Below are 47,989 nucleotides of genomic sequence, written 5' to 3'. Positions count from 1 at the left end.
AAGCCATCTAATCGCCGCTTAAAATAGGTGGCGAACTCCCTTTTAATTAAACTGTCTACTTTATAGGGTTCAGTTCAAATAGTACGAAAAGTTGCCTTTTATTTGTATTAAAATTTAAATGTTTTGACGATGTTTTTTAGTTCTTCAGCCATAGAAGCTAAATTTTCTGCAGATGCAGCAATTTCTTCCATTGAACTATTTTGTTGTTCAGATGCAGAAGCAATTTCTTGTGTATTACTTGATGCTTCCATCGAAATTTCAGAGATATTTTTAATATCTTTGACCATTTTCTCTGACACGTTTTTAATTTGTTCGCTTTCTTCTAATATTTCTTTCATATGGTCTGAAACTTTATGAACTGATAGCGCAATATGTTCAAATTCTGCCCCAGCCTGTTCAACTTGTTTTTTACCGTCTTTTACAGCGATATTTCCTTCATTCATTGCTGAAATAGATAATGCAATTTCTTGTTGAATTTCTTTAATTAAATTACTAATTTGTCCCGATGCTTGGCTAGATTGTTCTGCCAATTTTCGAACTTCGTCAGCCACAACAGAAAAACCTTTTCCATATTCCCCTGCTCTTGCAGCTTCGATTGCTGCATTTAATGCTAATAAATTTGTTTGATCCGCAATTCCTGTAATGACAGATATAATATCATTTATTTCGGATGATTTTTTTCCTAAGCTATTAATTGTTGCTGAAGCGGAGTTCGTTTTATGTTCAATTGTTGTCATATGATCAACTGTATTCGAAATCACCTTTGTTCCCGAATTAGCCGCTTGAACCGCATCATTTGATAGTTCGTTTGTTCTTTGAATATTATTTGTAATCGTTGATATCCCGTTTGATATGTTCGTCACAACTGATTTTGCATCGTCGGTGAAGTTAGCTTGCGTTTCAGTTGTTGATGCAATAGTTTGGATGGATGCGGCAATTTGTTCAGTTGCTCGAACGGTTTCCTCCGAACTAGCAGATAGTTCCTCTGATGATGAAAGAACTTTATTGGAAGCAATATTTATTTCAGAAACTAAATGTTTAATATTTTGGACCATTACATTAAAGTTGTTGGCAAGTTGACCAAATTCATCTTTTCTTTTTAAATTGACTTCTTGGACAGTCAAATCACCAGAAGCAACCTTATCCATTCGAGATGCAATTGTAAGGATAGGCTTTGTAATGCTTCGTACAATCAGAGTGGAAATAAGAATGATGATGATCGCAGCTGCGCCAATCATCCATAAGCTTGCATTTTTTACAGCATTGGAAACAGCTAATACTTTACTTTCAGGAGTGTAAATCGTTAACCCATAGCCAGTAGTCTTGATTGGTGCATATGTACCAATAAATTGTTCACCGTCATAGGAGAAATTCGATATCCCTGTATCTGAGATGCTATTTTCTAAAATTTTATTAAAGCCGCCCACTTTAAGTTCCTTTATATTCTTTCCGAGGAAATCCGGTTCAGGAGAAACTTGTACAAATCCTTGTTTATCTACTAAAGTAATCATATTGGATGTTTCTTCATTGTTTAAGTATGTATCTACTAACAAATCAAAGTTTGCTGAACCGGCTAATATACCAACAATTACTCCACGATCGTCTTTAATCGGCGTTGCAGAAACGACAATTCGATTCCCTGTTGCTTTTGATGTCAATACTTCTGAATAAACCGATTTTCCACCAAATGCAGTAGGTACATAACTGCGGTCGCTGTAGTCTTGACCAATACTATCTTTCATTGTATGGGCAATTACAATACCGTCTCGATTAATTACATACATCGTTTCAAAAATATCAGAACGATCTTCTAAAAACGTAATATAGGGAACGAGTCGATCAGGATCCATTGACTTCATTACATCCGTAGAAGCGGCAATTTCCATTTCAGACATTTGGGACTTAAACCAATCATCAATGGATTGGGCTTTATTTAATACAAGGTTGTGCATAGCATCTTTTTCTTCATCGATAAGAATTTTACTATTGTTGCTTTGGATAAAAAAGGCAACTGCTAATAAAGGAACAATGGATATCAGTAAAAAAGCACTAATAAATTTACTCCGAATACTCGTTTTACCTTTTCTTAATTTTTTCTTTTTTTTCAAAGCTTTTCCCCCTTTGTATTCACAATGCTCTTGTTAGATAATCCGTATGAATAGGATTAAAATTTTGGAAACCCACCCTTTCTCCTACTAATTATCCAAATACATTATATAATGGAAATAGTAGAAATTAAAGATATTATTAGAGCATTCATACTAAATTGAAAATTGAATCGACTAGAAAATCGAGGACTATAGTTCTAATTCAATAAAAATAGACACTATAGGATAGTAGTGTCTATCAATCTCAGATTTTTTAATTCTTTAAAAGAAGTGCATATTTTTCTGAAGTTGTAAGCTTTATTGTAATAGAATCTTTCGTAGTAGATGCTTGGATCATAAAGGGAACTCCTGTTGTATTTTGGAATCGAAAATCTAATGAACCATATGACACGGTCGCATCTCTTCCCTTAGGAACATAACCTATATCAATTGAATGGTGATGTCGCTCAACGTAATGAACTCCTAATTGATCGACCGTATTAAATAATGTTGAAGACGTTTGGCAAATACCTCCACCAATTCCCATTTCAAATTCCCCGTTGACAATTTCTAAAGCTGGTTGATAGCCGGTTTCCTTTGTCCGTGGTCCGACGGTTGTATTGAAGGAAAAAATATCTTCTATTCCAACGATCACATTGGATATCGCATTTGCTGAAAGTTTGATGTTAGATGATCTCCCTACATCAGTTGAATTAAAATAAGTTGTATAGGATGCAATCACTACGTTATCTAAATCGGCAATTTCACTTTGATGATATCCTGATTCGGTCATATAAATTGGAAGTTCTATGTTCCCTCCTGTCTTAGATACAGCTAATATTTTTTCCACAAGTTCCTTTTCCTTTAAAATGACTTGTGGTTTTCCTTTCACTAGTTCTCCATTTTCATTTATTTTATCCAGTACCATTCTTTGGTCATATCCTGGTTTATTAACGGTACCACGAGCTAATTCCATTGCTAACTGTTCAATTTCCTTCTTATAACGATCTAAATTTGTCGAAAATCCTAGTTCAGCAGGCGTAAAGGAAAAAATGATTTCCTCCGTTGATGGATCGATTAAGTGAATAATAGAAGTTCCCTCTTCTATCTTTTCATCAGTACCATTCTGTTCTTTTGTTGCTTCCCTTTCTAATTCTTCAACTTGTTGTTCTAATTGGGTAATTCGTTCTTTTAATTGTTCCTTACTGCTAGTAGATTTACTACACCCAACTAAAATTAGGGAACATATCATTATCATGTAAATTTTTTTCACGGCCATCCCCTTCATAACACAGAAATATTTCCCTAGTGTATTCATGAAGGTTTCGATAGGTCTCAAAAAAGGAGAAATAAGTCATTAGTGAAAAAGAGCAGCACGAATCCACATCAGGTTTCGTACTACTCCTCTTAATCATTATTTAAAAATTCAGCAGTTATATCATACCCGCGCATGTAGTCTGGTGACCCAGGAAAGCTTTGCATAAATCCGTGGATATTACCGTCAAATCGGACAAGTCTTACTTGAACGCCTGCTCGTTTAAGCTTTTCTGCATACAATTCTCCTTCATCACAAAGGGGGTCATATTCTGCAGTGAAAATTAACGTCTTCGGCATTTTAGCTAAATATTGGTGATCCACAAAAATTGGCGATTCGCTAGGGATATCAGATTGCATGTGATGAATAAAATCCGCATGGCTTTTTGTAATATCTACACCATATTTACCGTTATATAGTTCTCTTGATTGATATTCGCTTCCCTTTATTTGTACGTCTAAATCTGTAATTGGATATTGAAGTACTTGCTTTGCAAGTTGAAATTCTCCCGTAATGATGGACTTTAAAACGACCATCGTTGCAAGATTTCCTCCTGCACTTGGTCCACCGATAACTACATCGTTTGTTCTACCTCCTAAATCATGTGCATGTTTCATGACCCATTGGGTTGCAAAATAACAATCTTGAAAAGCACTAGGCGCGGGATAATCTGGAGAAAAACGATAATTGACAACAATGACTTTGTAACCGGAAAGGGATGATAAAAGTCTGCAGGAAGTATCATAAGACCCTATATCTCCATTAATAAATCCACCTCCCGGAAAAAATAAGAAAAGTGGATAGTAGTCATCTTCTTCATCTGGAGTATAAATGCGAATTGGAATTTGATTGGTTGTCGATTGAATAAATGTATCTTCCACCTTTAATATTTTTGGTTTTTTTTCGTTTGAGCTGATTGGAACTCCTTTAACCCTTGCGTGAGGATGATTTTGAAAATATTGTTCAATATAATGATGCAGTGGCATTGTAAATCTCCCTTCTATTTTTGTATGTACAAAAATTATTTTTTACGATGATATTCTGAAATTTGAATGACACGGACGTTTTGTGTATTCAGTTCATGATATATCCCTCTGCTATCAGTAAAGGAAATATATTGATCCCGTTCACTTTGAATAAGTCGTTCAGCTAGTTCCTGGGATTCCACATGAATAAATCTTCTAATATAATGTTGTTCATCAAAAAAGTAGGTCACTTTAAATTCTTTCATCTTAACCACCTTTATTCATTCCTAATCATTATGTTATCCAATGAAGAAATCTCTACACATAGAAAAACCAAGTTAAAGGAGCGTCACCTCTTTATAACTTGGTTGCATTTGTTTATTTCGATTCATCTTCAATGAAATGAAGATTGGATACATATTGAGACATATGAGTCTTTATTTCACTATACAAAATTTTTGCATTCGGCAATTGCTCTTCCGTTACTTTATACAATGGTAATATTTTGTAGTTCTTCCAATTTTGGAACTCCACATAAGTAGGTAATAATTTAGGATGATTGATTTCAACCGTTGTATAAGTTTTTCCCTCTTTATCGTAAGTGATCGTTTTCTTTACATCCAACTCAAGTAAAGCACCAATTTGTCGATAAATTTCATCTTGAGATGATAAAAAGTTCCCTAAGGAATGGATGACAAAAGTTTGATTTCCGGTTTTTCCTGTATACCATTTAACAGGCTGTAATACATGGGAATGATGGAATAAAATAATGTGGACACCTAAATCGGCAGCTAATTGAGCGATTTTTTCTTGGTTTTCATTTTGAGTTCGGCTATATTCATCTCCCATATGTAAATTGAGGACGATAATATCGGATGTTTCCTTTGCTTTTTGAATATCAACTTTTATTTTTTCTTCATCGATATAATTGACTAAATAATCCTTTCCTTCAGGTACTTGAAGACCATTTGTACCATATGTGTAACCTAAAAAGGAGAACGTAATTTGATTAACGGTTAATGTTTTAATTTGCTCTGCTTCTTTAGCGCTTGTCGATGCACCGATATAAGTGATTCCTAGTTTATTCCAATAATTAGTAGCATTTAAAATTGCTTGTTCTCCACGGTCTAATGTATGATTATTAGCCATATTGACAACATCTACACCAACTTCCTTTAATACATCCCCTACTTCATAAGGACTATTAAATTGTGGATAGCTTGAAAGTCCAATATCTTGGCCACCAATTATACTTTCACTATTTGCAATAGTAATATCTGCTCTTTCTAAAAAAGGTTTTACCTGAGCAAACATGTCAGAAAAACTATATTGATTATCTCCAATAAAAGCTTCTTGATAGATTGGTTCGTGTATTAAAATATCTCCTATAGCTGATAAGGTAGCTGTATAAATTTCAGGTTCCTTTTGTATTGGAGGTGCAACTTCTTCGGGTTTTTCTACAAGTTGTTTCGAGTCATGGTTATTAGCACAAGAAGTTAAAACGATTACAAATATGAGCAAAAAATACCTTTTTAAAATAGAGGACACCTCCCTTTTGTATTGGAAAAATATGAAAGTATAACTATATAATAACCAAATATTATCATTTTTATTATTTTTTACAATTGTTTATCCTTAAATCAATTACATTGTCGTTTTAAATGATATGTTTGAATTTATTTTCATTTCCGATGAAGTAGTATGCTCACCTATTAGTCTTTTACCTCATATTCTAAGTTTAAACGAAATGAGGGGATACGCGAATGAATGTAGAATTGTCCGCACTTCATTGGATTTATGTTGTATTTATCGTATTGATTATTGGTTTTATGATAAAACGTCGTGATACAACGCTAATATGTATTATAGGAATTTTTATTCTTGCCATTGTAGCGACTGGTGATTTTACGGCATCCATAAGTGGTGTTTTTAACAGTTTCATTTTTGCAATACAAGAATTATTATCGACGATTCTAATCATTTCCATTATCGTCGCGATGAGCAGGGTATTAATGAAAACTGGTATTAATGAAGTGATGGTCGCCCCATTTACGAAAGTCATTAAAAACCCTACGCTAGGCTTTTGGACGATTGGGATACTAATGATGATTATTTCTTGGTTCTTCTGGCCATCCCCAGCAGTTGCACTACTTGGGGCAGTTTTACTTCCAGTTGCCATACGTGCAGGATTACCTGCATTAGGAGTAGCTGTGGCGATGAATTTATTTGGTCATGGGATTGCCCTTTCCAGTGATTTTATTATCCAAGGTGCTCCGAAATTAACGGCCGATGCAGCAGGGATTCCTGTATCAGAAGTTGTGACAGCTAGCATTCCGTTAGTGATCGTAATGGGGGTCGTGACGACAGTTGTTGCCTTTATCATGTTACGAAGAGATATGAAGCTTGGAAAGATTGAAATGGTTGGTACATTTGATCGTGAAAAACAAGATGAAAAGATGGATGAAAAGTTATTAACGATTGGGCAGCGGAAGTTTTTTGCTATTTTAATACCTATCGCCTTCCTATTAGATGTCGTGGCGATGTCCATCTTTAACCTTTCTGGAGGAGATGCGACAGCACTTATAGGTGGCACAACAGTATTCATTCTTATACTACTCGCACTCTTCGCCCATAAAAATGAAGGGTTGGAGAAGACAACCAGTTATTTAATAGAAGGTTTTCAATTTGGTTTTAAAGTATTTGGTCCTGTTATACCTATTGCCGCTTTCTTCTACTTAGGAGACTCAGGGTTTTTAACGATTATAGGCGAGTTTTTACCAAATGATTCCCAAGGAATTGTGAATGATTTAGGGATTGCGCTCGCTTCCGTTGTGCCCTTAACAGGTGAAATCGCTGCCGTTACTCTTACAGGTGTCGGTGCGATTACTGGATTAGATGGTTCTGGATTTTCTGGAATAACATTGGCGGGTTCGATTGGTAGTTTATTTGGTACTGCTATTGGAGATGGTACTGCTACTTTAACTGCTTTAGGTCAAATCGCAGCAATTTTTGTTGGCGGCGGAACCCTTGTTCCATGGGCATTAATTCCAGCTGCAGCAATTTGTAATGTAAGTCCCTTTGAACTTGCTCGTAGAAACCTTATTCCGGTCGTTGTAGGGTTAGTTGTGACAACAATTGTAGCAATGTTTTTAATTTAATAATATTGTGGTGGGCATCACATGATGATAGCCCACCATTTTAATTGTATACAGTAGTGATTTACGCAATGTTTTCGTGGGTTCGTTTCATTGTCATTAAAATGAAAATTCCTATTACTAATATCCCAGCTAAGAGGAACATTCCCGATGTTAAGTTAAACATGCCTAATATGGTAGGGCCTACAAAACCGCCAAGAGCAGCAAACGAATTGACTAAAGCAATTCCTACAGGTGCTGTTGATTCTGTAAAGAAAAAAGTTAAGTAGGCAAAGAAACATCCTGTAAATCCATATAAACCTATGGAAGTCAGGGATAAGAAAATTACCATTGGAGCTACTGTTGTTGAGACGGCACACCCAATAAATCCAACGACGGCAATCGTTAAACAAATCATTAAATGCTTTTTTAATTTTCCCGTTCGGTCTGCATTCCACCCGACAAAAAGGGCTGCTGGAATGGCGACTAATGATGGTAGCATCGATAGCCAACCGATCTCAAAATTTGTCGTATGAATTTCTGATAATGATTTAATAATAGTAGGAATCCAAAAAGATAAACCATAGATAGCCGTGTAGGCTGCAAAGTAAAAGGCAGAAAGTTTCCAAACGGTTAAATCCTTTAACATCTCCCGTTTCGTTGGTTTATTAATTTTGCTGCTAGCGATTCTTTCTTCCTCTAATTGTTGTTCAATCCAATTTTTTTCTTCTACCGTTAACCATTTAGCTTCTTGCGGTCTATTTGTTAAATAGAATAACACGATGACGCCGAGTATTAATGCAGGTATCCCTTCTAAAATAAACATCCAACGCCAACCCGATAAATTTGCCCATGTAACATGGTCAATAATCCAAGTAGATACAGGTGCACCGATTAACCCACCAATAGGGAGTGCTAATATTAATATAGCTGTTGCTTTTGAACGTTCACTTTTTAAGAACCAATAAGTAAGGTATAGAATAATACCGGGGAAAAATCCAGCTTCTGCAACACCTAGTAAAAATCGAAGGATATAGAGATGTGTTGCATTTTGAACAAACCCTGTTAAAATAACGATAATTCCCCATGAAATCATAATCCGGGCAATCCAAAGGCGGGCACCGACTTTATGCATGATCATATTACTGGGAATTTCAAAGAAAAAGTAACCGATAAAGAAAATGCCTGAAAGAAGACCAAATACCTCAGCCGTTAATGCTAATTCTGCATTCATTTCTAATGCAGCAAATCCCATATTGACACGATCCAAATAAGCGACAATATACAAAATTAAAATAAAAGGTAGAATTCTTAAGTTGCGCTTTCGTGTAATAGATTTTATGATCGCATCATTAGTCAACTGGTTCCCTCCATTTTAATGTGATTCCAAGCTTTTCACTTAATTGTTCTATCGGCATATCGACTAGAATCTCATTGACGTGAATCTCACCACTTTCAAAGGAAAACACAGCATAATCTGTAACGAGTAAATCGATGGATCTGATTCCACTTATCGGATAGGTTAATTTTTTTACGATTTTCGAAGTACCATCCTTTGTAAATAGAGTTGCTGCTCCAATGACTTTTTTTGCACCAACGACTAAATCCATCGCTCCTCCTACACCGAGAATAGGCTGGTTCGGAACTGCCCAATTGGCGATTTGTCCCTTTGTGTCGACTTGTAAAATTCCTAATACCGCTACATCCACATGTCCACCACGGATCATCGCGAAGGAATCGGCACTACTAAAAAAAGAAGCTCCTTTCGTAATCGTTACAGGTTCTTTGCTCGCATTAATTAAATCGATATCTAATTGGTCAATCGTTGGAGGTGGACCGATTCCTAATAAACCATTTTCAGCTTGTAAATATACTTCTTTATTTTCGATGAAAGCGTTGACTAATGTTGGAATACCAACTCCTAGATTGACAACTTGCCCATCCTCTAATTCTTGAGCAATACGTTCAGCAATTTTGTAACGAACATCATTGTTTAACATATTGATCTCCTTCTTTCTTGTAGGCGGTTTGGATAATATAATCAACATAAACATGAGGTGTCACAATTTGCTCTGGGTCCATTTCACCAACATCTACGATTTCATCGACTTCTGCAATGACAATATTCGCGGCTGTAGCCATCATAGGGTTAAAGTTTCGTGCTGTCATATGGTAAATCAGATTTCCTAGCTTATCTGCTTTCTTTGCCCGAATAATTGCGATATCGCCCTTTATTGCTTTTTCAAAAATATAACGTTCCCCATCAATAACCCGCTCTTCTTTTCCCTTTGCTAATTCCGTTCCGACAGCTGTTTTTGTATAAAATCCACCAATCCCTGCTCCTCCGCATCGAATGGCTTCTGCCAATGTTCCTTGGGGTAATAGGTCGATTAATAATTCCCCCTTTGACCAAGCAACAACTGCCTCTCGATTTATCGTAAAAAAAGATCCAATAGCTTTTTCTATTTGACCGCGAATAAAAAGTTGGTGAAGACCCATTCCATAATCTCCTAAATTATTGCTGACAATATGTAATCCCTTTACACCGGATTCAGCAATGAGATCAATAATGGTTAACGGCGTACCGGAAATACCAAATCCACCAACTAGAATTTTTTGGCCATCTTTAAATAGAGAAATTAAATCGCGAACATTCTCTAATACCTTTTGTTTCATGTTTCCCCCTCTTCCACTCATAAAGTGTTTGTCTTTATATGAAAAGAGCCGACTGAATCAATCGGCTAATCGTGAAGTTTACTTAATGGATAAGGTTGTCCTATCCATTAAGTAAGTAGCGTTAAAATTGGTCATAGATCCCTATTTAAAAGTTTATAACGGGTATTTAACAAATGTTTTAATAGTTCTGAATCACGTTGAAGAACAAATTCGTCAAAACCTTTGTTCGGATATTCAAAAAACCCTTTCCCGGTTTTCACACCAATCGCATTCTTCTGCACTAAATCATTTATGATGGAAAAATCCCTCACCTCAGATTCGATTTCCTTTTGTAAGTTTTGTAAGACAGACGACCAAACGTCTAATCCACCAAAATCTATAATTTTAAGTAATCCAGAAGCAGCAAATCGAAATCCTGGACCATCATATAAAGTTTTTTCTAAATCTTCCTTTGAAAGGACACCATCTTCTAAAAGAGATAATGCTTCACGTGCTAGCGCCACTTGTATTCGATTGGCAGCTAAACCTGGAACTTCCCGCTTGATGATAATTGGTGTTTTATTGATAGATTCAAAGAACGTTTTGATATCATCCACAATCTGTGTGGATGTTTCTTCTGATGGAAGTAGTTCTACTAATGGAACAATTTGAGCTGGATTAAAAAAATGGGTTAACAATAAACGATTGCGATGTTTTTTAACATATAAGGCGATATCGGATAATTTCAAGCTAGATGTATTCGAAGTTAAAATGGCTTCGGGTTTTGCAAGAAGGTCTAATTTTTTAAATAATTCTTGTTTTAAAATTAAATTTTCTGTAGCACTTTCAATAATTAAGTCGGCATCTTTTAGATGATTTAGTTCGGTAGAATAGGATAAGAAAGATACCGTTTCCCTTTCAGAAAACGGAAGAGGATATCCATTTTCGTTAAAAAGTTGGTAATAGGTTTTCAATTTTTCTTTTGCGTTTTCCAGTTCAACATTTGATATATCCACTACATGAGTAGGAATACCATGAATGGCGAAATAAAAAGAAATTCCAAAACCCATTGTTCCTGCACCAATCACACCGATTTTTTTCATTCTATAAACCTCCAACGATATTAATAGAACATAATAGCAACAAGTAGTCCTGGAATTGCAGCAATTAAAGGAATAACGACAGAAGTTGCAAAAATATGTTTATAAGCATCTTTATGGGTTAAACCAGCTACAATTAATGTTGTAATCACGACACCATTATGAGGTAGCGCATCCAATCCGCCTGAAGCAATTGCGCTAATTCGGTGGAAAGCTTCAGGATTTACTCCTAATTTTAAATAAAGATCTGTTAAAGTTTCCATCGCAATGGCTAAACCACCGGAGCTAGAACCCGTAATCCCGGCTAATAAATTCGTAGATATAAATAACGAAATAAGAGGATTACCAGGAATGTTTGTTACAATATCTTGAAAAACAACAAAGCCGGAAGTAGCTGCAATTACTGCACCGTACCCCACATCTGCAGAAGTATTAATGATTGGTAAGACAGCATTTGTTGCTCCAATGTTCACCACTTCTTTTTTCTTGTCAATATATTTCCAAAATAGGATAGCACTAGCAACAACGGTAATCATTAACGTATAGAGCACTTCGAGTTTAAACAAATTTAATAGGATAAGTAATAGTGCTGGAGGAACTAAACTTAAAATGATATTCGGTAATTGTTTATGGGCGTATTTATCTTTCGCCATTTCATTTTCAGCTTGTTCAAGATTTTTCATATTTAAATAAGTTTCACCGCGTTTTTCGGCGCGTTTTAATGCGAAATTTAAATACCAAATAAGGATTGGGATAATAACAACTGTAGTAACAATTCCAATTAAAGCTCCGGAAGTTACGGTAGTGTTTAAGTAAGAAATTGGAATGATATTTTGAATAGCTGGTGTACCAGGTAACATCGTCATTGTGAAAGTGGCGATTCCCGGGAAGAAGGCAGCGATAAATAAATGCCATGGAATATCCATTTCTTTAAATATAGGTTTTGCAATCGGTAAAATAGCAAAAATAACAACGAATAAGCTAACCCCACCATACGTTAAAAGAGAGCAAATGAACATAATTGTCACTAAGACTCTTAACTTACTTTTTCTCCCTGAAAGTTTAAGCAAATATTCCGCAATCGTTCGAGCTGCACCTGATTCTTCCATAAATTTACCGAACATGGCAGCGAATAAGAAAATTAAGAAATAATTTTTCACATAATTAGTAAAGCCACTCATATACGCGGTTTGGAAAGTTTCTAATATCGGCATATTATTCATGATAATGACAAATAAACTAACAACAGGTGCAATGATAATAATGGTAAATCCGCGCATAGCAAGGACAACTAACAAAATTAAAGATAGAATGATAATTATTAAACTCCACATAACTGTTCACCTCTTCTTTCACAATAAAAAATAGATTTTAAAATTGTATAGATTTAAATCACTATAGATAATTTCATTTATCCCTCCCTCACCGTAAAGTAAAGTTCTAGTTTGGAAGCGCTTAAAATTTTGCCAAAAGTACTACATTTTCATTTAAATTGAATATTAATACGAATTTGAACCTCCTTTTTTTATTTAACTCATAATATTAGACGAGCAGTTGTTATATTCATTTATTGAAAAGAATAAAAGGATGTTTGTTTACCACAAACATCCTTTTTGGAAAAACTTATTTAGTTTTGTGAGCCATCAACATAACGACCGTATTTAGGAATAGCGATTACATCAAAGTCTATCGCTAATTTTGTTAAGTTATCTGTTAGTTCCTGCCCTTTCATTGGCATACCATGACCGGTAATGGCAATTTGGGGTTTTAAGTCGCTTAACTTTTTTACAGAATCCCAAGCTTGTTGCCAATCGGTCGTTAAATATCGGGGAGGACCGCTTATTTCTTGATCTTGAACGAGCGTTTTAAATAAGGATTCTTGTTTAACTGTCACAAATGCATCTCCAGCAATTAATGCACCATCAGACTGCCGGTATAATGATATATGTCCAGGTGAATGGCCTGGGGTATGAATCCAATTCCACTCCAACATAGAAGGAACGGTACCATCTGACGGTAATGGTTTAACATGGCTTCCTAAGTTAATCGGTTCATTAGGAAAATAAGGAGACATTTTCGCAACCAATCCACCCTCTACAGTAGGATCAGGAGCAGGGTAGCTTTTGACTCCTGTTAAATAGGGGATTTCTAGTTCATGGGCATAAACTGGTACATCCCAATGTTCAATCAATTCAATGATGGCTCCAACATGATCAAAATGTCCATGGGTTAAAACGATCGCATTCGGACGAGCATCTGTACCGAATCGATTTTCTGCTTCATGAATAATCTTATCAGCTGATTTGGGCATTCCTGCATCGATTAATGTCCAAGCTTGGGAATGATTTGTATTTCCGACCATACAGAGATTAACGACTTGGATTGTTAAGGAATAAATATCTGAAGTTACTTCTTGACCCAATCCACTCATTACAGAAGTTACGGGAATAAATTTATAATCTTCACCATAATTCATTTGTTCACTCAAATTTAACACCTTCCTTCTCTACTATTTTTTCTAAAATGTTCTAACCTATTCATTTATATAAAAGAAAAACCCACTTATCGGTGGGTTTAAAAAAATTACTCTGTTAATGGTATTTCGATTTGGGTTGAACCTTTTAAATAGTGAGGATAACTAAAGAAATAAATTTGTACAGGATTAACAGCACCTTTTAAATCAAATTGATAAGCATTTTCTGTAAAACCATTATGATTTTCGTATACGCTAAAACTGTTTTGATAAAATTTATTACCTTTAGCATCTATAACGTCACTAAACAGTTGAACATGATGATCTACTTTTGGTTTATAAGTGACTTCAATGGAATTTGAATCAAGAATTTTTATATCGAAATCTTCGATTGGCGGGACTTTAACTACTTTTTGACGAAGGAAATCAATTTCAACATAATCTTCTCCCTTTGGTAAAGCTTCGATTTGATCTAATACAAGGGTTAATTTTTCTGGTTTTCTAAAGTAGTTACTTTGAATAAAGATACTATTGGTTTCTTCCCGAAATCCTCCAAGTCCGACTAGGCCGTCTTGAATTTTACCCCACTCTTCCCCCTTTTCATCTAATACTTTCAACTGATCAATTTGTAAAATTTGCATTGTATTTTGTCGATCCGCCTTTAATTTCAATTCGGCTCTTAATGGTGAAATCGTTAATGATTGTACATAGATTGTTTGACCGTCGATCTCTAACGGTTTATTTACATCGTAAACTTTAGACGGTTGAATTGGTTTTGTTAAGGTGAATGGAATCGTAAAAGAAGTTTCCTTTGTATCACCGAATTTCAAATAAATTTCAAAATCTGGCTGGGAATAATCGATTTTCGATGTTGCAATGACTTCAAGTTTGCCTTGAATTGTTTTACTAGCTTCCGTATAAGGCCATCCAGATGTCGAGGATCCATTAATCACTTCCCCATTTTGCCTTAGTTGAAATTCTTTTGTCTCTAAATTTGAAAGATTGAAAGGTGCTTCCAATTCGTAAAAAATAACGATACCTGTTTCATCAGCAATTGTACCGAGGATCGTGAGCGTTATGTTGTTTTTCGTTTGCACAATATTTAGTGCTTCAAAGTATTCGTTATCTACAATATCTTTCAACCCTTTATCTTTTGTTATCATTTCTACAAGGGGTGCAAAGCCAGGTATTTTCGCAACAGCATTTGCAAAAGCTGGTGAGACACGAATTGAAGTAACAAATACAATGGCTAAAACGGCAATTAAAGCGACTTGTTTGAAGTAGAGACGAGTTCTTTTTTGTCTTTTTTTGTATTTTGTATATCCATTTTGTCGCAAAGTAGCTAATTTTTCAGTAGGTACTGTAATATTCGTTAACTCTTCCTTTAACTTATCGAAATTGTTGTCGTTCATGACTGTCCCCCCTCATTAAATAGAAGTCGTAGTTTTTTTAATGCAGTGTGTAGCCTTGATTTTACAGTTCCTTCAGAAATGTGTATCTCCTTTGCAATTTCTTTATTTTTTAAATCACAATAATATTTTAAATAAATGAGTTGTTGTTGTTCAGGCGATAATTTTGAAATAGCTTCCGATAGTTCGAGTTTATTAGAATCAACTTGGAAGGTTAGCTCCTCTACGTCCTTTCTAAATTCATACCGACTCTTTTTCTTTTGTATATCATTGCATACATTTAATAAAACTCGAATGAGCCATGTGTTTAGAAATTGTGCTTGCTTTACCGTATGTATTTTACGAAAACAGCGAAATGTAAATTCTTGAATGGCTTCAAGGGAGTCATGTTCATTTTTTAAATAACTAAAAGCGATTCGGTAATGGGTGCTTTCTTCTTGTTTCAATAATTGAAGTAAGGCCGTTTCGTCCCCAGCTATTGCTTTTTTCGCCAATTCGATTTGTTCCATTCATTTCCCCCCTTTATTTATTAGACATTTTCAAATGACAAATCGTTCACTTGAATTTAAAAAAATTTTTGATGATAAATAGAAAGACAAAATAAAAAACGGATGTAAACCTTAAATAGGCTTTCATACATCCGTTCGATTTAGTATTGATTAAATATGATATTCAATCATATCATCAACAAAATGCCAATCATATGGAGTTTCTTGGTATACGTAATAGTTTAACCAGTTATAGAAAAGTAAATGGGAATGGGCACGCCAAGTATTTTTTGGTGTTTTGTTTGGGTCGTTATTTGGGAAGTAGTTGATTGGTAACTCCACTGGTTCTCCTTTTTCCACATCCCGATTATATTCATCTGCTAAAGTGGTTGCATCATATTCTAAATGGCCGGTAATCATAATATGCTTTGTATCCTTAGATTGGATAATAAATGGACCAGCTTCTTCTGAATAGCTTAATAACCGCAGTTCAGGACAGTTACGTACATCATCAATGGAAACCGATGTGTGACGGGAATGGGGTGCCACATATTCATCACTAAACCCTCGAACTAAATCTACCGTTAAATCAGTAATGACATGAGAATAAATTCCTGAACATTTTTTTGGAAGTTCGAATTTTCCGATACCAAAATGATGGTAGAGTGCTGCTTGAGCTCCCCAACAAATATACATACAAGACGTTACATTGATTTTTGCCCAATCCATTATTTCCGTAATTTCGTTCCAGTAGTGTACATCTTCAAATTCCATTCTTTCTACAGGTGCTCCTGTAATAATCATCCCATCAAAACGACGATGTTTAATCTCTTTGAACGTTTTGTAGAAAGTATCTAAATGGGATTTTGAAACATTTTTAGATAAGTATGTAGCGGTATTGAGAAAGGTAACATTTGTTTGTAATGGTGTATTCCCAAGTAAGCGTAATAGTTGCAACTCTGTTTTCTCTTTTTCTGGCATTAAGTTACAAACTAAAATGTTTAAAGGTCGAATTTGTTGGGTTTGTGCGCGGTCTTCCTCCATAACGAAAATTTTCTCTTTGCGCAAAATTTCTCCAGCAGGCAAATTCTTTGGTATATTAATAGGCATTTTTGTTCCCCCGTTTCTTAACTTTCATTTCTTCTTAAAAAGAAAAGATAAATAAAAAACCTCCCATTCCAGCATGAGAATGAGAGGGTACAATTTATACGCGCACTCTTATCTCCCAAGACAAAATTGTCTTGCTGGAATTAGCACCTTTCTAACCGTTTGTTAGAGGTTGCTGAAGCTTCATTGGGCCATGTCCCTCTGCTTCTCTTGATAAGATTGATGAAATTAAAATAATACTATCATGTAAAGCTAATATTTGCAATATTCATTAATTATTTTTCTGTAAATAATTTTCCCGCCAAGTAGATTGTTCTTTTTGGAATATTTCATGTTCGAGTTTTTCATCCCAATTATCAATCAATGTATTCCAAACGCGTACTGAGAAATGATCCAGTTGTTGATCGTATATAATAAACTCAATACAAGGAATATCATTAATTTGGATATCTTCTATAGAATCAATCGATGGGATGACGGACAAATGCTTCTCCTTTTCTCCTTCATCTGATTCTGGTTGTTCATACGCTCGAATTTCCTCCAACACTTGTTCATCTTGAATGGATATTTTCTCTTCTTGTTTATGATAACGATAAAGTTGCTCTGGAAAATCTTCAAATTCGAGTACTTCTTCAATATCTCCATTTAAAAATAATTGGTGAGATGGACTATAAAGCAATTCAATTGTTTTCATATCTTGTTCTTCTTCAAAGACACCGCTTTGTAATTGTTTTTGTCCCTTTTCCGTTTGTTGATAATGGGAATCCACTTTATTAATTAAACCTGTTTTTTCCATTTTTGAAAGTAAGTCTTGTATAAAGAGTTGTTCTACAAGAAGAATGTCACTTAATTGTTCTGCATTCTCAAAGGCGTTGTTCGCAACGGATTGGAGAATCATCTTCATTAATATATCCATTTTTGTACGGGAAACTGGTTTATACGTAATATTGACACTGTGAACAGGTACACACCAAGTATCCGTCTTCAAAATGGAGCTATTCGATTTTTTTATAAGTTGAGTAGATAGTGATTGTTGTAATGAAAGTAATTCCATAAATCCACCTTACTATGTTGTAATCAATAATTCGTTATGATGTCGATAACCGTTTTGTGCTTGGACAATTTGATGTAAGTTTCGATACATGTTTCTCGTTTCTTCCTTTTTCGGACGATTCATAAACATCTCTGTACTACCGATTAATACGAGTAACTCTCGAGCCCGGGAAAGGGCGACATTGAGACGACGGTAGTCTTTTGCAAAACCGATATCCCCATGCTTATTATCGTTGTTACGAACCATACTTACTAAAATGACGTCCATTTCCATTCCCTGGAATTTATCGACTGAACCCGTACGAATATGTAAATGGGGAACGTTTAACTCATGATCAATGAGTCGATTAATCCGCTTTACTTGTTCAGCGTAGAAACTAATTACCCCTACGGATTTCAATTCATCTTGAGCTATAAATCCTTCTGATTTAGCTTTTGCTGTTGCTTCGTTAAGTTCAAGTAGCATAGTACGAACGACTTCTAATTCCGCTTCATTAAATAAGCTTGAACCTTCTTTCATTCGTTCTTCAAAAAACGGTCGTTTGTTTGGAATATCAATCCATAATAAATGGTCATTTCGTTTAATAGATTGGCCCTCCAGTTTATGATCCCGTAATGCATCAGAATCAGGAAGTCCACATTTCAATGAATCATTCCCATTTTTATAGAATGGAGCAATCGTTTGCATAATGTTTTCATGCATCCGATATTGAATCGCTAACATTTTTTTATTTGTTGCAGGTAAGTTTTTATATAGACGTTCGAATAAAGATTCCTCTAATAGTTTTTCCAATTCTCTTTTTTCTTCAAAGGTATCACTTTCTTTTAAGACCGTTTCTAACGTTTCCTCAAATGTGTCATCCCCGATTAGTGGAGGTAATTGGTGGTGATCCCCTACTAGAATCACCTTTTTCCCTTTTAACATTGGTAATAATAATTCTGGCGGTGTAGCTTTTGATACTTCATCAATAATGACAACATCGAAAATCGGATAATTATCCATAAATTCTTTATTGGCAGAAGCAACACATGTAGTACCAATGACGTTCGCATGTTTTACATAAAGTTTTCGTATTTCGTCTAAATCATGTTCGGTAGCTTGTTCTAGTAAGGTTTTCCATTGTAGCTGCATTTTTTGAGCAATCGGAAGCATAGCAATTTTTTTATGCAGTTTTCCGATTTCTACTGAGAGCTCTTCCATTTTCAACTTCGTTTTTTCCAGTTCGAGTTCCGGATGTTGTTTTGTTAACTGTTCTAATTGTTCATAATTCTCTTCAAGTTGTATTCCCTTTGAGTTGAATTCTTTTAATTCGGTAATATATTGTTTTAATATTGTTTGTCCACTCTCAATCTCCCTTTGAACACTATCCAATTCTTGCTGTTTTTTCGATAGCTGTTCATCTAAAAGAGATGCTTTATCTTTGTTTTCCAATAATGTGTGCATTTCATTTTCTAATGCTTCACATATCTGATGAATTTCAGCGATAGAAGGAATAATGTCACCATTTTGAATAATAGACGTAAAAGTTTTTAGTTGTTCTTTAAAATTCGCCTGCGATTGGATTAAGCCTTGTTCTTTCGCTTTTAATTGGTTTAGAGAAGATTGGTCTGCGCCTTCTCTTTGTTTAATTTGATCACATACTTCTTCTTTTATTTTGCTAAACACAAGAAGAGACTCATCAACAAGGGCTTTGTAACGAAGAGTTAACTGATTTAAATATTGCTTTCTTAAATATAGACCTTGGATAGACCGGGCTCCATTTTCTCTCGTAATTTTCTTTTGGGCGAAAGCATAGCTTAATTTCGTTAAAAATTCCTCGATTTCTTGTAAGGAGTAATGATGATTGCTTGGTAAAGGAATCACTTGTTCTTCAATCCCAAGGGTCGTTTTACTGTATTCAATTGCTTTTTCTAAGCGGGCTAAAATATCCTTTAATGATTTAAAAGCTAAAAGTTGTTCATGAATTTTATCCATATCGTAAAACAGTTGATTTAATACATACCCCCGGTGAATCTTTTGTTCTTCAATGAAAGTCTCGATTTCATGTATTTTTTTCATCGACTCAACCGACTCAATAATGGAATAAACCGTATCCGAACTGTTTTCAATACTTTTCAATTCCTTTTGAACATCCGCAAGTTGTAACTCTATTTGCGAGAGCTGTTGTTCTACTTGAATATATTCCAGTATTTGTTTACTTTTTTTCAAGTTCTGTTGAGCTTTTAAAAGTTGTTCTTCAATCAATTGCTTTGTTCCAATGTTAGCTAAAGATTCTTTCAGTTCATTAATCTTTTCTGAAATTCTTTCATAGGAAGCAGTAAGCTTTTCCAACGCTTGCTCAGTTTTTTCCCGTTCTTTTTTTAAAGGAATGATTTTTTTCTTCAGCTGGCTGATCTCTTCTGTTACGACTTTAAGTTCTTTTTCAGCAGCTTCCTTTTTCGCTATTTCTTCTTGCAATTGACTTTCCTTTTGCTTTAAGGATTCCATTTCTGACTCATATTTGGTAATGTCATTCTTTAAAAGTTGTTCTTTTAGTTCGTGTTCTTCAATTTCCTTCGTAATGGCTTCGTAAGTCTGTCTTTTCCAATACTCGGCGACGTTTTCCTCTATAAATTTCTTACCTTCTTCTTCAATACTTTCAGTACGACCATACCGTAAAATACGGATATCTTTATTGTTTAATAATCGGCTAAGGGCATTATCAACAGCTAAATTTGACTGGGATGCAATTAACGTTTTTAAACCAGCTTTTGCATTTTGATAGCAAATTTCAGAAATAACCGTCGTTTTTCCTGTTCCTGGAGGTCCTTGAATGACATATAAATCTTCAGCGGACATTGCTCCACTAACAGCTTCCCGTTGATATTCATTTAAAGGATTATGAAAATCTAGAGAAATATTTTGCTTTCGTTCAACGATTTTTGGAGTATCTTCAAATAAAATGTTTTCAAGATTTGGATTAGCAGCTAAGCCTTCTTTTAAATGTTCAAAACCTTTTAGTAGTCGATTTAATTGGGACTTTGTGGACGCATTACTAAATGTAATGTATTCACTAGAGAAATCAAAGTCATTAGAGCGGGCGAGCTTAGCAACTTTTCCGTTTAATTCAATTTCAATCGTTCTTGACGGTTGATGAACTTTTATAACTTCACCAATTTCTCTAGGAAATCCTTTAACATATGCACTTAAACCCTTTAACTGTTTCCATTGCTTGTCGTCAATGCCATTACAGCGAATGGTTACTTTCGAAAAGTCTTGATTATATTGTAGAAAATGAAAAGTAGCGTCAATATCATCAATGGAAGCATTTTTATATAAAACTTTTAAATACCCTTCCCAACTGGAGATTCGTTTATTTACATAATCAAATCGTTCTTGTGCAACGGGAAGTTGTGCAATCGTCGAAATAAATTTTTCAGAATATGTATGACCACTAATGCGCGATGGCACAAAATGAATGCGCATTTTTTGCCTACGATTCGTTTTAATGGGTGTATTTCTTCCTCTTGTTCTAAAACTTTTTGCAACGAGCCCGTTTTTTAAGTCAAATGCACAATCGATAATGACAACACGGTCACCAAATTTTTTTTTCAGCTTTTCGTTTCGTTTATTATCAAAAAAGAAAGTTAAGTTCAATGTCGTTTGTTCTACAGATTGTTTTTCAATATATACGTCGAAGCCATGTTGCAATTTAAAGAAGGCGTGTTCATCTTGAAAATGTTGCTTTAAAGCTTCTCTAGCGGTATTCGTTAACAAAATAAAACATTTAATTGTCTCCATTGTTCCGATTTGTTGACTCATGAACACACCTCCTTCTCGTCTATCGTTTTTTGCTCATAAAGATTATTATATCAAGATTCAACAGTTCGTGGTAGACGGACAATAATAATTTGAAATTTGGTAAAAATAAAACAGACTAGCTTTTGCTAGCCTGAAAAAGTTTCGTTTTAATTTTTTGTCTTGGCAATTTCTAAATATTTTGCATCCCACTCTGGGTCAACTTTACTTAGAGGATAAGGTCTAAAACTATCTTTTTTCACTAATGTATGAAGTGAAGTAGCCGTTGCAGCAACAGAACCGTCTTCGTGTAAAATTTCATACCCATAGGTCGTTTTTAACTTTGAATGGGATTCTACCCATGTTCGAACCGTTGCAACTTGCCCATAACGCATTGCCTTTTTATATTGAATGGATAAATCCAATACGGGAGATATGTATCCTTGTTCTTCAAGACCAGCATAATTAAAGCCGACATCGCTTACTAATTGAGTGCGTCCAATTTCCATCCAAACTAAATAATTTGCATGGTATACAACACCCATCTGATCTGTTTCTGCGTAACGAATTTCAATTTGTTTTTCACTTACAAACATTTCTTTCACCTCAAATTTATTATAACGCATTTCTTTCTATTTTTAACAATAATAACAGTTGACACATTGGGTGATAATAATGTTGAAATATAGTGAAAGAACATTTTCCTTTATAGCAATTGGTTGGCATTTATGGTAGCATAAAACTCTATACAAATGAAGGACGTGAAATGACTTTGATTAAAATTGAATTACCAAAACCGAACGTTGTGATTTACCAACGTCAACAAGAATTAAAAGAAGGAGATGTGCCGATTACTCCTTACTATGGCTTTATTGATTTCCATAAAATTACCCGTGATAAAGGCGGAATTTTCTTCTTTTACAATAAAGCAAATGAGTTATTATATGTAGGAAAAGCGCGAAAAATACGTCAACGTATTAAGAAACACTTTGAAGACAACGTTTCTCCGATGAAAAATCATCGTGATGAAATTTATAAAATTGAAGTATATGAAATCGAAGATCCGATGGAACGGGAAATATATGAGACATATGCGATTAATACTTTACGTGCAAAATATAATGTAGAAAAAGTATTTTATTAATAAAAGAAGCTGATTAGGGATTTTGCCCCAATCAGCTTCTTTTTAGTTGAATTCTAGCATTTCAGCAATTTGTTTAAAGTCTTCTAATACAAAATCATTATTTTTCATGACATCGTTAAACCAAGGATCAATCGGTTTTTTAATTTGTTCCTCTGGTTCTTGCTCATGATGGAGAACAAAAACTAGATAATCAATCATTTTTGTTCGTTCTTCATAAAATTTAGTACGTTGGTGGAAATCTTTATTTACTTCCACATTAAACATTTTTCCTAAACGAATTATTCCTGCATTCACATGTTGTTCGGCGTATAAGGATGATCCTACAATAGCAAGCTTTTGATTAAAGGATAAAGGCATTTGTTTAAAATACGTCTTCATTAATTCTTCTGTTTGTTGAGCAATTAACTGAAGTTGTATTTTTTGCGCAGCAGTTAAAGTATGTGTTTCTTCAAATACTGGTAAAATCGTATAGGCTTCATCTAAAAGTGCTTTTACTTTATCATAGCGCTCTTGCTCAAAAGGTTCCCCAACTCTTCGATAAATGGTTTCAGCAACGAATAATCGTTGTAAATAGCCTGTTAACAAAATCATCCCGTTATATTGTGTTGTCACATTATTTGTCATATGAAATGACCCCTTTCGTTTTTATTTTGGTCATTTCTTAAAGAAAGTCCCTAAAATCTATCATGTATGACATTACCATATAAAGAAAGAAAACGTCATTCAAAAGCTTTCTTATATATCCTTCGACGTTAATTTTGTCTTTTGATGGGTTAAAAGACTTACTACGATAAATACAAAGAAGGAGGCTAGCACAGGAATTGTTACGCTGTGCATCCCAAAAATGTTCGGAAATTCACTCGTAATATAAATATAAAGGAAAAGTCCAGTAATCATTGATGAAATAACACCGTATTTATTTGCCTTCTTCCAATATAGACCGAAAACAACAGACCATAAAAAGGCAGATTCAAGGCCACCAAAGGCAAAAAGATTTAATGTAATTAAAAATTCAGGTGGCTTTAATGCAAAGAAAACAACGGCTAGTCCAATGACAGTTGTGACGATAAAGCTTCTCTTTTTTATTTGTTTATCTGTTGCATTAGGATTAATGAAATTAAGATAAACATCCTTTACTACAGTTGAACTTACAAGGATTAACAATGCATTTACCGTCGACATAATCGCTGCCATCGGTGCTGCTAAAACAATACCTGCTAAGACTGGGTGTAGAACTTCTAAAGTTAAAATAGGCATGACGGTGTCTGCTACTTCAATTCCCGGAACGACTGGTCGAGCAAGTACACCTATTAAATGCATTCCGAACATGATCGTCCCGATTCCGATTGTTCCGATTAAAATGGCTAAATGCAAGCTTTTGGAATCTTTATAGCTCATTGCACGAACAGCAATTTGGGGTAAACCAATGACACCTAAACCGATTAAAATCCAAAACGTTGATACATATAAAGGAGTTAAAGATCCATCTGAACCAAAGGGTGATAACATTTGTGGATTTTCTGTAACAAGGGAGTTCATAATATTATCTACTCCCCCACCCGCAATAATCGTTCCAATTAATAAAATAATGGTTCCAATAATCATAACGGTTCCTTGCATGGCATCCGTTAAAGCAACGGCACGGAATCCACCAATAATAACATAGACAAGTACTGTCACAGCGAATATTAATAAGGCAACGGTATAATTAAGCCCCGTTAATGATTCAATTAATCGTGCTCCCCCTACCCATTGGGCTGTCATGGATGCAAAGAGAAAGACAATAATACTAATAGCTGAAATGAAAATAACAATGTTACTTTCATAACGCTTTTTTAAGAAATCAATTAATGTAATGGCTTCGTAACGTCTAGAAATGATGGCAAATTTCTTTCCTAAAATCATTAAAACAAAATAGCCTGCTGGAAGTTGAGCCATGGACAGAAGGACCCAACCGAGTCCTAAATTATAAGAAACCCCTGGACCACCAATAAAACTGGACGCACTACCGTAGGTGGCCATCATCGTCATCGCAAGAAGGAATCCTCCCATTTCACGACCACCTAAAAAATATTCTTGCAAGAATGAATTAGAAGTCCGGACTTGTTTGTTTGCCCAAAAACCGATCATAAATATAATAATTAAAAAGACGAGAAGTGGAATAATCACTTGCCAATGAATCATATTTCTTCCTCCCCATCCTCAAATGGTACATCCTTGAAAAATATTTTGATTGTTAACCAAATGAGAAAAATCATAAATATCGAACCAGCTATACAACTATAAAAAAACCATGCGGGAAAGCCTAAAATATATTGATATTCTGTTGGATCACCGGAACCTAATCCGTATGCAAATCCAAACCAAATAGCAAAGTTAATCATTACAAGCGCTACGCCAATTAACGCCTCACGATTTGCGATTTGAAAACGCTTATCTTGCAACTTGATTCATCCTTTCATTTTAAAACTTGAATACTTTTCTATCATACTTTGTCATTTATGGAAATGGAAGATTTTCTAGTAAGTTATTATGAACTGCGCCATTTTCTTTGTATAGATCATGATCAAATTATTCAAAATATGAAGGAAAGAGAAATAAAACGTTTTACTAGAGGGAAATTGTTTTTTTACGCTAACATAATTTGTTATAATAATAGAGTACTCACACATGATTGTGTGTTAATTAGGATGGAGGATTTACTTTATGAAAAAACTTTCTGCAATTTTAATGGCCTTCGCTTTAGCTTTCTCAAGTGTAGGGACTGTTATGCTTGTTGATGATGTTCAAACGGTTGAAGCAAAATCGTACAAGTCCGGTAAGAAAAGCTACAATAGTAATTCTGGTACAAAGAATAATATCCAAGATAATAATACAGGAACAAACTCTACTGTAAATAAATCGACTTCAACGACAAACAAATCAACGAGTACTGCTACAAAAGGTGGGTTTTCTAGCGGTGGCTTAATGAAAGGATTATTTGTTGGTGGACTGGCTGGACTATTGTTCGGTAGTCTTTTCTCTGATATGGGGTTAATCGGGAATATTTTAGGATTTGCGATTAATGCAGCAGCCATTATATTGATTGTTTTCATTTGTATGAAAATCTATCAAATGATGAAACGGAAAAAGGATAAAGAGGTAACAGACAGTTGGAAAAGATAACATTATCTGAACAAGAAGTAATCAATGCCCTTTGTTATTTTCATGCAAAATTTAAACACGTCCAACCGACGGATGTGGAAGTTGAATTAATGTATGATGATGTAGCTGGTTTCACTGCTGAAGCCTATTTGAACGGGCAAATGGACTTTTATAATACAGTGAATTTTATCACTGCTATTCGGTTATATCTTGATGAACAATTGCATCGTGATTCGATTTCTGCAAGAATTGTATTAGAACTTCATGATGATGAAGGAATCATTGCAAATATTGAATGGTAAAAGTTAAGAGGTGTCTTAGTAGACACCTCTTTTTATTTACGACATTTTATTAATAATCTAATTCGGTTTGATCTAATGTAACAGTTTTTCTTACATTCGTATTACGATCCTTTAAATGATAATATTTAATGTTTCCATTGATTAATTCTACAAAAAATTCAATTTCAGCGTGTTTATAAATAGGCCATCTTGTTAAGGCTAGCAATCCTTGAGGCGGAGGAATTTGTTCTAAACAATCCAATATGTTCGGATTGTTAAAGTTTAAATAAAAATAACGCCCATCTCGAAACTTCGCAAGAATGCTATATCTATTATTCATAATTCCTCCCTCTTATATTTCATTATAAAATAATATATTTTATTTCTTTTATTTTATTAACAGTAACTATCGTTTTCAATAAAAATTTCTATTGTATGTAAAATGAATTTTTAGTTCCCCATTTATAAAATACTTTTTTATTTATAATAAAAAACCGATAAGTTCAAATTGAACTTATCGGTTTCTATTTAGAGTAAAATTATTGTGCTGCTTTATTACGAAGTACCATTTGTAGGATACCACCATGACGGTAGTAGTCTACTTCTACTTCTGAGTCGAAACGAGCTAGAGCTTTGAATTCTTTAACTGTTCCATCTTCTGCTTTTGCAGTAACTGTTAAAATATCACGTGGTTTAACATTATCTGTAATATTAACAGAAATTTCTTCTTTACCAGTTAAGCCTAGAGATTCAGCGCTATCACCTGGTAAGAATTGAAGTGGTAAAACACCCATCATTACAAGGTTTGAACGGTGAATACGCTCGTAGCTTTGAGCGATAACTGTTTTAATACCTAATAAGAATGTACCTTTTGCAGCCCAGTCACGAGAAGAACCCATACCATAATCGTTACCAGCTAATACAACTAAACCAGTACCTTGTTCTTGGTATTTCATCGCTGCATCATAAATGTATTCCACATCTCCTGTTGGCCAGTAAGTAGTGAATCCACCTTCTGTACCAGGAGCGATTTGGTTACGGATACGGATGTTAGCGAAAGTACCACGCATCATTACTTCATGGTTACCACGACGAGAACCATAAGAGTTGAAGTCACGGATTGCAACACCATTTTCTTGTAGGTATTTACCTGCAGGTGTATCTTTACCAATTGCACCAGCTGGTGAAATGTGGTCAGTTGTAATAGAGTCACCAAACTTAGCGATTACACGTAATCCATCAAGCCCTTTGATTGGCTCAGGAGTTTTAGATAATCCTTGGAAGAATGGTGGGTTTTGAATGTAAGTTGATTTTTCATCAAATGTGTATAGAGACTCAGTTGATGTTTCAATTTCATTCCATTTTTCGTTGCTATCGAATACTTTTGCATATTCTTTTTGGAATAATTCACGAGTAACAACTTTGTTTAATACTTCATTTACTTCTTCAGTTGAAGGCCAGATGTCAGCGAAGAATACATCGTTACCATCTTTGTCTTTACCTAAAGAATCTTTTTGTAAATCGATATCTACAGTACCTGCTAATGCGTAAGCAACTACAAGTGGTGGAGAAGCTAAATAGTTAGCTTTTACTAATGGGTGTACACGACCTTCGAAGTTACGGTTACCAGAAAGTACTGAAGTTACGAATAGATCTTTGTCTTTAATTGCTTCTTCGATTTCAGGTAATAATGGACCTGAGTTACCGATACATGTTGTACAACCATAACCAACTGTGTTGAATCCGATTTGGTCTAGGTAGCTTTGTAAACCTGATTCTTCTAAATAACCAGTAACAACTTTAGAACCTGGTGCTAAAGAAGTTTTTACCCATTTTGGTGGTTGAATACCCTTTTCAACTGCTTTTTTCGCAACTAAACCAGCAGCTAAAAGAACGTATGGGTTAGATGTATTTGTACAAGAAGTGATTGCAGCGATTGCTACAGCACCTGTTGGCATTTCTACATCGCCATCAGCAAATTTAATTGTAGATGTTTTAGAGAACTCTTCTTCAGTTAAACCGAAACCTTGTACGCCCATTGGAGCAGTAACTGCTTCGTGGTAACGAGCTTTCATTTCTGAAAGTGGAATTAAATCTTGTGGACGTTTAGGACCAGAAAGATTTGGTTCGATTTCGTCTAATTTAATTTCTAATACATCCGTGTAAACTGGTTCTAATGATGGATCAAAGAACATGTTGTTTGCTTTTAAGTAGCTTTCTACAACTTGGATGTGCTCTTCGTCACGACCAGTTAAACGCATATAGTTTAAAGATTCTTCGTCAATTGCGAAGTAACCACATGTAGCACCGTATTCTGGAGCCATGTTCGAAATTGTAGCACGGTCAGCTAATGGTAATTTAGATACACCAGGACCGAAGAATTCTACGAATTTGTTAACTACGCCACGTTGACGTAAAACTTGAGTTACTTTTAATGCTAAGTCAGTAGCAGTTGCACCGTTTGGAAGTTCCCCAGTTAATTTTACACCGATAACTTCTGGAATTGGGAAGTAAGAAGGTTGTCCAAGCATACCTGCTTCAGCTTCGATACCACCTACACCCCATCCAAGAACACCGATACCGTTGATCATTGTTGTATGAGAGTCAGTACCTACAACTGAATCTGGGAAAGTTTCAAAAGTTCCATCTTCGTTCTCTTTAACGTGAACGACTGGAGCTAAATATTCTAAGTTTACTTGGTGAACGATACCTGTTGCTGGTGGTACAGCACGGAAGTTATCGTATGCAGTTTGAGCCCATTTTAAGAAGTTGTAACGTTCTGCGTTACGTTCGAACTCAAGATCCATGTTTGCTTGTAATGCAGAAGCATTACCGTATTTGTCAACTTGAACTGAGTGGTCAATTACAAGGTCAACAGGAATAGCTGGGTTGATTTTATTTGGATCTCCACCTAATTCTTTCATAGCTGAACGTAAAGATGCTAAATCAACTACTACTGGAACCCCAGTGAAGTCTTGTAATACTACACGAGAAGGTTTGAATGGTACTTCCGCTTCAGGATTAGCACCTTCAGCCCATTTTGCTAATTCGTCTACATGTTCTTCTTTAATTACGTAACCATCATATTGACGTAATACAGATTCTAATAATACTTTAATTGAGTATGGAAGGCGTGATACGTTTGCGATACCAGCTTCTTCGATTGCAGCTAAACGGTAGAAGTTATACTTTTTACCATTCACTTCGAATGAAGAACGGCTGTTGTGTAAGTTGCTTGCCATTTTTGTACTCCCCCTAATTAATATTGAAAAGGCTTGCAAAGCTTTTCTCCAGTAATTATCATAAACGATTCTTATACATAAGTAAATTACATTAATTTTATCTTTTGTGATAAGTTATTTTTATGACCTAGTAATTTACTTTGCGCAAATCATTATAACTTACTTTATCAAAATAGAAAAGAGCATCGTATCGATGCCCCTTGATTTAGATTAAAGTTATATAGTTAACTCATTAAGTACGGAATGATTATCCCCTAATACTTTTATTGTATAACTTTCTGCAAACTCGATATCGGCTAAATCTATGTACCAAATAGCATATCCTTCTATATTGTAGGAGGATATTATTTTGTTCGATAAATTATTAAGTTGAATTAGTTTGGCGGGTTTATTGTTAACAGTAATTTGAATATCCCCTTTTGGTTTTACTAACCCGTATAAAATTTTACTATCTGAATGGGCTGAAGGAATTATATTTTCCGCAAGTTCATGAGGCAGTTTCGAATAAGTCCCTTCCCCTGCATTCCACCCTTTTAAGTTTTTTTCCACAATACCGGTTCCAAAATATTGCCCATTTGATAAGAAAAAATAACGTTGCAATTTTTCACTTTTTGGACCATCAATCCATTCATAATCTGCATCCGTTGGAAGAGCTTCTTGCGGACTATCTTTTCCGTCACCAGTGAACTGGGTTAAAGACAAATTGAATATAAAAGCTAGAACAATAACTAAACCAGCAAATAATAAAATTCTTGTTAAACGATTTCGCATCCTTTTTCACCTCGATTACCAGCCTACTTTATTATTGTTTCATCCATTTTCCAATAAATAAGGAAACTACTCCTTTTAGTTCAGGCATTTTTTGAGAAAATTTTAATGTAAAGTATAAAGTTTTCATAAAATGTAATGTATTTGTACGTGCAGCGAAATATTGTGGAGTATAGCCTACCTCCATTAAATAATATTGTAATTTATCGAAAACTTGCTCTACCCATTCAATTAAAATTTCTTCTGGAAAATCTTTTATCATTAGTTTTTCAATAATGGTAACGAGACGTTCATCTTCATCATCAATATAGACAGTCCCTTTCCATAGGCTGTTTTTAATTCCTTGTAAAAGAGTTGGCGCAAATCGCATTTCAAATAAAGGATGGGCAACAATAGCTGTAGCCAAATCAGCTCCATGGGCAATGGCATGCGCCCAACCTTTGTCATGAACGAATCCTCTTACATCGTTTTCTTGCGATAAATAATGGGTGGTTGCCTCTAAAATTTCTTTCGCCTCCTCATCGGATAAAAAGCGAATTTGTGAATCGACATTTAGTAATCCACACAACCATAGCGCAGAAAAAGATCTAATAAAAACTTGGTCAGTATCCCGTTCCCCAATAGAAGCATATAAAAAATCAGTTCCTTTTAGTTTCTTAGTCAGTTGATTCATTTGTACAGTCGTAAATAAATTGTCTGCTAACATTTCTATAAACAGTCGATAATTTAATTTATCTCGTAATTCATCTTCAGGGTAACCGATATTGTTCAACATATTTTCGATAAGAATATCGCCCTTTTCATTCATATATTGTTGTCTTTCGTCATGATTCATATCGAGTAATTTTAATAAAGTTTCTTTCAAAGTAGTATCCTCCTTAGCTAGATGAGCACAATTGATTCAATTGTAAACTTCTAAAAGCTATTTGGCAAAAATGAATAATTGCTAGAGTTAATTAGGTTTTGAATGCATGGGATGAAGCTCAAATTTGTCCTATTGTTTTTTTTATCCCAAATTTTTCAAACTTTCGTTAGAAAACGATTAAGATTAGGAATTTTTAGTGAAAATAGGAGTATTGATTGTTTATGAGGAGGAAATACCCTGATGGTCTTTAAGCACTTATTTTCTTTTTTATCAAAAGTAAAAACGATTCAACATACAATCCAACATTCAAAGGCAGGTAACTTAATACAACTAAAACCGAAATTATATAGAGAATCCATTCATTTTGATAAAAACATGGTTTTGGCTGGAGACATGCATGAGGAAACGGTGATTGAAGGATTTATTATCGTTCCGAAAAATACTTCTGTTTCTATGCAAAATATCACGATATCCCCTACCGCTCAAATGTATGTAGAAGGCGAAGTAGTGCTTCAAAATTGCCGATTTGTCGGTGGGAAAAGCAATATTCATGTAACAGTTGACGGTGGAAAAATTAACGCTTATAACTGTCATTTTGAACAAGCAAAGGAAATGGCTGTTTCAATTATAAATAACAGCAAAGCGATTTTTGAAAACTGTACTTTTATTAAAAATGATAAAGTCCACATTTTAGCTGAGTCTTCTCAAGCGTGTATAGAAAAATGTGAATTCTCCCATGGGAAACATGGAATATGGATTAAAAATAGCTCCCTAATACAAACGAGAAATGTTCATTTACATCATCATTCAAACGCACAAATTATAGTCGAAGATGCCAAATATATTGATCATGAAAGTTTGATTGAGTCTGGTAATGGGATAGGTTTGCATTTATTAGACGCGGGAGATGCATCGTTACAAACGACGGTTTTTCAATCTAACAGTAAGTCCCAAATTTCCGTTCAAAATGGGTATTTAACTGCTAGGTATTGCTCCGTAATCCAAGGGGATTTTACAGGAATATCAGTGACTCAACACGGTGAAGTACAAACTTATCATTGCGTTATCGCACAAAATAAAAAAGCGAATGTTGTCGTTTCGAAAAGTTCAAAAATGAATATCGAATGTTGCCATATTCATAGCGGCGAAAGTATGGGAGTTCAAGTACTGGATGGATCAATAGTTAATTTATATGATTCAAAATTAAATGGACATCGTTCTGCACAAATTTCGATTTCCAATAAGTCTATTTGTTCGATGAAAAAATGTGTTGTAAAGGAAGGCTATCATGTTGGGATTTGTATCGAGGATAAAGGAAATTGTACGATAGTAGAAAGTGAAATTACCCACAATGCCAATTCAGCGATAACCATTTTTAAATCAGAGTTAACGGTGATTAAGTCAATTTTATCCGATAACATTGGGAATGGTATATTAGCAATGTCCCATTCAAAAGTGGAAGTAGATTTATGCAAGTTTTATGATAATGAGATGCCCCATATCGCATGCAAATCCCACGTGCAGATTGGTTTGCTTCAAAGCCAATTTTATAATGGTAAAAGTTTGTTTATTGTGAATGAATGTGAATTAACTGCTACCCAATGCCAATTTTATGATAGCCATAATGTACAAGTGGAAATATGTGATCTTTCTACTGGGAGATTCGAGCAATGTCAAATTTATAATGGAAAATCTTATGGTATGAAAGTGTTAAGAAATTCGAGTCTTTATTTGTTCGATAGCCAAATTTTCCATCATGAATTGGCGCAAATTGTTGTCAATGATAGTTCAGTGATAATGAAAAATAGTGAAATGTTTGATGGGAAGCGAAATGCTTTATTTATTCAAAATCATAGTGAAGTCTATATTCAAGATTGCTTTATTTCCAAACATGGTCAACATCAACTTTGGATTGATTTTGAATCGACTGTAGAATTAAAGAGTGTTCAAATTACGGATGGTGCCCTTACGGATATTTTTGCTCAAAATCAATCTTCGGTATATGTATCCGATAGTATTATTCGGAACAATAAATCGCGATTTAATGTGCAGGCAGTCAACTTTTCTAAAATCGAAATTATCAAAACAGTCGTAGAAAATAGTTATGGTGATGTTTATTATAGTGAAAATCATAGTTTTATTAAGCAATTAGATTTCTGATTTTGAAGCTAGAAAATAGAGAGAATTATCCCGAAATAGGTTAAATGTTCTAAATGAAGCAATTTTAGTTTTCGAAAGGGATTTTGTGTGAGAAAATAGTTTTTTGGAAAGGAAGATCGAAAACTATGAGAACATTAGAAAAAATCACCCCAAAGTTCGATCCTTGGGAAGCTTATTTAGATGTAGAACAATTCGGGAAATTAACACTCTCTAACATAGAATTTACAACGACAACTTTATGTAATATGAGATGCGCCCATTGCGCAGTTGGCTATACACTTCAAACGAAAGACCCGGAAGCTCTTCCAGTGGATTTAATTTTAAAACGTTTAGATGAAATTCCCCATTTAAGAACGTTAAGTATTACTGGTGGAGAACCGATGCTTAGTAAAAAGTCGGTTAAACAATATGTGAAGCCAATTTTACAATATGCCCATGAACGCGGTGTTCGCACGCAAATGAATTCCAACTTAACAATTGATGGAGAACGATATTTGGAGATTGCCCCTTATTTAGATGTATTGCATATCTCTCATAACTGGGGAACGATTGAGGAATTTGTGGAAACTGGTTTTGCGATGATGGAAAGAAAACCGACTTTTGATCAACGGGCTAACCTTTTTGAAAGAATGATTGAAAACTCCCGTATGCTTGCAGATCAAGGAGTGATGGTATCAGCCGAAACAATGTTAAATAAAAAGACGATTCCATATATTGAACATATTCACCATCAAATCGTTCATGAAATGAAATGTGCTCGTCACGAAGTACATCCGATGTACCCTTCAGATTTTGCATCAAGTTTAACTTCCCTTACATTAGATGAAACTCGGGAAGCAATTCATAAAATATTAGATATTCGTGATGAAAATACGTGGATGTTATTTGGAACCCTTCCTTTTTATCCATGTAGTCAAAATGAAGAAGATCAAAAATTACTCCAACGTTTACGTGAAGCGAAAAATGTAACATTACGTAATGATCCAGATGGTCGTTCACGTTTAAACGTAAATATTTTTACAGGTGATGTGATCGTAACAGACTTCGGAGATACTCCTGCTTTGGGTAATATCCAAAAAGATTCGTTACCACATGTTTTTGATAAATGGTTAGCAACGGATTTGGCAAAATCGTTAAATTGCCATTGCCCTGCTGTCAAATGCCTAGGACCTAACGTATTAGTAAAAAATATGTACTATAAAGATGCTGAATTTATTAGTGGTTCAGTAAAATAATGCAAAAGGTTAAGTAAAGTTGTGGACTCCACTTCCCTACTTAACCTTTTATAGTTGAACTTTTTTATATGCTTCTTCGATGAAAGTTTTATAAATCGAATTAGTAAAATTCATTACCCCATGATAAGCGTATAAAATTTCCCGTTTTGCCGCTTCCTTCTCCCCTAATTCTAGAAAGCAAAGGGCCCTTACTGCAAAGCTTCTATACATAATCGCTAAGTCAATCGGATGATGGGTAAAAAATGGGATTGATAAGTCTTCACTTGTTTGGAGCGCTTCATTATAATGTCCTTGCGCCCAATAGGCAAAGGTTTGTTCCATTCGATAAAACGTAAAAATATGCTCGTCCACTTTTGTACCATACGAACTTTTTCTCATATGTTGATTTAAACTATGAACCTGTTCGTAATCCTTATCAATCATATTCATATAATGGGCTTGGCAAAATACGAGTGTATTATGTGCGAGCTCATCCTCTGTAAAGTCAGCATGTTGTTTGAGCTTTTTTAAATAATAGGCGCTTTTTTCCTCATCCCCTTGTTGAATGGCTAAGACGAAAGAATAACGATAAAAATCATCTAATCGATAATAGATTCGATTTTCGTGGGCGATATCTAATGCGAAATTAAGATGTTTATGAGAGTTTTCAGGATCATCTATGGCACCATAAAGGACTGTTAATATATAATGCATATCTAAAATAGATAATTTATCGATTAAATGTTCGTATGGCTTTGTTCTTTTTTCAGCTTCTTGTATCCATTTTAAAGCATTTTGATAGTCATTTTTATTGAAATAAAATCCTGATAAGAAAGAATAACAACTAATGACTTGACTATATGCATGAATTTTTTCGTAAAAAGCAATGACGTGAGACATAGTGATCGTCTCTTCTCGATAGTTCAATACTGTATTCAGTCGGGTGTATAAATCCAATAATCTTATTTCTTCATAGTTTTTCCCATGTAATTTCTCTCTTACTGAAAGAATCCTATGAAGTAAACGAACCATAACATCCTTTTCCCTTAGTTCAAAAGGTGAAAAAATATTATTATACTCCTTTTCAATTTCAAAAAGTAAAGTACGAAGCTCCTCTATGTGATCCTCGTCTAGTAAAGATGAAACTTCTACTCCAATTCTTTCAGCAATATATCTCAAACTTTCCATTGAAGGCTGTGCTTTCCCATTTTCGATTAAACTTAACATGCCTTTTGTTAATCGATCACCAGCAACTTCTGCTAAAGTCATTTTCTTTTCTTTTCTAATTTTTTTAATACGTTCACCTAGAGAATTAATTCTAACCACCCCATTTCCATCTATTGTATCAATTAACAATTCAATCGGAAATATTTTAGTTTTATTAAACAAATTTTAATCGTTACCGGTATGATACGCAACAAAAGTTAAATTTAATTAAACATTTGTATTGCGGCTTACCAAAATTTAGTTTATTATTAGTTTAATTAAATTAAACTTTTAAGTTGAGGGGTTGTTAATATGGTTGATATTGTCAAAAAGAGGCGAGCAACATATCATTTATATACGTTTTTGTTCAGTAAAATTATTTCTGCTCTTGGAGCGAATGTTTATTCCTTTGGAATTAGTATGTATATTTTATCGATGACTGGTTCTGCACTAAGTTTTGCTGCCAACTTAATATTTTCAATTATTCCACGCGTTATTTTGTCACCTATTGCAGGGATATTAGCTGATCGATTTCCAAAAAAGGTAATGGTTCTTGTAGGTCAAGGTGGGACCATCTTAACTATTAGTGGTTTACTTATTTATAGTTTACTGTTTGATATTTCCGTTGTGGCTATTTACATCACGACCTTTTTTTATACGATTTGTAGTACCTTCTCAGGTATTGCTTTTTCAGCATCAATTGCTAACTTAGTTGATGAAGAGAGAATTCAAAAAGCAATGTCCTTTAACCAATTATCGATATCCGTTTCAGGAATCGGTGGACCTATTGTCGGTGGAATGCTCTTTGGTTTTGTTTCCATGGAATGGTTTTTATTCATTAATATCCTTTCGTATATCGTTGCCTTTTTATTAGAAGCAACAATGAATTTTAGACTTTATACAAAACAACTTGATGAACCTGTATCGAACGAAGAGTCAATGATTCAAAGTTTTAAAGAAGGATTTGCCTATTTAAAAACAAAAAAGGTTATATCGCGAATTGTTATTGTTAGTCTATGGTTAAATTTATTTTTATCTTCTGTAAGTGTTGGGATTAACTTTATTTTAGTTGAAGTTTTAAAGGTAAAGTATTCACTTATTGGGTTTATTGAAGCTGCAGCGGCTATTGGTATGCTATTTATTTCTCTTTATTTCGCAACAAGGTCCAATGTGAAATACCCTCTTCTTTTTTCGAAGCGTGCCCTATTTATGTTAGGTATTTTAGTAGGTGTAATGGCAATTCCATTAATATTCCATTTTTCATCAACCGTATTATTTGTTTATTTCTTAGCTGTCATGTTCTCTTTCGGTTGTTTAACAGTATTAACGAATACGCCAATTATGGTCATGATGCAAAAGGATGTGGACGAAAGTTACCGAGGGCGAATATTTGGGATTCTAGAAATGATGGCAATGGGATTAATGCCAATTGGTTCATTAATTTTTGGTATTCTGTATGATTATGTTCCTGCGCAAATTATTTTGCTATTTTGTAGTGCTGCATTAATTCTTATTACACTCGTTGCGATTCCAAGATCTTTAATTGTAAGTATTTATCCAGATTTAAAAAAGAATACAAGAGACATAGAACAGCCACTATTTAAAAATACGTAAAATAAAAATCGATAAAATCAGTAATGCTGATTTTATCGATTTATTTCATTTAGAAAACAATTCTTTTTTCTTCGTATGCCTTTATATGTTCTTCATACTGGAATGTTAAGGAGATTTCATCCCATCCATTTAACAGCATTTCTTTATAGTATGGATCAATTGAAAAGGAATAAATGGATCCATCTAAGCCTTTAACAGTTTGTTCTTCTAAATTTACTTCCACATGGTATGGACTTTGCATACCTTTTTCTAAAATTTCATCGCACTCTTTTTCGGTTAATTTAATTGGTAAAATTCCATTTTTAAAACAGTTGTTGTGGAAAATATCTGCAAAACTTGGTGCAATTACTACTCGGAAACCGTAATCTAAAATAGCCCAAGGAGCATGTTCGCGGGAAGAACCGCAGCCGAAATTATCTTGTGCAACTAAAATTTGAGAGCCTTTATATTCAGGTTTATTTAATACAAAATCAGATCTTTCGTTTCCTTGTTCATCAAATCTCCAATGATAGAACAAATAGCGACCAAAACCAGTTCGTTCGATTCGTTTTAAAAACTCTTTTGAAATAATTTGGTCAGTATCCACATTTTTTCGATCCAATGGTGTAATAACACTCTTTACTTGATTAATAGGTTCCATTTCATTTCACTCCTCGGCTTAAACTTCTTGTTTCACATATTTACGAGCATCTACGAAGTGCCCTTCAATAGCAGCTGCCGCAGCCATGGCAGGACTGACTAAATGAGTGCGCGCACCTGCTCCTTGGCGTCCTTCGAAGTTTCGGTTTGAAGTTGAAGCACAACGTTCACCTGAAGGGATGATGTCTTCATTCATGCCAAGACACGCGGAGCAACCTGATTCACGCCATTCAAAACCAGCTTCGATAAAGATTTTATCTAACCCTTCAGCTTCTGCTAATAATTTTGTTGAATGGGATCCTGGAACGACAATTCCTCGAACTCCTGGATGTATTTTCTTACCTTCTACAATACTAGCTGCTGTACGCAAGTCTGATAGACGGGAATTTGTACAAGAACCGATAAATACGTGCTGTATTTTAATAGAAGAGATTGGTTGGCCTTCTTCTAACCCCATATACGTTAATGCTTTTCGCAAAGCAGCTTTATCGGATTCTGTTTCAAAATCTTCGACTGATGGAACATTTTTTGTTATTCCAGTACCCATAGATGGGTTTGTTCCCCATGTAACAATTGGTTCGATTTCTTCAGCATCAATTTCCAATACGACATCATAGGAACATTCGGCATCTGAAGCTAAGCTTAACCAATATTCGGCAGCCTTTTCGAATTGCTCATCCTTTGGAGCAAAACGTCGTCCACGTAAATATTCTACTGTTTTATTATCCGGTGAAATAAGCCCCGCTTTTGCACCAGCTTCTATAGACATATTACAAATCGTCATTCGTTCTTCCATTGATAAGTTGCGTATTACTTCCCCTGTGTACTCAACGATATGACCTGTTCCGACACCGATTCCCCATTTCGCAATAATGGCTAAAATAATGTCTTTTGCAGCGACCCCAACTCCAAGTTTTCCATTTATTCGGATTTCCATTGTTGGTGGTTTTGATTGCCATAATGTTTGAGTCGATAACACATGTTCTACTTCTGAAGTTCCGATACCGAAAGCTAATGCACCGAATGCACCATGGGTTGATGTATGGGAATCACCGCAAACAATCGTTTTACCAGGTTGAGTTAACCCTAGTTCTGGTCCAATCACATGTACGATACCTTGGTCAGGATGCCCGATATCTGCAAGCTGAATTCCAAACTCCTTTGCATTTTCGGCTAATGTTGTTATTTGTTTTTTAGCAATAGGATCGTTAATAGTCGGTAAGTTCTTTGTCGGAACGTTATGATCCATTGTGGCAAAACAAAGATCGGGACGCCGAACTTTTCTCCCTGCTAAACGTAATCCTTCAAAGGCTTGAGGAGAAGTCACTTCATGAATTAAATGAAGGTCAATATAAAGTAGATCTGGTTTGCCGGGTTCCTCATAAACAACATGTGAATCCCAAATTTTTTCAATAATATTTTTGGCCATTATCTTCACCAATCCTTTAAATATAAGATTCCATAATACAGTCAATAACGAAATTCGAATCAATTTTGGCAATTACTTTATCTGTCCATTCGTCTGTCGTAAAGGAAGGTTCGCCATTTTTTACTAAGTCAGCAGTGTAACAACCGTCATTAAATACGTCATCGACCGCTTTTTCAATTTCTTCAGCTTCTACTGTCATACCGAATGAATAGCGAAGCATCATAGCAACCGAAAGAATCGCTGCTGCTGGATTAGCAATTCCCTCACCTGCAATCTCAGGTGCAGATCCATGTACAGGCTCATAAAGTCCGAAATGATCACTACGAATTGATGCAGAAGGTAGTACGCCAAGGGATCCTGTGATTACTGAAGCTTCATCGCTCAAAATATCGCCAAACATATTATCTGTTACCACGACATCATAGTGCTCCGGATTTGTAATAAGCTTCATTGCAACTGAATCGACTAAGTTATGTTCTACTGCAATCTCTGGATATTGTTCCTTTTTCTCTTCAACGATTTGACGCCATAATCTTGATGTTTCTAGAACGTTTGCTTTATCTACTGAGCATAATCGCCCCTTTCGAAGCTTTGCCAGTTCAAATGCTTTATCTACAATTCGTTCTATTTCTTGACGAGAATAAACGTTTAAATCACTCGCTTCATCTTCCGTTCGATGTTTTTCACCAAAATAAATACCACCCGTCAATTCTCGAACAATCATTAAATCCACGTTTTCCGCTACTTCCCTTTTTAAAGGCGAAGCATCTAGTAAACTAGGAAATGCTTTTACAGGACGTAGATTGGCAAATAAGTCGAAAGTTTTTCTGATATTAAGTAAGCCTTTCTCCGGTCTTAATTCTGCAGGATTGTTATCCCACTTTGGACCACCAACAGCGCCTAAGAGAATTGCATCACTTTCCTTACACATTTCAATCGTCTTTTCCGGTAGTGGATTATTAAACTGATCAATGGCTGCGCCTCCTATGGCCGCATAAGCTAATTGAAAGTCATGGTTGTAACGTTTCCCTATTACTTTTAATACGCGTACTGCAGCAGCAATCACTTCTGGACCAATCCCATCCCCAGGAAGGACTGTAATTTTCTTTTCCACCTGAACACACCTTTCTTTTGTTTATTCTCTTTAGGTAGAAAGAGTTTAAAGAAATACCATCAAACGTTTAACATTTGATGGCGTTTCTACCGTTAATAATGAAAGAAATTATACTTCAGCAGTTTGCTTTGCAAAAACATTTGCCTGAATTAAATGACGATTTATAGCGTTTAAGTAGGCTTTTGCTGCCGCTTCGAGAACGTCTTGCGATGCATCGCGCCCCGTTGTTGTAAATCCGTTATATCGTAAATTAACAACAGCTTCCCCTAGCGCATCTCGCCCTTTACTTACAGATTTCACACGAAAATCGAGTATATTAATCGTTGCTTCAACTAATTGTTCAAGCGTATTGAAAATTGCCTCTACCGAACCTGCACCTGTGGCAGCTAATGTTTTTAATTGTCCATCAGGAGTTAAGACAGAAGCAGTAGCAGTTGGAATATTTTCAGTTCCATAAGAAACTTGAACGGATTTTAGTTCAAATAATGGGACATCTTCAATTGAAACTTGTTGTTCTGTTAGAAGCGTAATTAAATCTTCCTCTGTAATTTCTTTTTTCCGATCAGCTAATTTTTTGAACTCTTGGAACGCTTTATTTAATTTTTCATCAGATAATTCAAAGCCCATTTTAACTGCCCGATCCCGGAAGGCAGCACGGCCGGAATGTTTTCCTAAGACTAAAGGAACTTCTCCTTCTCCTATAAGTGCTGGTGAAATGATTTCATACGTTTCTTTATGTTTTAATACACCATCTTGATGGATTCCAGATTCGTGGGCAAAGGCGTTTTTCCCTACGACCGCTTTATTAGGTTGAATAACAACGCCGGTTAAACGACTGACTAACTGGGAAGTTCTTTTAATTTCTTTTAAATTTAATCCAGTTTCCACTTGATAAAGATCTTTTCGAATATGCATGGCAACACCAATTTCTTCTAATGAAGCATTTCCGGCCCGCTCTCCAATACCATTAATCGTACATTCTACTTGATCTGCCCCATTTTGAATGGCAGCAATGGAATTAGCAACAGCCATTCCTAAGTCATCATGACAATGGGCGGAGAATTTGACCTTTTCTGCCCCTCGAACATTTTCACGTAAAAATTTGAAAAGCTCACCATATTCTTGAGGCGATGCATATCCTACTGTATCAGGTACGTTAATCGTTGTTGCCCCTGCCTCAATTACTTTTTCTATAATTCGGACAAGGAAGTCACGATCAGATCGGAATCCATCTTCAGCAGACCATTGTACAAGTGAGAAGAATTTTTTTGCGTATTTAACAGCTTCTACAGCTTGCTCGATAACTTGCTCTTCAGATTTTTTTAATTTATATTGCATATGAATAGGGCTTGTAGCGAGAAATACATGTATATGAGGCTGTTCTGCTACTTTAATTGCTTCCCAAGTAGCATCAATATCACTTTGGATACAGCGAGCAAGACCTGTTACAATAGAATTTTTTACTGTGCTCGCAATGCGATTTACCGCTTCAAAATCCCCAGGGCTTGAAGCAGGGAAACCTGCTTCAATAATTGTTGTACCTAGACGTTCTAATTGCTTTGCTATTTCAATTTTTTCTGCTGTATTTAAATTGATTCCAGCGGACTGTTCCCCATCACGAAGAGTTGTGTCAAAAATATCTATTTTACGCATTACTTCACCACCACTTTTTTCTTCCCTTCATTAATGAAAGGCATCATTTCGCGTAATTTTGAACCTACTTGTTCAATTTGATGTTCCGCACCAGCTTTTTTATATTCGTTATAACGTGGGCGATTCGTTTCATTTTCTTTAATCCAATCCTTTGCAAATGTGCCATCTTGGATATCCGCTAAAACTTCTTTCATGCGAGTTTTGACAGATTCATCGATAATACGAGGACCGGAAACATAATCTCCCCACTCAGCAGTATCCGAAACGGAGTAACGCATTGTTTCCATACCACCTTCGTACATTAAATCAACAATTAATTTTAGTTCGTGAAGAGTTTCAAAGTAAGCAAGTTCTGGTTGATAGCCTGCTTCAACTAACGTTTCAAAGCCGTATTTTACTAATTGTGTTGTACCTCCACAAAGTACAGCCTGTTCCCCGAATAGATCGGTTTCCGTTTCTTCTTTGAATGTTGTTTCTAACATTCCAGCACGAGCAGCGCCAATTCCTTTACCGTAAGCTAAAGCTAAACTTCTTGCTTCTCCAGTCGCATCTTGATAAATAGCAAACAATGCAGGAACACCAGCACCTTGGACATAAGTACGACGAACTAAGTGACCAGGACCTTTAGGTGCTACTAAAAATACATCGACATCTGCTGGAGGTACAATTTGACCAAAGTTAATGTTGAACCCGTGGGCAAACATTAATGCATTTCCTGGTTCTAGATTTGGTGCGATTTCCTCTTCATAGACTTGTTTTTGTCTTTCGTCTGGTAATAAGATTTGAATAATATCTCCTTCACGTGCAGCTTCTGCTACTGTTTTTACCTCTAACCCATCTTCCTTTGCTTGGTCGAATGATTTACCTGGGCGAACACCAACTACTACGTTAAAACCAGAGTCTTTTAAATTTTGAGCATGGGCATGACCTTGTGAACCATAACCAATAATTGCAATTTTCTTTTCTGCTAATACTGCCTCGTTAATTTCGTTTTGATAATACATTTTTGTCATTTTCATTTCCTCCTAATAGTTAAATCTATTTGAATTTAGTAGCTCAACCGTCACATGAGTTGTAACGGTTGGCGTTTAAACGAATACCCTTTTAAAAAGTTATTTTAATATGGAAAGTTGTGGTGCAGAATCGGACGGCTGTGTTTCTCTGACTGATGCTGTAATCCCTGTCCTTGTTAATTCTTTAATGCCATAAGGACGTATGAGCTCAATAAATGCATCAATTTTGTCAGGATGACCAACGACTTGATATGTCACAACATTTTTAGATGTATCGATAATTTGTGGTCTGAACGGTTCAACAATTGCATTCATTTCCAACCTAATATTTCCGGGAGATACGACTTTAATAAGAGCAAGTTCCCTTAAAACGATCGATTTTTCCGTAATATCGTTTACCTTTAACACATCAATCTGTTTAGACAACTGTTTAATGAGTTGTTCTAATTTCACTTCATCTTCTACATTGACGACAAAAGTCATTTTCGAAATGTTCAATTGTTCCGTATGACCAACCGTAATGGACTCGATATTAAATTGTCTTTTCATCATGAGTCCTGTGATCCGGTTTAATACTCCGCTTTGGTTTATCACGGTTACTGTAATGACGCGTTTCAAAATTTCTTCACCCCGATCATTTCATGTAATGCTTTACCTGGTGGAACCATTGGATATACGTTTTCTACTTGTTTCACTCTACAGTCAATTAAAACAGGTTCATCTGAATTTAATGCTTCTTCAAAAATTGCACTTGCTTCATCTAAAGTGTCAATTTGATACCCTTTAATGCCATATGCATCAGCTAATTTTACAAAGTCTGGTTGTACCGGCATTAAACTTTGGGAATACCGACCTTCATAGAAAGTTTGTTGCCATTGACGAACCATACCTAATGCAAAATTGTTTAGAATAACAATTTTGACAGGTAAATGGAACTCCTTCAATAAAGCCAGCTCCTGAGCAGTCATTTGGAAACCAGCGTCACCGCAAATCGCAATGACTTTTTTATCCGGTTTGGCAAATTGAGCACCAATGGCAGCTGGGAACCCGAATCCCATTGTTCCAAGTCCACCGGAAGTGACCCATCGATGTCCATGATTTTGACGATAATATTGGGCAACCCACATTTGATGCTGGCCAACATCCGTAGTAACGATTGCATCACCATTTGTAATCGAATGGATTAGTTGAATAGCTTGTTGTGGTAATATTTCTCTTTCATCTTCCACATACCAATATGGATAATTCGTTTGCTTTTCATTTAAATAGTCAATCCATGCATTTGTATCTGGTGCTTGGAAATCCTTTTTCAAAATAGCTATTAAAGCTTCTTTTGCATCAGCAACGATTGGCACATCCGTTGGAATGTTTTTACCAATTTCAGCTGGATCGATATCAATATGGATAATCGTTGCATTAGGTGCAAATAATTTGGTATCCCCCGTTAATCGGTCATCAAATCGTGCGCCAATATTGATAAGTAAATCAGCATTTTGGATTGCATCGTTGGCTACGACTGCCCCATGCATACCAGCCATTCCATAATTCAATTCGTGATTCCCATGGATACTTCCTAAACCTAATAAAGTATTAACTACAGGAATTTTGTATTTTTCTACGAATGCCGTCAGTTCTTCTCGCGCATCGGCAAATAATACACCTGCACCAGCCAAAACTAATGGCTTTTTCGATTCGCTAATCGCTTGGATTGCTTTTTGAATTTGTAAATAGTTCGGTTTTGAATTCGGTTGATATCCTGGTAAATATATTTCCTTTTCTCTACTTGCCTCTGCTAAAGCTTCGTCAAAAACATCTGCCGAAATATTTTTAGGGAAGTCAATTAACACAGGACCTTTCCGACCACTATTCGCAATATGGAAAGCTTCTTTTACAATTCTCGGAATATCGTTAACATCTTGCACTTGATAATTATGTTTTGTAATAGGTGTTGTAATGCCGATTACATCAGCTTCTTGGAAAGCATCGGATCCAATAACCGAAGTGGCAACTTGCCCTGTGAAAATAACTAATGGGATGGAGTCAATCATAGCATCCGTTATTCCAGTTACTAAATTCGTTGCACCAGGACCACTTGTCGCAATAACAACACCTGGTTTATTTAAAACCCGCGCATATCCTTCCGCTGCATGAATTGCACCTTGTTCATGTCTTGTTAAAATATGTCGTATAGGATTTTTGTACATTGCATCATATAAATGTAAGACAGCACCGCCAGGGTAACCAAAAACAATTTCTACATCTTGATCATGTAATGCCTGAATTAGTAAGTCTGCACCATTTTTTGGTTTAAATTTTTTTTCAGGTTGTGATTGACTTATTGCGTTTGCATCTAATTTTTCGCTTGCTGATACATTAGCAGTCATTTGTTGACTCCTCCCTTTACTTTAAAAATAAAAAATAAAAAAGCCTTTTTCTCCAACGCAAAAGAAACCTTTTACGTAGGGATGAAAAAGACTTTCATGGTACCACCCTTGTTCGTAGCAAATTGCTACCTCGTGAATAGTTTTAACAACCTACCCACACAAAAGATTCGAAATATTTCGAATCTTTTGTGTGCAACTAGATAGGAACACTATTCGTTTATAACGAGCATTTTGAAATATGCCCGGAGCTATCTAATGGCAAATTGCGTTTAATAGCTCACTCCGAGGGGATGTCAGTTATAGTTGTATCATCGGCTTCCAGCAATACCGACTCTCTGGTAAATACAAGGCTCTATAACCTTTAACCTCATCATCGAATTTACATATTTATTTTTTAAATATACACTTTAATAAACCAGTCTGATGAATTATATTTTCATAATGCCACCTTTAGAAGCATTTGTTACAAGTTTTGAATATCTTGCTAACCATCCATGTTTTATTTTAGGTTCAAATGGTTTTAGATTTTGGCGACGACTGTTCAACACTTCGTCTGAAACATCTAAATGAATAGTTCTGTTTGGTAAATCAATAACAATTGTATCACCATTTTCAATTAAAGCGATTGGTCCCCCTTCAGCAGCTTCCGGTGAAATATGTCCAATGGATATTCCTCTTGAAGCACCGCTAAAGCGTCCGTCCGTTATTAAAGCTACTTTTGTACCTAAACCACGCCCCATAATTGCGGATGTAGGAGCAAGCATTTCCGGCATTCCCGGTCCTCCCTTTGGTCCTTCATACCGAATGACGACTACGTGTCCTTCTTTTACAGTACCGTTATCGATAGCAGCTTGTGCCTCGTCCTGTGAATCAAAAACGATTGCCTCACCAACGAAGGTTTGAATGGATGGATCGACTGCACCAACTTTAATAACTGATCCCTCAGGTGCAATATTTCCGTATAAAATGGATAGTCCACCAACAGGACTATATGGATTGTCTTTTGTTCGGATGACTTGATCATTCGTAATATGATAATCTTTAACGAGTTCACCCATCGTTTTCCCTGCAACGGTTAACCGATCTGGATGAATTGCTCCTGGGATTTTTGTTAATTCATTAATAATAGCACTTACGCCACCCGCTTTATTAATATCATCCATCGATATATCGGATGCTGGCATTATTTTCGCTAAGTATGGTACACGGGATGCGACTTTATTGATTTCTTGTAAGTCATAGTCAATTTCGGCTTCGTTTGCAATAGCTAAAGTATGTAGAACAGTATTAGTGGAACCACCCATGGCCATATCTAGAGCAAATGCATCATCGATTGCTTCTTTAGTAATAATATCCCGAGGTTTAATATCTTCTTCGATCATTCGAATTAAATGTTTTGCTGCTTGTTTTATAAGTTCGTGTCGTTGTTCACTCGTTGCTACGATTGTACCGTTACCAGGTAGTGCTACACCAAGCATTTCCATTAAACAGTTCATCGAATTTGCTGTGAACATTCCTGAACAAGAACCACATGTAGGACATGCATTATTTTCGATGTCTAATAATTCTTCAGCGGACATATTACCCGATTTATGTGCTCCAACACCCTCAAATACTGAAGATAAGGATAATTGTTTCCCAGAAGATGACTTACCAGCTTCCATCGGTCCACCCGAAACAAAAATGGATGGTACATTCGTCCGTACAGCAGCCATTAACATACCTGGGGTAATTTTGTCACAGTTTGGAATGTAAAATACCCCATCAAACCAGTGCGCGTTAATAACCGTTTCAGCTGAGTCAGCTATTAATTCACGGCTTGGTAGTGAATAACGCATTCCTATATGACCCATTGCAATTCCATCGTCAACACCAATAGTATTAAATTCGAATGGAATGCCCCCTGCTTCAATGATTGCTTCCTTTACAACATCCGCAAATTCACGTAAATGGACATGTCCCGGAATGATATCGATATAAGAATTACAAATACCGATAAATGGTTTACCTAAATCTTTCGCTTTTACTTTACCTGTAGCATAAAGAAGACTACGGTGAGGAGCACGATCAACTCCTACTTTAATCATGTCACTTCTCATTATTGAAACGCCCCTCATATTTTCTACTATGTTATGAAATTTTAATAGAATAATAGTATAGAAATTAAGCAATCATGTTCTGTTTAAGTAACATGATTGTGTTCGCTTATAAACAGCGAACGTTTTAAATTGTTGTTATCATAGTACATAAAAGGATGTTAGGTCAATATGATTTTTTTAATTATTTTCACAATTTGAAAAACTCTTATAATTTGTAATCGTTTACAATCACGCCATTACAAGCATTAGGATTTTAAAAATAAATTTGAAAAAATTCCAAAATTTTATTATTAATTTGATTTGTAGATGATTTTTCAACTTAATTTACTGTAAAACAATCTTATCATTAAAATGTAAACGAACTATTTGGACAAAAATAAAAAAGAGGCTGGGACAAAACCCACCTCTGAAATGAAAAGCCGGTGAAATTTTACGATAAGTAAAATTTCACCGGCT

Annotated in this window: 40 protein-coding genes and 1 riboswitch; of the genes, 7 read left to right on the top strand and 33 right to left on the bottom strand. The window is 35.3% G+C overall.

Annotation, left to right across the window (positions count from 1 at the left end; all coding sequences use genetic code 11):
- Positions 1 to 107: 107 nt before the first annotated feature.
- The 5 genes from H9636_RS14960 to H9636_RS14940 all read right to left on the bottom strand — a co-directional run bounded on the left by H9636_RS14960 (position 108) and on the right by H9636_RS14940 (position 5,888).
- On the bottom strand, positions 108 to 2,108 hold the full coding sequence (locus H9636_RS14960) for a methyl-accepting chemotaxis protein (protein WP_191708373.1): 2,001 nt from the start codon (positions 2,106 to 2,108) through the stop codon (positions 108 to 110).
- Between the two features lie 253 nt (positions 2,109 to 2,361).
- Positions 2,362 to 3,366 carry a VanW family protein gene (locus H9636_RS14955; protein WP_225230253.1) on the bottom strand — a complete coding sequence of 335 codons (1,005 nt, stop codon included), beginning with the start codon at positions 3,364 to 3,366 and terminating at the stop codon, positions 2,362 to 2,364.
- A gap of 128 nt (positions 3,367 to 3,494) precedes the next feature.
- Positions 3,495 to 4,388 carry an alpha/beta hydrolase gene (locus tag H9636_RS14950; protein WP_191708371.1) on the bottom strand — a complete coding sequence of 298 codons (894 nt, stop codon included), beginning with the start codon at positions 4,386 to 4,388 and terminating at the stop codon, positions 3,495 to 3,497.
- Between the two features lie 35 nt (positions 4,389 to 4,423).
- The gene (locus H9636_RS14945; protein WP_191708370.1) at positions 4,424 to 4,633 is read right to left on the bottom strand and encodes a hypothetical protein; all 210 of its coding nucleotides are present in this window, start codon (positions 4,631 to 4,633) and stop codon (positions 4,424 to 4,426) included.
- Positions 4,634 to 4,745: 112 nt separating this feature from the next.
- On the bottom strand, positions 4,746 to 5,888 hold the full coding sequence (locus tag H9636_RS14940; RefSeq protein WP_191708369.1) for a CapA family protein: 1,143 nt from the start codon (positions 5,886 to 5,888) through the stop codon (positions 4,746 to 4,748).
- Between the two features lie 242 nt (positions 5,889 to 6,130).
- Here H9636_RS14940 and H9636_RS14935 point away from each other — a divergent pair, with 242 nt between their 5' ends.
- On the top strand, positions 6,131 to 7,525 hold the full coding sequence (locus H9636_RS14935) for a hypothetical protein (protein ID WP_191708368.1): 1,395 nt from the start codon (positions 6,131 to 6,133) through the stop codon (positions 7,523 to 7,525).
- Positions 7,526 to 7,586: 61 nt separating this feature from the next.
- Here H9636_RS14935 and H9636_RS14930 read toward each other — a convergent pair whose 3' ends face one another.
- The 12 genes from H9636_RS14930 to H9636_RS14875 form a co-directional block, all read right to left on the bottom strand.
- Positions 7,587 to 8,861, bottom strand: a complete 1,275-nt coding sequence (locus H9636_RS14930; protein ID WP_225230252.1) for an MFS transporter — start codon at positions 8,859 to 8,861, stop codon at positions 7,587 to 7,589.
- A complete protein-coding gene (locus H9636_RS14925) occupies positions 8,854 to 9,501 on the bottom strand; it encodes a 3-oxoacid CoA-transferase subunit B (RefSeq protein ID WP_191708367.1) in 648 nt (215 codons plus the stop codon). The genes H9636_RS14930 and H9636_RS14925 overlap by 8 nt, the downstream gene beginning before the upstream one ends.
- A complete protein-coding gene (locus tag H9636_RS14920; protein ID WP_191708366.1) occupies positions 9,488 to 10,177 on the bottom strand; it encodes a CoA transferase subunit A in 690 nt (229 codons plus the stop codon). The genes H9636_RS14925 and H9636_RS14920 overlap by 14 nt, the downstream gene beginning before the upstream one ends.
- A 131-nt stretch (positions 10,178 to 10,308) precedes the next feature.
- Entirely contained in the window at positions 10,309 to 11,259 is a 951-nt protein-coding gene (locus H9636_RS14915) for a 3-hydroxyacyl-CoA dehydrogenase family protein (protein ID WP_191708365.1), read from the bottom strand.
- A 20-nt stretch (positions 11,260 to 11,279) separates the two neighbouring features.
- Entirely contained in the window at positions 11,280 to 12,590 is a 1,311-nt protein-coding gene (locus H9636_RS14910; protein WP_191708364.1) for a GntP family permease, read from the bottom strand.
- A gap of 293 nt (positions 12,591 to 12,883) precedes the next feature.
- Positions 12,884 to 13,744: an MBL fold metallo-hydrolase gene (locus H9636_RS14905; protein WP_191708363.1), complete on the bottom strand. Its 861-nt coding sequence runs from the start codon at positions 13,742 to 13,744 to the stop codon at positions 12,884 to 12,886.
- 95 nt (positions 13,745 to 13,839) lie between these two features.
- Positions 13,840 to 15,141, bottom strand: coding sequence for a DUF4179 domain-containing protein (locus tag H9636_RS14900; protein ID WP_191708362.1), 1,302 nt, complete (start codon positions 15,139 to 15,141; stop codon positions 13,840 to 13,842).
- Entirely contained in the window at positions 15,138 to 15,647 is a 510-nt protein-coding gene (locus tag H9636_RS14895; protein WP_191708361.1) for a sigma-70 family RNA polymerase sigma factor, read from the bottom strand. The genes H9636_RS14900 and H9636_RS14895 overlap by 4 nt, the downstream gene beginning before the upstream one ends.
- A 150-nt stretch (positions 15,648 to 15,797) precedes the next feature.
- A complete protein-coding gene (gene metA / locus H9636_RS14890) occupies positions 15,798 to 16,736 on the bottom strand; it encodes a homoserine O-acetyltransferase MetA (protein WP_191708360.1) in 939 nt (312 codons plus the stop codon).
- Between the two features lie 105 nt (positions 16,737 to 16,841).
- A riboswitch (SAM riboswitch) is annotated at positions 16,842 to 16,953 on the bottom strand.
- Positions 16,954 to 17,004: 51 nt separating this feature from the next.
- Entirely contained in the window at positions 17,005 to 17,787 is a 783-nt protein-coding gene (locus H9636_RS14885) for a hypothetical protein (RefSeq protein ID WP_191708359.1), read from the bottom strand.
- 12 nt (positions 17,788 to 17,799) lie between these two features.
- On the bottom strand, positions 17,800 to 21,588 hold the full coding sequence (locus tag H9636_RS14880; protein WP_191708358.1) for an AAA domain-containing protein: 3,789 nt from the start codon (positions 21,586 to 21,588) through the stop codon (positions 17,800 to 17,802).
- 146 nt (positions 21,589 to 21,734) lie between these two features.
- Entirely contained in the window at positions 21,735 to 22,160 is a 426-nt protein-coding gene (locus H9636_RS14875; RefSeq protein WP_191708357.1) for an acyl-CoA thioesterase, read from the bottom strand.
- A gap of 176 nt (positions 22,161 to 22,336) precedes the next feature.
- Between H9636_RS14875 and H9636_RS14870 the strand changes: the two genes are divergently transcribed.
- Complete coding sequence (locus H9636_RS14870; protein WP_191708375.1) at positions 22,337 to 22,708, top strand: nucleotide excision repair endonuclease; 372 nt, start codon at positions 22,337 to 22,339, stop codon at positions 22,706 to 22,708.
- A 42-nt stretch (positions 22,709 to 22,750) separates the two neighbouring features.
- On the opposite strand, the gene H9636_RS14865 is transcribed toward H9636_RS14870, so the two are convergent.
- The 3 genes from H9636_RS14865 to H9636_RS14855 form a co-directional block, all read right to left on the bottom strand.
- Positions 22,751 to 23,332 (bottom strand): transcriptional regulator, encoded by a 582-nt coding sequence (locus H9636_RS14865; RefSeq protein WP_191708356.1) that lies wholly within the window; start codon positions 23,330 to 23,332, stop codon positions 22,751 to 22,753.
- 111 nt (positions 23,333 to 23,443) lie between these two features.
- Positions 23,444 to 24,889 (bottom strand): sodium/pantothenate symporter, encoded by a 1,446-nt coding sequence (panF, locus tag H9636_RS14860; protein WP_191708374.1) that lies wholly within the window; start codon positions 24,887 to 24,889, stop codon positions 23,444 to 23,446.
- A complete protein-coding gene (locus H9636_RS14855; RefSeq protein WP_191708355.1) occupies positions 24,889 to 25,152 on the bottom strand; it encodes a YhdT family protein in 264 nt (87 codons plus the stop codon). The genes panF and H9636_RS14855 overlap by 1 nt, the downstream gene beginning before the upstream one ends.
- A gap of 262 nt (positions 25,153 to 25,414) precedes the next feature.
- On the opposite strand from H9636_RS14855, the gene H9636_RS14850 reads away from it, so the two are divergent.
- Together H9636_RS14850 and H9636_RS14845 are read left to right on the top strand one after the other, a co-directional pair.
- A complete protein-coding gene (locus H9636_RS14850) occupies positions 25,415 to 25,873 on the top strand; it encodes a hypothetical protein (RefSeq protein WP_191708354.1) in 459 nt (152 codons plus the stop codon).
- Positions 25,861 to 26,154 (top strand): YxcD family protein, encoded by a 294-nt coding sequence (locus H9636_RS14845; RefSeq protein WP_191708353.1) that lies wholly within the window; start codon positions 25,861 to 25,863, stop codon positions 26,152 to 26,154. The genes H9636_RS14850 and H9636_RS14845 overlap by 13 nt, the downstream gene beginning before the upstream one ends.
- Before the next feature lie 49 nt (positions 26,155 to 26,203).
- On the opposite strand, the gene H9636_RS14840 is transcribed toward H9636_RS14845, so the two are convergent.
- The 4 genes from H9636_RS14840 to H9636_RS14825 all read right to left on the bottom strand — a co-directional run bounded on the left by H9636_RS14840 (position 26,204) and on the right by H9636_RS14825 (position 31,008).
- Entirely contained in the window at positions 26,204 to 26,473 is a 270-nt protein-coding gene (locus H9636_RS14840; protein WP_191708352.1) for a hypothetical protein, read from the bottom strand.
- Positions 26,474 to 26,672: 199 nt separating this feature from the next.
- Positions 26,673 to 29,375, bottom strand: coding sequence for an aconitate hydratase AcnA (acnA, locus tag H9636_RS14835; RefSeq protein ID WP_191708351.1), 2,703 nt, complete (start codon positions 29,373 to 29,375; stop codon positions 26,673 to 26,675).
- Between the two features lie 216 nt (positions 29,376 to 29,591).
- Positions 29,592 to 30,146: a hypothetical protein gene (locus tag H9636_RS14830; RefSeq protein ID WP_191708350.1), complete on the bottom strand. Its 555-nt coding sequence runs from the start codon at positions 30,144 to 30,146 to the stop codon at positions 29,592 to 29,594.
- A gap of 31 nt (positions 30,147 to 30,177) precedes the next feature.
- Complete coding sequence (locus tag H9636_RS14825) at positions 30,178 to 31,008, bottom strand: DUF2785 domain-containing protein (protein ID WP_191708349.1); 831 nt, start codon at positions 31,006 to 31,008, stop codon at positions 30,178 to 30,180.
- A gap of 240 nt (positions 31,009 to 31,248) precedes the next feature.
- Between H9636_RS14825 and H9636_RS14820 the strand changes: the two genes are divergently transcribed.
- On the top strand, positions 31,249 to 33,168 hold the full coding sequence (locus H9636_RS14820; protein WP_191708348.1) for a right-handed parallel beta-helix repeat-containing protein: 1,920 nt from the start codon (positions 31,249 to 31,251) through the stop codon (positions 33,166 to 33,168).
- A gap of 125 nt (positions 33,169 to 33,293) precedes the next feature.
- A complete protein-coding gene (gene yfkAB, locus H9636_RS14815) occupies positions 33,294 to 34,403 on the top strand; it encodes a radical SAM/CxCxxxxC motif protein YfkAB (protein WP_191708347.1) in 1,110 nt (369 codons plus the stop codon).
- 48 nt (positions 34,404 to 34,451) lie between these two features.
- On the opposite strand, the gene H9636_RS14810 is transcribed toward yfkAB, so the two are convergent.
- Positions 34,452 to 35,708, bottom strand: coding sequence for a helix-turn-helix domain-containing protein (locus tag H9636_RS14810; RefSeq protein ID WP_191708346.1), 1,257 nt, complete (start codon positions 35,706 to 35,708; stop codon positions 34,452 to 34,454).
- Positions 35,709 to 35,900: 192 nt separating this feature from the next.
- On the opposite strand from H9636_RS14810, the gene H9636_RS14805 reads away from it, so the two are divergent.
- Positions 35,901 to 37,202 (top strand): MFS transporter, encoded by a 1,302-nt coding sequence (locus H9636_RS14805; RefSeq protein WP_191708345.1) that lies wholly within the window; start codon positions 35,901 to 35,903, stop codon positions 37,200 to 37,202.
- A 49-nt stretch (positions 37,203 to 37,251) separates the two neighbouring features.
- Here the strand turns inward: H9636_RS14805 and leuD are convergent, their stop codons facing one another.
- The 8 genes from leuD to ilvD all read right to left on the bottom strand — a co-directional run bounded on the left by leuD (position 37,252) and on the right by ilvD (position 47,533).
- Positions 37,252 to 37,842, bottom strand: coding sequence for a 3-isopropylmalate dehydratase small subunit (leuD, locus tag H9636_RS14800; protein ID WP_191708344.1), 591 nt, complete (start codon positions 37,840 to 37,842; stop codon positions 37,252 to 37,254).
- Between the two features lie 18 nt (positions 37,843 to 37,860).
- Positions 37,861 to 39,270 (bottom strand): 3-isopropylmalate dehydratase large subunit, encoded by a 1,410-nt coding sequence (leuC, locus tag H9636_RS14795; RefSeq protein WP_191708343.1) that lies wholly within the window; start codon positions 39,268 to 39,270, stop codon positions 37,861 to 37,863.
- A 16-nt stretch (positions 39,271 to 39,286) separates the two neighbouring features.
- The gene (gene leuB / locus H9636_RS14790) at positions 39,287 to 40,384 is read right to left on the bottom strand and encodes a 3-isopropylmalate dehydrogenase (RefSeq protein WP_191708342.1); all 1,098 of its coding nucleotides are present in this window, start codon (positions 40,382 to 40,384) and stop codon (positions 39,287 to 39,289) included.
- A 108-nt stretch (positions 40,385 to 40,492) separates the two neighbouring features.
- Positions 40,493 to 42,037 (bottom strand): 2-isopropylmalate synthase, encoded by a 1,545-nt coding sequence (locus H9636_RS14785; RefSeq protein WP_191708341.1) that lies wholly within the window; start codon positions 42,035 to 42,037, stop codon positions 40,493 to 40,495.
- Entirely contained in the window at positions 42,037 to 43,050 is a 1,014-nt protein-coding gene (gene ilvC / locus H9636_RS14780) for a ketol-acid reductoisomerase (RefSeq protein ID WP_191708340.1), read from the bottom strand. Before ilvC ends, H9636_RS14785 begins: the two co-directional genes overlap by 1 nt.
- 99 nt (positions 43,051 to 43,149) lie before the next feature.
- On the bottom strand, positions 43,150 to 43,668 hold the full coding sequence (gene ilvN / locus H9636_RS14775) for an acetolactate synthase small subunit (RefSeq protein ID WP_191708339.1): 519 nt from the start codon (positions 43,666 to 43,668) through the stop codon (positions 43,150 to 43,152).
- Positions 43,665 to 45,434, bottom strand: a complete 1,770-nt coding sequence (gene ilvB, locus H9636_RS14770; RefSeq protein WP_191708338.1) for a biosynthetic-type acetolactate synthase large subunit — start codon at positions 45,432 to 45,434, stop codon at positions 43,665 to 43,667. Before ilvB ends, ilvN begins: the two co-directional genes overlap by 4 nt.
- Positions 45,435 to 45,862: 428 nt before the next feature.
- On the bottom strand, positions 45,863 to 47,533 hold the full coding sequence (gene ilvD / locus H9636_RS14765) for a dihydroxy-acid dehydratase (RefSeq protein ID WP_191708337.1): 1,671 nt from the start codon (positions 47,531 to 47,533) through the stop codon (positions 45,863 to 45,865).
- Between the last annotated feature and the right edge of the window lie 456 nt (positions 47,534 to 47,989).

Origin of the sequence: Ureibacillus galli (assembly GCF_014836845.1) — a bacterium.
Lineage (GTDB): Bacteria > Bacillota > Bacilli > Bacillales_A > Planococcaceae > Ureibacillus > Ureibacillus galli.
The sequence above is the reverse complement of the archived record's forward strand: the minus strand, read 5'-3'. Positions and strand labels throughout refer to the sequence as shown.

Excerpts from the sequence above, each read along its gene's own strand:
- H9636_RS14955 (WP_225230253.1), bottom strand. The coding sequence starts at position 3,366 with ATGGCCGTGAAAAAAATTTACATGATAATGATATGTTCCCTAATTTTA.
- H9636_RS14950 (WP_191708371.1), bottom strand. The coding sequence starts at position 4,388 with ATGCCACTGCATCATTATATTGAACAATATTTTCAAAATCATCCTCAC.
- H9636_RS14945 (WP_191708370.1), bottom strand. The coding sequence starts at position 4,633 with ATGAAAGAATTTAAAGTGACCTACTTTTTTGATGAACAACATTATATT.
- H9636_RS14935 (WP_191708368.1), top strand. The coding sequence starts at position 6,131 with ATGAATGTAGAATTGTCCGCACTTCATTGGATTTATGTTGTATTTATC.
- H9636_RS14925 (WP_191708367.1), bottom strand. The coding sequence starts at position 9,501 with ATGTTAAACAATGATGTTCGTTACAAAATTGCTGAACGTATTGCTCAA.
- H9636_RS14920 (WP_191708366.1), bottom strand. The coding sequence starts at position 10,177 with ATGAAACAAAAGGTATTAGAGAATGTTCGCGATTTAATTTCTCTATTT.
- H9636_RS14915 (WP_191708365.1), bottom strand. The coding sequence starts at position 11,259 with ATGAAAAAAATCGGTGTGATTGGTGCAGGAACAATGGGTTTTGGAATT.
- H9636_RS14910 (WP_191708364.1), bottom strand. The coding sequence starts at position 12,590 with ATGTGGAGTTTAATAATTATCATTCTATCTTTAATTTTGTTAGTTGTC.
- H9636_RS14900 (WP_191708362.1), bottom strand. The coding sequence starts at position 15,141 with ATGAACGACAACAATTTCGATAAGTTAAAGGAAGAGTTAACGAATATT.
- H9636_RS14895 (WP_191708361.1), bottom strand. The coding sequence starts at position 15,647 with ATGGAACAAATCGAATTGGCGAAAAAAGCAATAGCTGGGGACGAAACG.
- metA (WP_191708360.1), bottom strand. The coding sequence starts at position 16,736 with ATGCCTATTAATATACCAAAGAATTTGCCTGCTGGAGAAATTTTGCGC.
- H9636_RS14885 (WP_191708359.1), bottom strand. The coding sequence starts at position 17,787 with ATGGAATTACTTTCATTACAACAATCACTATCTACTCAACTTATAAAA.
- H9636_RS14880 (WP_191708358.1), bottom strand. The coding sequence starts at position 21,588 with ATGAGTCAACAAATCGGAACAATGGAGACAATTAAATGTTTTATTTTG.
- H9636_RS14875 (WP_191708357.1), bottom strand. The coding sequence starts at position 22,160 with ATGTTTGTAAGTGAAAAACAAATTGAAATTCGTTACGCAGAAACAGAT.
- H9636_RS14865 (WP_191708356.1), bottom strand. The coding sequence starts at position 23,332 with ATGACAAATAATGTGACAACACAATATAACGGGATGATTTTGTTAACA.
- H9636_RS14850 (WP_191708354.1), top strand. The coding sequence starts at position 25,415 with ATGAAAAAACTTTCTGCAATTTTAATGGCCTTCGCTTTAGCTTTCTCA.
- H9636_RS14840 (WP_191708352.1), bottom strand. The coding sequence starts at position 26,473 with ATGAATAATAGATATAGCATTCTTGCGAAGTTTCGAGATGGGCGTTAT.
- acnA (WP_191708351.1), bottom strand. The coding sequence starts at position 29,375 with ATGGCAAGCAACTTACACAACAGCCGTTCTTCATTCGAAGTGAATGGT.
- H9636_RS14830 (WP_191708350.1), bottom strand. The coding sequence starts at position 30,146 with ATGCGAAATCGTTTAACAAGAATTTTATTATTTGCTGGTTTAGTTATT.
- H9636_RS14820 (WP_191708348.1), top strand. The coding sequence starts at position 31,249 with ATGGTCTTTAAGCACTTATTTTCTTTTTTATCAAAAGTAAAAACGATT.
- yfkAB (WP_191708347.1), top strand. The coding sequence starts at position 33,294 with ATGAGAACATTAGAAAAAATCACCCCAAAGTTCGATCCTTGGGAAGCT.
- H9636_RS14805 (WP_191708345.1), top strand. The coding sequence starts at position 35,901 with ATGGTTGATATTGTCAAAAAGAGGCGAGCAACATATCATTTATATACG.
- leuD (WP_191708344.1), bottom strand. The coding sequence starts at position 37,842 with ATGGAACCTATTAATCAAGTAAAGAGTGTTATTACACCATTGGATCGA.
- leuC (WP_191708343.1), bottom strand. The coding sequence starts at position 39,270 with ATGGCCAAAAATATTATTGAAAAAATTTGGGATTCACATGTTGTTTAT.
- H9636_RS14785 (WP_191708341.1), bottom strand. The coding sequence starts at position 42,037 with ATGCGTAAAATAGATATTTTTGACACAACTCTTCGTGATGGGGAACAG.
- ilvC (WP_191708340.1), bottom strand. The coding sequence starts at position 43,050 with ATGACAAAAATGTATTATCAAAACGAAATTAACGAGGCAGTATTAGCA.
- ilvB (WP_191708338.1), bottom strand. The coding sequence starts at position 45,434 with ATGACTGCTAATGTATCAGCAAGCGAAAAATTAGATGCAAACGCAATA.
- ilvD (WP_191708337.1), bottom strand. The coding sequence starts at position 47,533 with ATGAGAAGTGACATGATTAAAGTAGGAGTTGATCGTGCTCCTCACCGT.